A 55,729-nucleotide genomic window follows, 5' to 3' on the forward strand; every position below is an offset into this window, starting at 1 on the left:
GGCGGGGGGGCCCAGGGGGGGGGCCCGCCCCGCGCCCGCGCCGGTGGGGGCGGCGACCACCCCGCGCCCGGCGCCCCCCGGCGCCAAGCGCGGCCGCCCCCGGGGGGGGGGGGGCCCCCCGGGGGGGGGCCCCCCCCTCCGCCGTTTTTGGGCCCGGGACGGCGGCGGCCCCGGGCGAGCGCGACCCCCGGGCAGCGTGCCCGTCAGAAGCCCCTCGTGCGCTTGGCGGCGCGGCGGCCGGAGGGGTCGACGGTGGCGCCGGGGGTCTTCAGGAAGAGGCGCGCGGCCTCGCCTCCCAGGTTCACCCCTATGGCGATCGCCAGGGCCAGTGCCGCCGCCTGGGTGAGGAACGGAATGCCGCGGTCCAGGTTGCCCTGGGCCAGGGCGAGCAGGCCGAAGTAGGTCGCGCTACCGGGCAGCAGCGGCCCTATCGCCGCCGTGACGTATGGCAGCGCCGAGGCGTACCGATAGCGCGACAGCAACTGGCCGAAGAGGCCGACCAGCCCGGCGGCCACGGTCGTGGCGGCCACCGGCGGGATGTCGGCGGTATCGGCCAGCGCGGCGTAGACCACCCAGGCGACCCCGCCGTTGAGCGTGGCGAACAGCACGGTGTGACGTTCCTGCTGGAGCAGGATGCAGAAGGTCAGCGCGAGCAGCATCGCCGCCAGGATCTGGATCACCGGCCGCTCCACATGGCGCAGCGCCGCCTCCGGGTTCAGCTTGGCGTCGAGCTGGACGCCCCCGTAGAGCACCGTGAGCACCCCGCACACGATGCCCACGATCAGATAGCCGACCTCCAGAAGGCGGGCAGCCGCGGTGATGTAGTAGCCGGTCAGCCCGTCCTGGACGCCCGCGACCAGCGCTCGCCCCGGGATCAGCGCGAACAGCCCACCGGTGATCACTGCGGACGCCTGGAGTCCGGAGTTCATGAGGCTGAGCGCCACGCCCATCGCGGCCGGCGGCATCGCCGCGGCCACGAACTGGTAGAACTCCGGAAGCCCGCGCCCCGAGGCCAGCCACGCCAGCCGGTCGCCGAGCATCGCGCCGATGGCCGCCGCGAAGAAGACCGGCCAGTCACCGCCGACCAGCATGCTCGCCGCGCCGGCCAGCCCTCCGCCGGCCACCGTGAGCGCCCAGCCGGGGTAGGGGTGACGGTTACGGCGTATCTCGGCGAGCCGCCGGTACGCCTCCTCCAGCGTGAACTCCTCCTGCGAGGTGATGTCGTCCACCAGCCGGAAGACCGCCGACAGCCGGGTGTAGTCGGTGCCCCGGCGCCGCACGGTCCGGCTGGCGGTGACCGGGTCGTCCACCAGCGAGCGCTGGTAGCTGACCGACAACAGGGTGAAGGTGACGGTCGGCTCGCAGCGGTCGAGCCCGTACGCGTGCGCCACGCCGAGCATCGCCGCCTCCACGTCCTCGGCCCCCTCGCCGCCCGCGAGCAGCAGCTCGGCGATGCGGAGGGTGAGGTCGAGCACACGCGGCACGGCCGGCCCGGTCTCGTCCTGCTGCTCGACGCGCTCGGGCGTCGGACGCTCGCTGATCGGCATGCGCAGCATCGTGCGCATCCGGTCCTGCCAGGGGGCGTCCTTGGTCAGCCGGACGACGGGGAAGCCGTTCGGCGGGGTGATGGCGGGGAAGCCGCCGGTGGTCTGGTTGTTCTGGGTCTTCACCCCGGGGGGCGGCACGAAGGCCGAACCCTCGGGTTCAACGGAGGTCTCCGCCGTCAGCCCGTTGGGCACGGCGAACTCCGATGTCGGGTGCTCGTCCTCGGGCGGAGGCGGCATGGGTATGCCGAGGGGAGGGGTGAAGGCGCTGTGCGCCTCGTCGGACTGGGGCTTCTGGTTCTCCCCCGTGTCCGTGTCCACCGCGCTCGCACCGCGCGGCACCTGCTGACGGTCCGGCCTCACGTCTCCTCGCTCCTCACCAGCCCTCCCCGTACGGTTCCCAGCAGCCAAGGATGCAGCATCGGCGGCCACCGGAGCCCATTGTGCGGGGCGGTGACCGCCGAGGGGGAGTGGGGGCGGGTGTGCGTGACGGGCGTGAATGCAGGTGAACGAGGTACAGGCGAGACGGGAAACGCCGGGGGTGGCGGGGAACGCCACGGCGGCGGGGCGCCAGGGCGCTCAGCGGCCCCGGCGCTCGGCGTCAGCGCTTGGCGTGGCGTCCGCGCGGCCCCTGGGAGGGGGCACCCGAGGCCGGGCCCTGCGGATCCGGCTCCGCGGCGGCCTCCTTCTTCGCCTTGCCGCGGGCCCGGAGGAACTCGATCACGATCGGGATGATCGACAGCAGCACGATCGCGATCAGCATCAGCTCGATGTGCTCATGGACGAAGTCGACCTTCCCGAGCGCCGCGCCCAGCAGGGTGACGCCGGTGCCCCACAGCACGCCGCCGATGATGTTGAAGATGATGAACGAGCGGTAGTTCATCCGGCTCACGCCCGCGATGATCGGCGTGAACGTCCGCACGATGGGCACGAAGCGGGCCAGGATCAGCGACTTCGGCCCGTGCTTCTCGAAGAACTCATGCGCCTTCTCCACGTTCTCCTGTTTGAAGAGCTTGGAGTCGGGGCGCCGGAACAGCGACGGCCCCACCTTCCGGCCGAAGAGATATCCGACCTGGTCACCGACGATCGCGGCGACCGCGACGGCCACGCACACCAGCCACAGATCCTGCTTGATCACATCGGTGGTCACCAGCAGGCCGGTGGTGAAGAGCAGCGAGTCGCCCGGCAGGAAGAAGCCGATGAGCAGACCGGACTCCGCGAAAACGATGGCCAGGACACCGAGCAGACCGAAGGTTTCGATCAGATAGTCCGGGTCCAGCCACTGAGGGCCGAGCGCGAGGGTGTTCACGGGTGGGAGGCTCCTGGGTCGAGGGAAGCAGGCTCGTGCGAGGCCCGGCCGCAGGGTCGGGGCGGACTGATTCACGGAGAACATCGACAGTGTTCTTCGTTCTTCGCAGTGTGCCGCCCAAAGCTATCAACGCCGTGTGCCTGCCCTTGGTTCCCACCGCAAGGACGCCCGCCGTCGGCCCCACCCTCCAGGGATGCCCCTAGGGCCCTAGCCGTGCCGCTCCGCGTTGGCGAGGATCGCGTCCCGGAGGTAGACGGCCAGCCCCGGCCCGGCCTTGTCGATGTTCTCCGTGAAGCGGTGGTCCGAGACATACATCCGGCCCAGACAGGCGTGCATCTCATGGCCGCACTCGTAGTGGTTCCGGCTGATCCCCTGCCGGTGCTCCTCGGCGAGGTCCATCGCCGCCTCGGACGTCGGCGGGGTGCCCGCGCCCATCAGCGCGAGGAAGCGGTTGCTGAGTTCGTCCGCCTCCTCCTGGATCCGTTTCCAGTCCTCCTTGGTGTACGAGGCCGCCCGGCGCTGGGACTCCTTGTACGCCTCGGTGTTTCCCCAGCGCTGCTCGACCTCCTCCTGGTGCTCGTCCGGGTCGAAGTCCCCGAAGACCTCGAACTTCTCCTCGGGGGTCAGATTGATGCCCATCTTCCGCGCCTCCATGGCCTGTTCGACGGCGGCGGCCATCTTCCGCAGCCGCTCGATCCGGTCGGTCAGCAGCCGGTGCTGACGCCGCAGGTGGGCCTGCGGATCGATATCCGGGTCGTCGAGCAGCACCGCCACCTCTTCGAGCGGAAAGCCGAGCTCCCGGTAGAACAGGATCCGCTGCAGCCGGTCGAGGTCGGCGTCGTCGTAACGCCGGTGCCCGGCCGCGCTGCGGGCGCCGGGGCGCAGCAGCCCGATCTCGTCGTAGTGGTGCAGCGTGCGCACCGTGACGCCGGCGAAGCCCGCGACCTGTCCCACGGAATAGCTCATGACCTGGTCCGCTCTCCTTCAGTTCGGTACGGGTTCCACGGTGCGCCCTTACGTCGCGTGAGGTGCAAGTCCGGATGGCGAAACCCATTGGGCGGCGCGGCGGGCGGCTGCCATCCTGCCGATTGTGCTGGGGATAACCGATCTTTCGACCTATCTGGCCGGTCTGGCCCTGATCATCCTGCTGCCGGGCCCCAATTCGCTGTATGTGGTGTCGGTCGCGGCCCGCCGCGGCCCCCGTACCGGCTATCGGGCGGCGGCCGGGGTGCTGTGCGGGGACACCGTGCTGATGGCGCTGTCCGCGGGCGGGGTGGCCTCGCTGCTGAACGCCAGCCCGGTGCTCTTCGCGGTGGTCAAGTTCGCGGGCGCGGGCTATCTGACCTGGCTGGCGGTGGGCATGCTGCGCGGGGCGCGGGCACTGTGGCGCCGCCGGGCGGGGAGCGCGGTCGGGGCCGCGGCCATGGAGTCCGCGGATGCGGCCAACGGGCCCGCGGACGCGGCCAAGGGGTCCGCGGAGGGCGAGCGCCCGTACCGCAGGGCGCTGGTCATCAGCCTGCTGAACCCGAAGGCGATCCTCTTCTTCATCTCCTTCTTCGTGCAGTTCGTGGATCCGGACTACGCTCATCCCGCGCTGTCCTTCCTGGCGCTGGGCGCCTGGGCGCAGTTGTTCAGCATCACCTATCTGTCGGTGCTGATCTTCAGCGGTACGTATCTGGCGGCCACCTTCCGGCGGCGCCGGCGGCTGAGGGCAGGACTCTCGGCGGCCGCGGGCGCGGCGTTCCTCGGCTTCGCGGCGAAGCTGTCGCTCAGCAGCGCGGGGTAGCGAGGACGGGGCGCGGGGCACGGCGCGGGATCAGGACTTATGGCCGATATGCCCCTAATTTAACGAAGATGGCTCTTCATCAAGGCACTCGTGGCCGGCACGACAGGGAAGAACGCCCCGAATTCTCCATCAATCCGCTCTACGGCGAGGCCAATCCGGTCAGCGGCATGACCGGTAAACCCCCGCGCCGCCGCCTCCCGGACGGGCCGATGGCGGCCACGACCGCGTATCAGTTCGTCCATGACGAGCTGATGCTGGACGGCAACGCCCGCCAGAATCTCGCCACCTTCGTCACCACGTGGATGGAGCCGCAGGCGGGCCAGCTGATGTCCGACTGCCGCGACAAGAACATGATCGACAAGGATGAGTACCCGCGCACCGCCGAACTGGAGCGGCGGTGCGTGGCCATGCTCGCCCATCTGTGGCACGCACCCGACCCGGACACGGTCATGGGTTGCTCCACCACGGGGTCGAGCGAGGCGTGCATGCTGGCCGGAATGGCCTTCAAGCGGCGCTGGGCCAAGCGGAACCCGGTGAGCTATCCGGCGACCGCCCGCCCCAACCTGATCATGGGGACCAATGTCCAGGTGTGCTGGGAGAAGTTCTGCAACTTCTGGGAGGTCGAGGCGCGGCAGGTGCCCATGGAGGGCAACCGGTTCCACCTCGACCCCCAGGCCGCCGCCGAGCTGTGCGACGAGAACACCATCGGGGTCGTGACGATCCTGGGGTCCACCTTCGACGGCTCCTATGAACCCGTCGCCGAGGTGTGCCGGGCGCTGGACGACCTCCAGGAGCGCACGGGCCTGGACATCCCGGTGCATGTCGACGGCGCCTCGGGCGCGATGATCGCGCCGTTTCTCGACCAGGACCTGGTATGGGACTTCCAGCTGCCGCGGGTCGCCTCCATCAACGCCTCGGGGCACAAGTACGGCCTGGTCTACCCCGGGGTGGGGTGGGCGCTGTGGCGAACGTCGGACGCGCTGCCCGAGGACCTGGTCTTCCACGTCGACTACCTGGGCGGCGACATGCCGACGTTCTCGCTCAACTTCTCCCGCCCCGGCGCCCAGGTGGCCGCCCAGTACTACACCTTCGTGCGGCTGGGCCGGGAGGGCTTCCGCGCCGTCCAGCAGAACACCCGCGATGTGGCGCGCTCGCTCGCCGAGCGGATCGAGGCGTTCGGGGACTTCACCATGCTCAGCCGCGGCGACCAGCTGCCGGTGTTCGCGTTCACCACGGCGGAGGGGGTCGGCACCTTCGATGTCTACGACGTCTCCCGGCGGCTGCGCGAACGCGGCTGGCTGGTGCCCGCGTACACCTTCCCGCCCAACCGGGAGGACCTGTCCGTGCTGCGGGTGGTGTGCCGCAACGGCTTCTCGGAGGACCTCGCCGATCTCTTCCTGAACGACCTGGGGTCGCTGCTGCCGGAGCTGCGGTCGCAGCCCGCGCCCTTGGGGAAGGTCGTCAAGGCGTTCCACCACTGAGCCCGGTGTCTCCGGTCCGGGGCACGACGGCGGTCAGCGCGTGCGGGCCGGGGCCCGGAGCAGCTCGGCCCGGCGCCGGACCGCCTCCAGCGCGCCGGGCTTGCGGCCGGGCACCCTGCTCCGCAGCTCCATCAGCGGCGGGGCGAGGGCGCTGGCCCTGACCCGGTCCTGGACGAACTGCCACTGGTGGTGCGCCCGGTCCACGGCCCCCTCGACCTCGGGGTGGCCGACCGGCTCCCCGTTGCCCAGCCGCGCGTCGGCCACCGCGAGCCACAGCTCACAGGCGCGGGCCGGGTCCCCGGCGATACGGGAGAGATCGGCGCGGACCTCCAGCCAGTGGATCGCCTCGTCGGAACGGGGACCGGCGGTCCGGAGGGCCTCCTGCTCCCAGGCGGCCGCCATCGAGGCGGCCTCGCTGTGCCGTCCCGAGTTGGCCGCCTCGAATATCGCCGCGTGCGTGGCGGCGAGCGGATCGGCCACGGGCGCCCGTCTGGGCGGCGGGGGCAGGGGGGCGTGCGTCGGCTGGGGCGGGCGCGGTGATGGTGGCGCCGGTCGGGGATCGGCGGAGAGGAACGATTCGGGAGGGCCCGGCGGCATGCGCGGCGGCGTGACCGTCACCGGCCCGGCTGCCCCAGCCGGGCCGGTCTGCCCGGCCCATCCGGCGGCCTCCGGGCCAGGAGCGGCATCCGGGGCCGGATACGCCTCATCCGGCCCGGCGCCGTCCAGCAGCAGCTCGGGGCCGCTGCCCAACCCTGCCTCCAGCGCGGCCCGCTGGTGCAGCAGCGCGAGCGGCGGACGTTCGGCGGCGCCCCGCAGCAACCCGGCGAACGCCCGGCTGTAGTCCGGCGTCGCCATCCCCCGCTTGGGCGGGGCTCCCCGCTTGGGCGGAGGGGGCGCCACCGTGCCGTACAGCGTCAGCCCGGCCGCGAGTCCGGACGGCCCGGCTGCCCTCAGCGGCGGCCACGCCGTCTCGTCGGCCACCAGATCGGCGACCACGACGGTGCTGCCCGGCGGCCGCCGGCCGAGCTCGGCCGCCAGCCAGTGCCAGGGCAGTGCCGTATAGCGGGCGGTCCTCGGCGTCGTACGGGCCAACGCCAGGTGCGGCAGCCGCTGTTTGGCGTCGAGGGTGAGCTGGCCCGCGAGATGGACCAGCACCGGGCCGGGGTGGGCGGCGGCGGTGCGCAGATGCGTCAGCACGGTCTGCGGGTCGGCCGGGTCCACGAGTTGGACGACGCTGGCGCCGCCCGGTGTGCCCAGCAGCGCCGCCGGCGGTACGGCGGCGAGCTGAGGCAGCGCGGCGGCCGCGTCCATCAGTCGCTGTTTGCCGGCCGGGCCGGCGGCGAGCAGCAGGGCGTATCCGGGCCCGCTCGCCGTCTCCGCCCCCGTGCCCGACCTGTCGTTCCCCATATATGCACCGTATCCGCAACCGGCGACGACCGGTGGGGGGTGTGACCCGCCGGGCGTCGAGCAGCGGTGTGGCCGGCTCCGGGTCCGGCCGGGGCCGGCGGTCCGGGCCCGGGCCGCCGTCAGCGGCTGAGCCGCCCGTAACACCGCACGGCCAGCGGCGCGAAGACCGCGATGAGCCCCAGTGGCCAGCAGACGGCGAGGAGATGGGCATGGTCCGCGGCCCAGCCCTCGCCGCCGCCACCGGGGCCGCCGAACAGATCGCGGATCGCGGTGGCCGTCGCCGACATCGGGTTCCAGACCGCGAGGGCGCCGAGCCAGCCGGGCATGGTTTCGGGCGAGGCGAAGACATTGGAGAGGAAGCCCACCGGCCAGACGAGGATCTGCACGGCCTGCACCATCTCCGGGCGTCCGGCGGCCATGCCCAGGAAGATCCCGAGCCACAGCATCGCGAAGCGCAGCCACAGCAGCAGCCCGACGGCGAGAAGCCCGTCGCCGAGTCCGCCGTGCCACCGCCAGCCCATCGCCAGACCGACCCCGAGCAGGACGAACAGACCGAGCGCCGACTGGAGCATGTCCAGCACGCTGCGCCCGGCCAGGACCGCCGAGCGGGCCATCGGCATCGAGCGGAAGCGGTCGATGACGCCCTTGTTGAGGTCCTGGGTGATGGCGAGCATCGTCCCTTCGAGACCGAACACCATGGTGAGCGCGAGCGTGCCCGGCACCAGGAAGTCCTTGTAGTCACCGCCGCCCGGGACGGTCATCCCGCCGCCGAGGAAGTAGGCGAACATCAGCAGCATCATCACCGGGAAGACCAGCTGAACGACCACCTGAACGGGCTGCCGGGCCCAGTGGGCGAGTCCGCGGCGGGTCATGGTCCAGGAGTCGATGAGGGTCGCGGTCGTCATACGGGGGTCTCCTCCTTCTTGTCCGTGTCCGCCTGTTCCCCGGTGAGATGCAGGAAGACCTCGTCGAGGGTGGGGCGGCGCAGCACGATGTCCTCCGCCTCGATCCCGGCCGCCGCCAGCGCCCGTACGGTCTCGGTGAGCGCGGCGACCCGGTCGGTGACCCGCGCGCCGAGCCGCCGGCGGTCGGGGTCGGTCTCGACCTCACCGGCGCGGGTCGCCATGCCCACGACCGAGGCGGCGGCGGGCAGTTGCCCCGCGTCGCGCAGCACCACCTCGATACGGTCCCCGCCGAGCCGGGCCTTGAGCTCGTCGGCGGTCCCGTCGGCGATGGCCCGCCCGCCGTCGATCACGCAGACGCGGTCGGCGAGTTGATCCGCCTCCTCCAGGTACTGGGTGGTGAGCAGCACGGTCGTACCGCCGTCCACCAGTGAACGGACCGCGTTCCACACCTCCGTACGGCCCCGGGGGTCGAGCCCGGTGGTCGGCTCGTCCAGGAAGAGGATCCGCGGCCGCATGACGAGGCTCGCCGCGAGGTCCAGCCTGCGCCGCATCCCGCCGCTGTACTGGCTGACGGCCTTGGTGCCGGTGCCGTCCAGGCCGAACCATTCCAGCAACTCGTCGGCGCGGGCTGCCGCCTGCCGACCGCCCAGGTGGTAGAGGCGGCCGAACATCTCCAGGTTCTGCCGTCCGCTCAGCTCCTCGTCCACCGCGGCGTGCTGCCCGACCAGGCCGATGCGGTAGCGGACCTGGTCGGGGTCGCGCAGCACGTCGTACCCGGCGACCTCGGCCCGGCCGCCGTCGTGCCGCAGCAGGGTGGCCAGGATCCGTACACAGGTGGTCTTGCCCGCGCCGTTGGGGCCGAGCACGGCGTGCACGGTGCCCTGCGGGACGGTCAGATCGAGCCCGGCGAGGGCTTGCTTGTCCCGGTAGGTCTTCCGTAGTCCCTCGACGACGATCGCGGGATCGCTGTCGGTCAAGGTCTTCCCCTCTCCTTCTGTGCTTCTCCGGGGCCTTCTGTGCTTCCCCGAATCCCGTAGTCAAGTTTGACTACGGAGCCCGGAACGTACTGCCCGCGACTGCCGCTAGTCAAACTTGATTAATAGCGAGGACCGCCGTCAGCCGTCCTCCCCCGGCATGGCCTTTCTCAGTCCGCGTCGGGCACGGCGAACGGGTTGGGGACGCCGTCCGGCAGCACCTCCACCGAGCGCTCCCCCTCGCCCGCCATCACATACGCCCCGCCCTCGAGCCGCTCGATCAGCCCACGGGTCCACTCCGCGCCGCTGTCCGCGGAGTGCACCCAGAACTTCATGATCTCGCCGATATGGCCCCACTCCTCGGGGGTGCCATCCGGCGGCGTCCAGTGCCGGGTCACCTCGGCCCGCCACTCCTCCAGCGCCGCCACCCGCTGCTTCAGCAGGGCGATCGCCTCGGTACGGGGCAGGTCGACGATGAAACCCACCCCGGCCGTCAGCTCGTCGATCTTCTGGTCATGGCGCAGCAACGCATCCCGCAGCAGCCGGAAGTACTCCTCCTCGCCCGCCTCGGTCAGCTCGTACTCGGTCCGCGGCGGCCCGCCGACCGTGCTCGGCGCGACGTCGTGCGCGCGCATCAGGCCCTGTTTGGCCATCTGTTTGAGGGCGTGGTAGATCGAGCCGGGTTTGGCGTTGGACCACTCATGCGCACCCCAGAACTCCAGGTCGTTACGGACCTGATAGCCGTGCGCCCGCCCGTGCTGGCGCACGGCCCCCAGCACCAGCAACCGGATCGCTGACATCGCCCGCTCTTCTCCATCCTGGTCCCGGCCCCGCCGTGACCAGGCTAGAGGGTGTCTCCCGGATCATGCCGCGCTCGCGGGGCCTGACATGATCCGGGGGCGCCCCTGGCCGTCGCCGGGCCCGGCGGATCACCCCTCCAGGATCGACCAGTCCGGCTCCGGCATCGCCCCGGTCTCGAAGACCAGGTCGAAGGCGCCCTTGCCGTCGATCGTCTCGCGGATGATGTCGGCGTGACCGGCGTGCCGGGCCAGCTCCTCGATCAGATGGAGGATGGCCCAGCGCCAGGTGCGGGTGCCCCCCTCGTCCCAGGGCAGCCGGAGAGCCTCGAAGGTCGCGTCCAGCGACGGCAGGGCCCGCACCGCCTCATCGGTCTCGCGCGCCACCTCCTCGTACAGGGCGAGCATCGCCTCCACCGTCTCGTCCTCGGTGGGCTCGAAGGTGTGCTCCCACTCGGCCATCATGTCCTTGGGGTCCCCCACCTTGCCCTGGAGGACGCGCAGCCAGCCGCGCTCGCCCGTGGCCACGTGCTTGAGCACCCCGGCCAGCGAGAGCGCGCTCGCGCTGGGGGTGCTGCGGGCCTGCTCCTCGGTCAGGCCGTGCACCGAGCGCCGGATGCCACCGCGCTGCGCGTCCAGGTACGCGAGCAGCGCACCGCGCTCGTCGTTACATGCCTCGGGGTTCACGATCACGGGCATGGCTGCCGCCTCTCATCTGGAGGGCGCCCGGGTCCGGCGCCCTTCGATGAACCCCACGTTAGGAAGGCTTGCGGTCAGCTTCTGTCCGCGTGTCGGCGCGCGTTTTCGTCCCCGGCTCAGAACGGGAACTGGCTCCGGCCGTGCTGGATGGAGATCCACTTGGTGGTGGTGAAGTCCTCGATCATCGACTCCCCGTTGAGCCGCCCGAGACCGGAGTGCTTCTCCCCGCCGAACGGCACGATCGGCTCGTCGTGGACCGTGCTGTCGTTCACATGGATCATGCCGGTGTGGATCCGCTGGGCGAACCGCACCCCGCGCTCGATGTCGCCGGTGTGCACGGCACCGCTGAGCCCGTAGTCCGTGTCGTTGGCGATCCGGACGGCCTCCTCGTCGCCGTCGAACGGAATCAGCGTCACCACCGGGCCGAAGATCTCCTGCCCGAGGATCGCCGCGCCCTCCGGGACCCCGCTGAGCACGGTCGGCCCCATCAGGGTGCCCTCGGTGCGCCCCCGCACCAGCGCGGTGGCGCCATCGGCGATCGTCTGCTCGACGAGCGAGGCGATCGCCTCGGCCTGGCCCTCGTTGATCAGCGGGCCGATGTGGGTGGTGGGGTCGCCCGGGTCGCCCACCTTCAGCGTCTCCACCTTGGCCACGAACTTCTCGGTGAACTCCCGCTCCACCGCCCGGTCCACCAGCACCCGGTTGGCCGCCATGCAGACCTGCCCCTGGTGGACGAAGCGGCTGAAGACGGCCGCGTCGACCGCGTAGTCCAGGTCGGCGTCGTCGAGCACGACCAGCGCGCTGTTGCCGCCCAGTTCCAGGACCGTGCGCTTGAAGTGGGAGGCGGCCACGGTGGCGACATGCCGGCCGACCTTGTCGGAGCCGGTGAAGGAGATCACCTTCGGTATGGGGTGCTCGATCAGGGCATCGCCGATCTCCGCTATGTCGGTGACCACGACATTGAGCAGCCCGGCGGGCAGCCCGGCCTCCTCGAAGATCTTGGCGACCAGGCCACCGCCGCAGACCGGGGTGTTCTGATGCGGCTTGAGGACGACGGCGTTGCCGAGCGCCAGCGCGGGGGCGACCGACTTCAGCGACAGCAGGAAGGGGAAGTTGAAGGGGCTGATGACGCCGACCACGCCCACCGGCAGCCGGTAGAGGCGGTTCTCCTTGCCGTCGACCGGCGACGGCAGGATGCGGCCCTCGGGCCGCAGCGCCAAATGGACCGCCTCACGCAGGAACTCCTTGGCGAGATGCAGCTCGAAGCCCGCCTTCACATGAGTGCCGCCGCACTCCGCGATGATCGTCTCGGTGAGCTCCTTCTCGCGGTCCTCGATGATCCGCAGCGCCCGCTCGAAGACCGCCCGCCGGGCATAGGGGTTGGTGCCGCCCCACTCCGGCTGTGCCCGCTCGGCCGCCCGATAGGCCAGGTCCACCTCCTCGACGGTCGCCACGGTGATGGAGGCCAGCTTCTCCCCGTTGTAGGGGTTGAAGTCGACGATGTCCCAGGAACCGCTTCCGCCGCGCCACTCACCGTCGATGAACTGAAGGGCCAACTCGGAGAAGTAGGACATGCCATCCCTATCTGCAGGACGCGGTGCCGCGCTCCGACAGCCGCGCACGGGTGGGGGGTATTCCTGACAGAACGTCATCCTACTGACGAGTCAGGCGTCGTGAAGGAGCCCTCGGAGCAAATCCCGGCTCTTCTCCGGAGAGAGGCTGTCCGCGCTGAGCCGCTCCAGCACCCGCTCGTACTGGGAGACCTCGTCGCGCTTGTCCAGATAGAGCGCGCTGGTGAGCTGTTCCAGATAGACGATGTCGGGGAGGTCGGACTCCGGGAAGCGCAGCCGGGTGAACGCCCCGCTCTCCCCCGCGTGCCCGCCGAAGGCGAACGGCATCACCTGGAGCGTCACGTGTCGATGCTCGGAGACCGTGATCAGATGGCGCAGCTGGGCGGACATCACGCCGCGCCCGCCGTAAGGGCGGTGCAGCGCGGCCTCGTCCAGCACCACATGGAACGCCGGGGCGCGCTCGGAGACCAGCAGCTTCTGCCGCTCGAGGCGCAGCGCCACCCGCCGCTCGACCTCCTCGGTGCACGCCTGGGGCTGGCCGCGGGTGACCACGGCGTGGGCGTAGCCCTCGGTCTGCAGCAGACCGTGCACGAACTGGACCTCGTAGCAGGCGATATGGGAGGCGGCGCCCTCCAGGCCGACATAGGTCTGGAACCAGCCGGGCAGCACATCGCCGTAACTGTGCCACCACCCGGCGACATTGGCCTCGCGGACAAGCCCGAGAAGTGCCGCGCGCTCCGCGTCGTCGGTGACTCCGTACAGCGTGAGCAGATCCTCGATGTCCCGCGCCTTGAAGCTCACCCGGCCCAACTCCATGCGGCTGATCTTGGATTCGGAGGCCCGGATCGAATAGCCCGCCGCCTCGCGGGTGATGCCGCGAGCCTCGCGCAACCGTCTGAGCTGAGAGCCCAGGAGGATACGGCGCACGACCGATCCACTCGACTCGCCTGCGGCCATTTCCGCGATCCTCCCTGTACGGAAAGCATCCTTGCGAACGGCGCCCCCGCAGCCTCTGAGGGTGAAGTCTGCCACTGTTCGGGCTCCGCGCCGTAGGCGTGTCGTTACTCAGCCCGAGGTTGTACGTCAGTGTACGGAGTCAGATATCCGACTAAAACCGATCGTTTCGGACCAAGTGATGTGCGTGCACGTGCATTTGCCCTTGCATCCGACGTGCGCATTCGGAACCATAGGCTGTGCGCACGTGCTAGCTGGTACGAAATCTGGCCAGAGTTCGTCACGGCCACGGATGCAGGAGTGCTCGCATGGGGAGCGAAGGTTCGGCCCTGCTGGAACCCTTGTGGCAAGGGCTTAGCGCGATCGATCCCTCCACCGTCTCCGGATCCGTCTCCTGCGCCCTTCCCGCCCGCTTCGAGGCTGTCAAGGGTGCCCGGCAATTCACCGGCTCCACCTTGCGGCAGTGGAACATCCCCGAACTTCTCGACGAAGTGGCGCTCGTCGTCTCCGAACTGGTCACCAACGCGCTGCGGCACGCCCTGCCCGGCACCGCGGCGACGGCCGGTGAGCCGGAGCGGCCGGTGCGGCTCCATCTGATGCGCGGCCCCTCACGGCTGGTGTGCGCCGTACGCGACCCCAGTGAGGCGGGCCCGGTGGCCGGCGAGGCGGGCTGCGGCGAGGAATCCGGACGCGGGCTCCAGCTCGTGGAGTCCTTCACGGACGGCTGGGGCTGGCAGCCGCTGCCGGGCACCCCGCACGGAAAGATCGTCTGGGCCGTCTTCCACCTCCCCCCGGCGTGAGCCGCCTCCCCCACGCCTGAGCGCACGCGGCCCCCTCCGCGGCGGCGGTCACGGGCTGGTGGACTCCGGCGGGGCCGTGGTGATGCCCAGGCCATGCAGCTGGAAGAGCCGGTTCACATCGTGCATCGTGACGATCCCCTCCAGCTGCCCGTGGTCCACCACCAGCACCGGCATACCGCCGCCACCCGGACGCGCCCGCTCCAGCACCTCGCTCAGCAGCTCACCGGGCTCGGCCACGGTGCACCGCGACAGCGGCGTCGCCACATCGCGCACCCGCTGCGCCTCCCGGGCCTCTGTCGGCACCGCCGCGAGCGCGCGCAGCTGGACGGCCCCGCTGGGCTGTCCCTCGAAGTCCAGCAGCGGCATCACCGAATGCCGGGAGTGGGCCGCCACGTCGTCGATGAACCGTCCCACGGTCAGCCAGTCGGCCCCGGCGGCGACCGGCGCCGACATCGCGTCCGCCACCCGCACCCCGCGCAGCGCCGTGTTGACCCCGGCCCGCTGCCGCTCCGCGTTGGCGATGATCACTATGAAGAGGCCGATGAGCGAGAGCCACAGCCCGCCGGTGTTCCCGCGCAGGAAGGAGATCCAGCCGAGGGCGATGAGCGCCACGCCGAGGATCTGGCCGCTGCGCCCCGCCGCCCGGTCGGCGCGCTCCCGGTCCCCGGTGCGCCACCAGATCGCCGCCTGCACCACCCGGCCGCCGTCCAGCGGCGAGGCCGGCAGCAGATTGAAGACGCCCAGCAGCAGATTGGCCCAGCCCAGCCAGATCAGGACGGCGGTCGGCACCCCCCACCCGGTGAGCGCGTGCACCCCGATGCCCACGCCGAGGGCGACACCGCCGATGACCAGACTGGTGAGCGGCCCGATGACGGCCACCCAGAACGCGACCCCGGCGGTGCGGGGCCGTCCCATCTTGGTCATGCCGCCAAGCGCCCAGAGCGTCACGTCCTCCACCGAGACGCCCTTTCGGCGGGCGGCGACCGCGTGCGCGGCCTCGTGGAGCAGCAGGCTGCCCATCAGCAGCACGGCGCCGACGACACTGGCGAGGGCGTAGACGGTGCTGGTGCGGCCGGGGGTCCATGCGGGCAGCGTCTCGCGGCCCAGCCCGTAAGCGAGCAGGACGATCAGCACCGGGACGCTCCAGTGCATCCGCAGTGGAACCCCGAGTATGCGTCCGACCCGGACCGAGCCGCTCATCGCCGTCTCACATCAGTCGGGTGCCCCCGCTCGCCACTACCAGTGTCGCGCGTCCGCGGCGATCAGCCCAGACCGGCCGAATCATGCGCAAGATGGTCGAACTCGCCGTCCTTGGCACCGAGCAGCATCGCCTCGACCTCGGCCGGGGTGTAGATCAGCGCCGGCCCGTCGGGGAACCGGGAGTTGCGGACAGCCACGTTCCCACCGGGCAGTTTGGCGAACTCGACACAGGAACCCTGGGAGTTGCTGTGTCTGCTCTTCTGCCAGACGACCCCCTGGAGGTCCGCGGCCGCCATGCCGTTGTAGGGGTGGTCGCGCACAGGGCTTCTCCACTGTTCGTGCATGCGTGCAGCTGTCAACTGCCTCGGATCATAGCTGCGTTCCTTTGCAAACGCATGGGCAAATGCATCTGCGTATGCGCAGGTAGATGCACAGGCAGATGCACGTGCACCATGTGTATCTGCGTGATCACCCGACACCGGCATCTCCTGCCCGGAGTGAAGAAGAGCAGTCGTCATGTATGACGTTCGGGTCCCCCTCCGGGTTGAGCGGACCTCGTTGTCGGAGCGTTGTCAGACCCCCCTGCGAGACTCACGGCATGAGGTGGGCGGCGGCGGAGACGGACGACGGGGGTGTTCGTCTCTGCCCGCTCGGCCCCCAGGGAAAGGCCGCCGGGCCGGTAGTCGAGGTCACGGCGGCCCAGGGCGGGATCGCGGAGGCCGTGCGATCCCGCCCCGAGGCAGACCGGTGGGTGTGGCGGTCCACCGCCGAGGTCTATCCGCGGCTGCTGGCCGCCGGGGTCCGGGTCGAGCGGGCCTATGACATCGAGGCGGCCGAGGCGCTGCTCCTCGGCCATGAGGGGCACTCGGGCGCACCGCGTTCGCTCGCCGCCGCCTGGGCGCGGCTGCACGGGCTGCCCGTCCCCGAGGATCCGCCGCCCCGGGCGGCCGGAGGCCAGCCGTCGCTGTTCGAGCCCGGTCCGCCGCCGCTGCCGCCGGGCGCCGACCCGCTGGAGGCGCTGCTGGCGGTCTACGCGGAGCAGCTTGTCCGTACGGAGGCGGCCGAGCACCCGGACCGGATGCGGCTGCTGACCACCGCCGAGTCGGCGGGGATGCTGATCGCCGCCGAGATGCGGCGGGCCGGGGTGCCCTGGAGCGCCGACCGCCACCGGGAGCTGCTGGACGAGCTGCTCGGCGAGCGCTATCCGGGCGGTCTGGAGCCGCAGCGCCTGGTCGAGCTGGCCGACGAGGTCTCGCGCGCCTTCGGCACCCGGGTCCGGCCCGATCTGCCCACCGAGGTCGTCAAGGCGTTCGCCCGCGCGGGCATCGCGCTCGGCTCGACCCGCGCCTGGGAGCTCGAGCGGATCGACCACCCCGCCGTCGAGCCGCTGCTGCGCTACAAGAAGCTCTACCGGCTGCACACGGCCCATGGCTGGGCCTGGCTCCAATCCTGGGTGCGCGACGGCCGCTTCCGCCCGGAGTACCTGCCCGGCGGCACCGTCTCCGGCCGCTGGACGACGAACGGCGGCGGGGCGCTGCAGATCCCCAAGGTGGTGCGGCGCGCGGTGGTGGCCGATCCGGGGTGGCGGCTGGTGGTGGCCGACGCCGACCAGATGGAGCCCCGGGTGCTGGCCGCGATCTCCCGCGACCCCGGGCTGATGGAGGTCGCGGGCAGCGGCCGGGATCTGTACGCGACGCTGTCCGACCGTGCCTTCTCCGGCCGCCGCGAGCTGGCCAAGCTGGCGCTGCTGGGCGCGGTGTACGGCCAGACCTCCGGCGACGGCCTGAAGCATCTCGCCGCCCTGCGGCGGCGCTTCCCGGCGGCGGTGGCGTATGTGGACGAGGCGGCCCGCGCGGGCGAGGAGGGCCGGCTGGTGCGCACCTGGCTCGGCCGCACCTGCCCGCCCGTGGGCGGCGCCGCCGAGGAGCCGGCCGACGAGGCGGGGCTGCCCCGGGAGCAGGAGGAGCCGTCGTACGGCAGCACGGCGAGCGCCCGCGCGCGGGGCCGGTTCACCCGGAACTTCGTGGTGCAGGGCAGCGCCGCCGACTGGGCCCTGCTGATGCTCGCCGCGCTGCGGCGGTCGCTGAGCGGGGCCGGGCTGCGCGCGGAGATCGTCTTCTTCCAGCACGACGAGGTGATCGTGCACTGCCCCCAGGAGGAGGCCGACACGGTCCGGGAGGCCATCGCCGAGGCGGGCGAGACGGCCGGCCGGATCGCCTTCGGACCGACACCGGTGCGGTTCCCCCTCACCATGGCGGCGGTGGAGTGCTATGCGGACGCGAAGTAGGCGCCCAGGTCCTGTCCGGTGAATCGTCGCGCCTGCGGCATCAGCGGCTGACGCCCCGGGGCATCCGGCATCCGATGCAGGGTGCAGCCCCAGTGGTCAGCCGTAACCGGGGGCGCGCCGTGCGAGGCGTCGCGGGCCCGCAAATATCCACCGCACAGAGCCCAGGGGGCAGTGGCTCCCCCGACCGGCTCAGCCCCGCAGGCAGCGGCGCTGATCGTCCCCACACGATGAGAGCGGAGGGCCGCCGGGCGGCGGCCCGCCACGCCGCCCACAGGGGAGACCTGCCATGACCATCAGCCTCGAGGCACTGCGCCGCTGCTCCATCGCCGTCGACCTCGGCGCGGCCAGAACACGTGTCTACCTCAGGCGTACCGGGCTCATCGTCGACGAGCCGACCGTCGCCGCCGTGAACACCCACACCGGCGGGCTGATCGCGGTCGGCGCGCTGGCCGAGCGGATGACCGGGCGGACGCCCGAGCACATCCGCGTCGTACGGCCGGTCTCCAACGGCACCGTCGTCGACATCGACATGGCCCAGCGGATGCTGCGGCTGCTGCTGGGCAACAAGCTGCGGCGCGCCTGGCGGCGCCGCCCGCTGGTGAGCGCCGCCGTCTGCGTACAGCACGACGCCGACCCGCTCGCCCAGCGCGCCGCCGTGGAGACGCTCACCGGTATCGGCGCCAAGCGGGTCGAGCTGGTGGACACCCTGATCGCCGCCGCCGTGGGCTGCGGTCTGCCGGTGGAACGGCCCGAGGCGACGATGATCGTGGTGTGCGGCGCGGCCACCACCCAGGTCGCGGTCCTGTCGCTGGGCTCGATCGTGGCCGCCGAGCGGGTGCCGGTGGGCGGGGAGACCGTGGACCACGCGGTCGTCCAGTATCTGCGCAATGAGCACGCGCTGATGCTGCCCAGCCAGGCCGTCCGCCCGCTGCATCTGCTGCTCAAGAACAGCGCGGACGGCGCACCGGCCGTGCCCAGCACCGAGGTGCACGGCCGGGACGTGGCCACGGGGCTCGCCCGGACCGTACGGATCGATGTCGGGAGCGTGCGGAGCGCCATCCGCACCCCGCTCACCGGAGTGCTGGACGCCATCGGCACGGTGCTGCGCCGCTGTCCGCCCGATCTGGTGGCCGACCTCGCCGACCGCGGCATCATGCTGGCCGGCGGAAGCGCGGTGCTGCCCGGGTTCGACACGATGCTGCGGGAAGCCACCGGTATGCCGCTGAACATCGCCGACCACCCCGACGTCTGCGCGGTCGAGGGGCTCGGCGCGATGCTCGACGGCAAGGTACAGCCCCTGCTGCTGGGCGCGATGGTCTCCTGACCGCCCCGCCCGCACCCGGACCGGCCCCCTGGCCCGCCGGGCCCCCTGACACCTGATCGGAATTTCTTCACGACGCGTTGAGCGGCTGCCTCCCCCCTTGCGTAGTGAAGGGGGAAGAGGCCGACATGGCCGCCGATCCCCCCCGGGGCTCAGACCGGGAGCGTCCGTAGATGTCCAACTCAGGTCAGGTCCTGGAGGTTCAGGTGCACGACGACGCCGCCGTGGCCGATGAGCGTCCGTCAAGATCCCGGCGTGGTACGCCGGACGAGCACCTCATGCGCGCGCTCTACCAGGAGCACGCAGGGCCGTTGCTCGCGTTCGTCCTGCGGCTGGTCGCGGGTGACCGTCACCGCGCCGAGGACGTCGTCCAGGAAACCCTGGTGCGCGCCTGGCGGAACGCCGACCAGCTGTCCCGGGCCACCGGCTCCATCCGGCCCTGGCTGGTCACGGTCGCCCGGCGGATCGTGATCGACGGACACCGCAGCCGGCAGGCCCGGCCGCAGGAGGTCGACCCCTCCCCGTTGGAACTCATGCCTGCGGAGGACGAGATCGACCGTGCACTGCGGCTCATGACCCTGACCGACGCGATGCAGGACCTCAGCGACGCCCATCGCGAGGTGCTCGTCGAGACCTACTTCAAGGGCCGGACCGTCAACGAGGCGGCCCAGACCCTCGGCATACCCAGCGGGACGGTACGGTCCCGGGTCTTCTACGCGCTGCGCTCCATGAAGCTCGCGCTCGAGGAGAGAGGAGTAACGGCATGACAGCGCAGACGCACCACTCGGGACACGACGCCGTTGGCGCGTATGTGCTCGGCGTGCTCGACGAGGCGGAGGCCGGCTATTTCGAGGAGCATCTGGCCGGCTGCGATCAGTGCGGACGGCAGCTCGACGAGCTGACCGGACTGGAACCCCTGCTGGCGGATCTGGCGGCCGACATCCCCGGGATCCACGGCAGCCCCGGGCGGACCCAGCTCACGGGCCACACGCCGCATGCCTTCAGCGCTACTCCCAACGCCATCGAGACCCTCACCGCGCGCCCCGGCCCAGCGCTGCTCCAGCGCATGGTCGGCGAGGTCGCCACGTTCCGCGCCAAGCGGCGGCGGCGCGGGCTGTACCTGGTCGCGGCGGCGGCCGTCCTGATCGTCGGCGGTCCGGTCGGCACCATCGCGGTCACCTCCGGCGGCTCGGACAGCGCCGTGACGGCCGCCCCCAACGAGAGCGCCCTCTTCTCCGGGATGCCCGACAAGATGCAGGGCACCGACCCGGACACCAAGGTGAACGCGGCGGTCGCGCTGGAGGACAAGATGTGGGGCACCGACGCCGTCCTGCGGCTGAAGAACCTCAAGGGTCCCCTGGACTGCAGTCTGATCGCGATCTCCAAGGACGGCCACGAGCAGACGATGATGACCTGGTCCGTGCCCGAGTGGGGGTACGGGATCGAGGACAGCCCCAAGGCGGAGGCGAGAGAGCCGCTGTGGGCCCATGGCGGCGCGGGCATGAAGCGTGCCGACATCGAACGCTTCGAGGTCCGTACGGCCGAGGGAAAGCGCCTGGTCTCCCTGAACGTCTGACGTCAACGCCTGGTCCGCCGGAACGTCCGGTCCGCCGGAACGTCTGATCCGCCACTCGGATCGCCGATCATCCCGTGCGGCGCGGTGAGCGAGATGTTACACAGAGTGTGATATGCCGTGCTTCGCGTCCCCGGGGGGTCCGGATCCGAGGAGGCACTCCGTGGCTGACCGGGACGCCCATCAGCAGCGCATGTTCGCTCAGTATGTGCTGCCCGAGGTCGAGGTACTGCTGCGCGTGGCCATGTCACTGACCACCCAGAGAGCCGACGCCGAGGATCTCGTGCAGGACACGTTACTACGGGCGTACCGGGCAGTCGGCCGTTTTGACGGGAGACATCCACGGGCCTGGCTGCTGACGATCATGCGGCATGCGGAGGTCAGCCGGCGCCGCCAGCGCCGACCCCGGCTGCTCGACGATCCGGATACGGAACTGGAGCGACTGGTCCCGGCCCGGGACGCGACACCGGAGGAACTGGTGGTCGACACGACGTTCGACGAGGCCGTGGACGCGGCGTTCACGGCGCTTCCGCTGCGGGACCAGCAGGTGGTGCGGCTGGTGCATGTGGATGGACTGTCGTACGCGGAGGCCGCACAGGTGCTGGACGTCCCCAAGGGGACGGTGATGAGCAGGCTGCACCGGGCGCGTAAGCGGATCCGGAACCAGCTGCTGGCCGCGGGAGTGGAATCGGAGCGAGGTGGCGCATGAGCAGATGGACATGGTGGCGGACCACACGCACCACTCGAACCACGCAGACCACCGGAGAGCTCCGGGGCGCGCGGTGTCCCCTGGGCGCGCCGATGCTCCAGTCGTATCTGGACGGGGAGCTGGAGGCGCCGGCCGCGGCCCGGGTGCGGGCCCATGTGGCCGAGTGCCACCGCTGCGCCCGGGAGCTCGCCGTCTACCAGCGCATCAGCGAGGCGCTGGCCGCCCGCCCGGTGACCGACGAGGCGGTGCTGGACCGGCTCAGGGACTTCGCGGAGTCCCTCGCCGAGCGGGAGAGCCGGGAGCCGAGGACGGGGGCGACGCCGACGGAGCCGGTCCCGGGGACGGAGACGGTGCCCGGGACGGTGCCGACGGAGGCGGAGGCGGAGCCGGTCCCAGGGAGGGTCCCGGGGTCGGATCGGGACGCGGATCAGGGCGCGGTGCACAAGGCCGGAGGCTGACGATCGGGTCGGGCCCGACACCCTCACCGGGCAGTGCGACGGCCCGTTCGCGCGAGGTTCTGCGCAGCAGCAGGGCCGCGGTGAGCAGGGTCCCGGTGATCAGGGCCACATCGGCGAGGTTGAACACCGGCCCGCGGGCGTCCAGCGTGATCCAGTCGATGACGGCACCGCGCAGCGGGCCCGGCGACCGGATCATCCGGTCGGCGCCGTTCCCCATCGCTCCCCCGGCGATCAGCCCCAGACCCAGCGCCGCGCCCCGGCCGCGGACCCGCAGCCCCGCGCCGGCCGCACCCAGCGTGGCCACCGCGCCCGCGAGCGTGATCACGACGATCAGCGCGGGCCGGCTGTGGCCCAGGCCGAAGGCCACCCCGGTGTTGCGCACCAGCAGCGCGCAGAACGGCCCGAACCGGGCCTGTGGCCCCGCGGTGCCGCTCCAGGCGGCCAGCGCCATGGCCTTGCTGAGCTGATCGGCCACGATCACGACGAGCGCGACCAGGGGGAAGAACAGCCGGCCGGTCGCCGGACGGGGCTTCATCATCGGCCTCCCTGGGGGTGGGGGGCCGGTCCGCGGGCGCGGTCCGCGGCCCGGGAGGGAAACCCGCCGGGGGTCCGCCCCGCTTCCCTTCCGGCGGAACGAGTCCGGAGCGAACAGCGGGCCCGGCGCAGATCCCGGGCCCGCGGGCCGCCGGGAACAAGACGAGGGCCCGCAGGCGGCTGCCTGCGGGCCCTCGCTGCTGCCCACTGCCCATGACCTCCAGGTGGTCATCGGCGGTGTACCGAAGGGGTCACTCCGACGATTACTTCCCCTTCTTCGCCTCCAGCAGAGGCGTCTGGTACTTGGACAGCATCTTCATCTTGTTCTGGTCGATGGTCTTCCAGTCGTTCTTCAGCACACCGCCGGTGTCACCCGAGTCCGGGTTCCAGGTCCAGTAGGTGTAGCTGATCTGGTGCTTCTTGAGGTAGTCCATCAGGGCGTTCTGCCACACGGCCTCGGAGCTCTTACCGGCGGTCTTCTTACCACCGAACTCACCCATCAGCAGCGGGGCGATGTTCTGCTTCTTGATGTACGCCCAGTGCTTGTCCCAGATGGCCGGCATGTTCTTCGGGAAGTCCTTCGCCATGAACCAGTTCTGGTTGTAGACACCCGGACCGTAGTCGTGGGCCGAGTAGACGACCTTGTTCGGCTCCTTGAGCTTCACCGGGTGCTTCTTCACACCCTGGAGGTCACCGCCCCACCAGAACTGCTCGTTCTTGTGGCGGTCCGTACCCTCGACGAAGATCAGCCAGTCCTTGTTGACCTTGTGGATGGCGTTACCGGCCTTGGTGGCCGCCAGCTGCCAGTCGGTCTTCGGGTTGCCGTCGCCCCACGTGGCCTGGCCACGCGGCTCATTGTGGAGGTCGGCGCCGATCACCCGGTCGTTGTTCTTGTAGCGCTTGGCCAGCTTGACCCAGTCGTCCAGCCACTGCTTCTCGGTGAGGCTCTGGGAGTACCACAGCTCACTCTGGCCGTACTGGTCCGGACGGTGCTGGTCCAGGATCACGCGGATGCCGCGGTCGGTGGCACCCTTGACGATCTTGTCCATGATCTGCTGGGGGGTGAGGCCCTTCAGATCGGGGTTCTTGTGCCAGTCGATGCCGTTGGGCTTGGCCGACGACTTGAACATCTCGTTCGCGTACGGCAGACGCATCGTGTTGAAGCCCTGCTTGGCCATCTGGTCCAGCATCGACTCCCAGTTACGGGTCCACAGGCCGTGCGGCGCGTAGGTGCCGGTCTCGAAACCGAACCAGTTCACACCGGTCAGGACGACCTTCTTGCCGTCGGAGTCCACGATCTCGCTCTTCTTGGTGGACAGCGGACCCTCGGCGCCCGCACCGGTGGCCTTGGCCCCGGCGGCGGAGGTGGTGGCCGACTGGCCATCGGTGTTGTTCACCGCGAAAGCGGTGACAGTGCCACCCACGGCAGCAGCAGCGACGACGGCCGCGGCGATACCGAAGCGGAGACGCTGCGAGCGCGGCGTGCGCTTGGTCTCGGTGGTCGGGGCGTTGTTCTGGTCCATGGGGGAATTCATTCGGTGATGCTCCTGAGGAATTCGGGTACTGCGGTCTTGAGGATGCTGGGGTTGTTCGTCGGAGATTCCAGACATTCCATCTGCGGGTCGGAGACTGCGGTCAGCCGGACAATCCGCGCGGACGGTAGAAGTTCGCCGATCAGGCGGACCAACCGCTGCGTTTGCCAGCTGGGCTCATCCACGTCGATCAGCACCACATCCGGCTGCATGTGGTTGGCCAGAGAAATTGCCTCTCGGGCCGACCCTGCAATTCCGGATAGCTCCAGTCCGGGCTCCTCGACAACGAGATCGGCGAGAGCACTCAACACCAGTGGGTGGTGCTCCACGACGAGAACTCTGTGCATCGATCGGAGCTCCTTCGTGGCTTGTCCTTTCGCTCACCGACATTAGGGACTGACCGCGGTCCGAATCGCCGTACGGCTGACTGAAATCTGCGTACCTCAATTGCAGGAATTCCGGGCACACCAAACGACCGAATTCCGCCTACCTCAATTGAGGTAGGAGAATTCGGCCGTTTTATGGGGGTTATGTCCGATATGGGGGCCGGTGGGAGGTGCTCAGGGCATGCGAAAGGCGCCGGTCACGGGGTGACCGGCGCCTTTGAGGAGGTCAGCGGGGCAGGGCTCAGAGGGGCAGGGGGGTCGGGGTCAGCGCGTCAGCCGGTACGCGTAGCCGGGCAGGAACATGCCCGCACCGGCGGCACAGCCGTCCGCCTGCCCCGGCTGCTTGACCCATAGGAAGGCGTCGATGCCGGGGATGCCCGTGGCGGCGGTGGGGGGCCTGCCCAGCTTGCGGCCCGGCGGATCGCAGAAGCTGTGCTTCCGCGTGGGCCCCGCCCCATTGCGGCTGGTGTCCACCACAACCCCCAGCCGTGGCCTGCGCAGCTCCCTGATCACGGAGAGTCCGTAGCGCACCTCGTCGGCGGTGGCGTTGAAGTTGGAGACGTTGACCGCTATCCCGTCCCCGTACCGCTCTATACCGGCACGCCGCAGCCGATCGGCCATGGTGCGCGCGGGCTGCCATCCGGAGTTCCCGGCGTCGTAGTAGACCCGGGCCCGTGGCGCCCCCCGCTGGAGCGCCCGCGCCGCGTACGACAGCGCCGCGAACCGCTCCGCCTGCTGCCGCCGCTTGAGACAGCTCATATGGGCGAGCGCGTCCGGTTCGAGGATGACGATGGCGCGCCCGCCCCCTATCCCCCGGGTGAGGGCCTCGCTCCAGCGCCCGTAGGCGGCCGTGTCCCCGGCGCCGCCGGAGCTCAGCTGCTGGCAGTCGCGCTGCGGGATGGTGTACGGGACCAGCACCGGCAGCCGTCGCTGGGCGGCGGCGGTGCGGACCAGGGAGCGGGTCCGCTCCTCGACCAGGGACTCATTGGTCTCGGTGAGCCAGGCGGCCTGGGGCTCGGCGGCGATCCGCTCGGCGATGGCCGACGCGCGCCGGTCGTGCGGGTGGTCCCGCACCCAGGTCGCGGCCGGGTTGTGGGGGTCGGTGTAGAAGCGGGTCGTCGCCGGGAAGAACGGCTTGGCCACGGGGAGTGACGGCTTGCCGTTCGGCTGCCGCACCGGGCCCACGAACAGGGCCTGCACGGTGGTCGCCGCCATCACCACCTCGACCACCAGCACCATCACGATCAGCTGGGCGATGCCCCGCCCCGCCCACCTGGGCTTACGTCCGCCGGCCGGCGGGCGGGGGCGGCGGACACGTGCGCACAGTTTCGTGATCATGGCGAATCCAGCCCGGCCTCAGCCGTTGCGGGAGTTGTCGGGCGGGGGCCTGCGCCGGCTGATGAGCACCACCGCCAGGACCGCGAGCACCACCAGGACTCCGGCCACCACCCCTATCGTGACCAGCGCGGATTCATCCCCGTCGGTTTTGTCGGCGGAGGCGGCCGGGATGGCGGCCGGATGGCGGCGGGGGGCGGAGAGCTCGGCGGAGGCCGGTGGCGCGGCCCGGTCCGCCAGCGCCTTGGCCGGGGCGATCACCCCGTATCCATAGCGTGGGTCGTGGCCCGCGGAGCCCTTGCGGTCGGCAGTGTCGATCAGCTTCTGGACGACCTGGTTGGCGTTCCAGCGGGGGTGCTCCGAGCGCAGCAGCGCGGCGCCCGCCGCGACCCAGGGCGCCGCGAAGCCGGTGCCGTCGCCGGTCCAGTAGTCGTTGTTGCCGGAGGTGGTGAGGATGGAGACGCCGGGGGCGGCCAGGAGGGTCTTCCCACCGTGGTGGGAGGAGGTCCATACGGCGCCCTTCTTGTCGGTGGCCACCACGGCGACCACTCCGGGGAGGGCGGCCGGGTAGGTGGGCTTGTTGCCTTCCTTGCCGTTGTCGCCCGCGCCGGCCACGATCACGGCGTCCTTGGCGACGGCGTACTTCACCGCGGACCGCAGCGCGGGGGTCGGACGCTTGAAGGAGACGGCCAGATCGATGACGCGCGCGCCCTGGCCGACCGCGTGGCGTATGGCCTTCGCGGTGGGGTCGGGGAGCGCCTTTCCGTCGCGGTAGACGCCGAGCGGCATCACCTTGGCCTGGGGCGCGAGGCCGTACACCCCGTCGCCGCGGTAATTACGGCCGGTGCCGGCGATGATTCCGGCGGCATGAGTGGACTGCTCGGCCGCCTTGCCGCCGTCCCGGGTGCCGAAGCCGCCGGTACCGCCCGCGAAATCCTTTCCGCGGACCACGCGCCCGCGCAGATCCGGATGTGTTGCGTCGACCCCGGTGCCGATGACCGCCACGGTCACTCCGGCACCTTTGCTGATTTTCCAGGCGCGTTCCGCTTTGAGCGCGGTCAGCGCCCATTCGGAATCGTGCAGCCCACCGGAATGGGAATCACTTGCCGCAGCCGGCGTGGCCAGTGCGAGCGTCATCGCTGCGATGACCGCTCCGGCCCGGCCGGCGAATGGATGGCGTGACATCACGTGACCTGACATTACGTCACCTACTCTCTTCGCACGGGACGCAAGGCCGTCGGGCCCATTTCATCTTGGGCATCCCCCGCAGGTACTGACACCCGCGAGAGGGTGAGCGACCCGTCCCTTCTTTGGGGGACCGGTCGGGATACCCCGGGCCGGGCTCTCCCCAATACGGGGGAGCGGAGGGGTCCGCCGAAGGTGTACCACCCGCTCCCCCGGTCGCGGGTACTACCTCCTTTTCGGGTGACGCACTCTTGGGTCAACGGCGATAAGAGCCTCCTGTCGAGGGAGTCGCGATGCAGCGTTTCCGAACGTTCAGCGAGCGCACCGGAGAGCCGGACGAAGAGGCGGATACCTCCGCCGGCAACGCCCGTAAGCGGACCGGAATGCTCTCGCGAGCCCTCCCGGTCCGGAACCCGATGGCCGGTATGCCCGGGCTGGCCCTTCGGTTCGCGGTCGTCGGCGGGGGCGGTGTGCTCGTGAACACGGCGGTCCTCTTCGTTCTCTATCACTGGGCCGGACTTCCGCTCCTGGCGGCGTCGGCGATAGCGGTGGAACTGGCCGTGGTGCACAACTATCTGCTGAACGACCGGTGGACCTTCGCGGTCGGCACTCCGTCCCTCCGTCGATTCATCAAGTTCAATGTCTCGGTCCTGGGCGGACTCGGGGTCAATGTGCTCATCGTCTGGTCACTGGTGCGCGGCGGAACGCATCTGCTGCTGGCGAATTGCCTCGGCATCGCGGCGGCTTTCGCGGTCAACTTCGCGTCGAGTACCGGCTGGGTCTGGGGGAGGCGGAGCCGATGATTGTCTCCATCATCTACCTGGTGTTGATCGTGGTCTCGATTCTGCTCACCGTCCAGTCGGCCCACGTCCTCTACCTCATGCTCTACACCTGGGACCGGTCGGATGCCGAACGGAAGGCCAGGGCACCGGATGAGTTCCTGCCGCCCCAGATCTCCTTCAGTGTCCTGCTGCCCGCCCGGCATGAGGAAGACGTCATCCAGAACACCATCGAGCGCGTGGTGCGGGCCAACTATCCGGCCGAACTGCTGGAGGTCTTCGTGATCTGCTCACAGGACGACGACGGCACGATCAAAAAAGCCGAAGAGAAGATCGACGAGTTGAAGCGGGAAGGGCTGCGCAACGTGCGGGTCGTGGTGTTCGACGACCAGCCGATCAACAAACCGCACGGCCTCAACACGGCGCTTCCGCACACCGCCAACCAAGTGGTGACGATCTTCGACGCGGAGGACGATATCCACCCGGAGATCTTCAGCCTGGTGAACACCGTGATGGTGCAGGAGAAGGTCAGAGTGGTCCAGGCCGGCGTGCAGTTGATGAACTACGAGTCCAACTGGTACTCGACGCTCAACGTCCTGGAGTACTTCTTCTGGTTCAAGAGCCGGCTGCACTACCACGCCCACCACGGCTCGATCCCGCTCGGCGGGAACACCGTCTTCTTCGCCCGTGAACTGCTGCTGCGGCTCGGCGGCTGGGACGACCGCAACCTCACCGAGGACGCCGACATGGGCCTGCGGATATCCGCCATGGGCGAGCGGGTGCGCGTCGTCTATGACGACCGGTATGTGACCAAGGAGGAGACCCCGCCGACCCTCGGCCACTTCATCCGGCAGCGCACCCGCTGGAGCCAGGGCTTTATACAGACCCTGAAGAAGGGCACGTGGAAGAAGATGCCGACGCGCAAACAGCGCTGGCTCGCCTTCTACGTCCTGGTGTTCCCGCGCGGACAGGCGCTGCTCGGCCTCTATCTGCCGATCTCGCTCGGCATGATCCTCATCCTCAAGGTGCCGGTGCTGATCGCGCTCTGCTCGTATCTGCCCGTACTGCTGCTGGCCGCGCACTTTCTGGTCCAGGCGGTCGGTCTGTACGAGTTCACCGGCGCCCACGGCCTCGAAGCCTCGCCCAAAGCCCTCATGCGCATGGCCATCGCCTGGTTCCCCTTTCAGATGATCCTCGCGTACGCCGCGCTGCGGGCCATGCGGCGCGAGATGCTCGGCCGCCACGACTGGGAGAAGACACAGCACGTAGGCGCCCACCGGGCCACCACCGAGGAGGCGGAGTCGCGTGTCGGATAACACCACGCCCTCGCGGTCGGCGCCCGTCGACCCGGAAGGCCGGAAGACCGCGGCGGACAAGGAGACCGCGCCCAACAGGAGCACCACGCGGCTGGACAAGAGCACCGCACCGGACGAGAAGACCGCACCAGACAAGAGCACCGTACCGGGCAAGAAGACCGCACCAGACGAGAAGACCGCACCAGACAAGAGCACCGTACCGGGCAAGAAGACCGCACCGAACAAGAACGCCACGCCAGGCAAGAAGACCGTGGCGGCCAAGAGCACCGCACCAGGCAAGAAGACCGCACCAGACAAGAACGCCACGCCAGGCAAGAAGACCGTGGCGGCCAAGAGCACCGCACCAGGCAAGAAGACCGCACCAGACAAGAGCACCACGCCAGGCAAGAAGACCGCACCGAACAAGAACGCCACGCCAGGCAAGAAGACCGTGGCGGCCAAGAACGCCAAGGCCCCCGCGCGGCGTCCGCGTCGCGGCCCGCGGTTCTCCGTGGCGCGCGGCTGGTTCCCCCCGCTGGGGACCAAGGGCAAGATCGCCCTGGTCGTCTCCCTGCTGACCGGCGTGCTCACCCACGGCTACCACCTGTTCCGCTACCCCCTCTACCTCACCGACGAGGGCATCTATATGCAGCGGGCGTGGTCGGTGCTGCGGGAGACCAGCCTGTCCCCGTACACCTACGATTACGACCACGCCCCGCTGGGCTGGATCACCCTGGCCGGCTGGGCCTTTCCGCTGCCGAAGCAGTTCGAGACCTTCGGGAGCGCAATCAACACCGGACGATTTCTGATGCTGCTGGTGCATATCGCCAGCGTCTATCTGTTGTTCGAGATCGCCCGGCGGCTGTCCGGCAGTGTGCTGGCCGCCACCGTCACCGCGTTCCTCTTCAACGTCTCGCCGATCGCGGTCTACTTCCAGCGGCAGGTCCTGCTGGACAACCTGATGATCTTCTGGCTGCTGCTGAGCCTGTTCATGCTGCTCCGCCGGGAAGTCACGATCAGAGCGGTGTTCGGCGGCGGGGTGGCGCTGGGGATGGCCCTGATCACCAAGGAGAACGCGATCTTCTTCGTGCCGACCTTCATGTATCTGCTCTACCGAAGAATCAAGGGATCGCCCAGCCATCGGTTCACCAGGACCCTTTGGCCATTCGCCGCGCTCAGCCCGATCGGCGCATATGTGACCTACGCACTGCTCAAGAACGAGCTGCTGCCGAGCGGATTCGACTTCGATCTGAACAATCCGCCCGCTGACCACGTATCGCTGCTCTACACCCTGTGGTGGCAGCTCAACCGAAACCAGGGCACCCTCTTCAGCCACACCGGACTGCTTCAGACCAGCTGGCTGGTGCGGGACAAGGTCCTGCTGATCGCCGGGGTGTGCGCGATGGTGATCTGCCTGTGGATCGGCGTGCGGAACCGCAGGCGCAACCTGGGCTTTCTGGTCGCCGGAACGCTGGCCTTCGGATACGCCTTCTATCTGGTGCGTGGCAGCGTGGTGCTGGACTTCTACGTCACGCCGCTGATCCCGATGTTCGCCCTCAATGTCGGCATGGTCACGGACCGGTTGCTCAAGGGCTCGTTCGCCAGTCGGTTCATGCGTGGTGCCCATTCCATGATCCGGGTCGCCGTGCCGTCGTTCGTCGCCATTCTGCTCCTGGCGTCACCGGCCTCCGGATATCTCGTCCACACCAATACCGAGGGCCGTACGCAGATTGCCGACCAGTACCAGTCCAAGATCAACCTCACCGGAATGCAGCATGCTCAGATCGCCTGGGTACGCAAGCACGTTCCGCCGAATTCGCGCATCGTCATGGACGACGACCTGTGGAGTCAGCTGCACGATATCCGCCCGTTCTACCCGTACGCGCACTCCCACTGGAACGCCTCGTCCGACCCGGACGTCCGCGACAAACTGTTCAAGAAGAAATGGCAGTACGTGGACTACATCATCATGTCTAACAAGATGCGCAGATCCATGATGCTCAACAATGGCGACGGCCGAGAGAACTGGATTCTCAAGGCGCTGCAAAATTCCACCCGCGTCTGGTCGGTAACCCGGGGCAATATCAAGCTGGAAATCTACCGTGTGCAGTAGCCATGGGAAGAGGAGGTGAAGGCCATGCCTGAGTACGACGACGACTGGGATGTTCGGGAGGACAGGGATGATCCCGAGAATGAGGAGGAAATCCCCGACGAGGAGGAAATCCCCGAGGAGGACGACGTCTCCGAGGAAGACGGTATCTCCGAGGAAGACGACATCCTCGAGGAAGAGGAGATCCCCGAGGAAGAGGACGTCTCCGATGAGGACGACATCCTCGAGGAAGAGGAGATCCCCGAGGAGGAAAGCCCCCTCGCCGAGGAGAACCTCCCCCACCAGAAGAACACCCTCGACGAGGAGAACACCCGCGACGGTGACAAGAAGAAAAAGCTCACCTGGAAGACCGTCCTGCTGGCTCTCGTGGTCTTCGCGATCGTCGGATCGCTCGTCCAGGTGGTCGCGCGCGGCGGCTTCGGAGGCGCCCTGAACACCACCGGCGGCGGAGGCGGGGGCGCCCCGAAGAAGGAGCACTCCCGGCAGGAGCAGGAGATACGCCCGCCCAAGCAGCCCAAGACCATCAAGCTGGGCAACCAGCGGGTCCCCCAGGCATCGGGCCCGATCATCGTGATCAACCCGGGTCTGGTGAACCCCGGCGGCAGCGCCGCGGTCGAGGGCGGTGGCTTCGACAAGAAGGCCACGGTGGACATCCTGCTCAAGGTCCGGAAGTCGGACACCAAGGGCCGCGCCATCGGCAGTGTGCGCTCGGACAAGTTCGGGTCGATCTACGCCCGGTTCACCATGCCCGAGAGCGCGGGCAACCGGCCCGCGACCCTGGTCGCCCAGCAGCGCGGCAGCACCAAGGCCGCGGAAGCCAAGGTGATCACCGGTGGCGCCGTCGGCACCGCGAAGATCAACAAGCTGGTCGGCCGCCCCGGCGACGTGGTGACGGTCACCGCCCGCGGTTTCCGCCCCGGTGAGACGATCGACGTCTTCTGGGGCCGGACCACCGGCATCCCCGTCACCACGCTGCACACCGACAGCAGCGGCGGCGTCGGCCAGGCGGCGATCAAGGTGGGCGTGGCCCCGACCGGCTCCAGCACCCTGGTCCTGGTGGGCAAGCGCAGCAAGACCACGGCGACCGCGCCCTTCCAGATGCTGGCCATGTACCCCTCGATGAAGTCCAAGCCGTACGCGCTCAAGGCCGGCCAGCGGATCACGCTGTCCGCCAACAAGTTCGCGCCCGGCGAACGGGTGCTGGTCTACATCAACTCCACCGGCGGGCTGCCGGCCTTCACCGCCCAGGCGAACGGCATGGGGCAGATCCGCGATGTGGCGTTCAACGTGCCGTTCGGCCTCAAGGGGCGGCAGACGCTGATGGCGATCGGCGACCAGAGCCGGGCCGTGGTCCGCTCGGGCTTCACCGTGCTGCCGTACACCCCGTCCGCCGAGCCCAGCGCCTTCGGCGGCAGGGCGGGCACCACGCTCAGCTTCTATGTCGCGGGGTTCGCTCCGGGCGAGACGGTGAACGCCTACGCCGGGTCGGGCTCGAAGGGCCAGCGCAAGATCGGGACCTTCCAGGTGGACAGCCGGGGCAAGGCGTCGGCCGTGGGCTCGTACAAGATCACCACGGCGGACGAGAGCGGTGTGGCCTTCCAGCTCATCGGCCAGAAGAGCGGTGGCGTCGCGAAGGCGAGCATCAACATGTCCCAGGGACGCGGAGATTAGGGACGGCAGACGGCACCGAGGAAGAACGTGGGCCGGACCGTGCCGGACGGCGAAAACGGCCGAAAGGCAGGCCCACGTTCCAGGGAGCGGCCGGCCGCCGGCGGCCGTAGGGCGGCTCACCAGTTCCATAGATGTACCATGCGTCCTGGAGTGTCCTATGAGCGTAGTTTTCGGCCCTAACTCACGAAGAGTCCTACAATTCCTGACCCATATCGAAGACCTCTCCCCAGAGGAAATCGACCGGGTGGCCGATCTGTGGAAGCAGACGTCCAGCCAGACCCGCGCCGAGGGCTGGGCAGTGGTCCATCGCACCACCACACCCGAGGAGCGGTACCGGATCCTGGTCGCCGCCTCGGTGGCGCGCCGGGCCGCCCTGGACACCGCGCGGAACCACCAGAGACACGACTGGGCCTTCTGGGCCGCGGTATGGGACGCCGCGACGGCGGTCGCCGTATGCGACCGCATCGGAAGCCACTACAACGTGCTGGTCGCGCCACTGGCCGCGGTCATGCCCTCGCTGGCGCACTGCCGGCGCGATGAATTCAGCATCCGCGAACTGCAGGGTGCCGTCCTCAAGGGAGGTGGGTAGTGATGGGCGACAACCGGATCGATGTTGTGGTGGCCGATGACGACCCGGCCGTCCGGGAGGCGCTCGCCGACCTCATCGACTCCCACCCCGACCTGGAACTGGTGGGCCTGGCCATCAACCATGAGCAGGCCGTGCGCGCGGCGGTCGACCACCGCCCCAGGGTCGTGATCATGGACGTGCACATGCCCCGGGGCGACGCCCCCAGCAGCGTCCGGGCCATCCGCGACCAGGTTCCCGACGCCCGGGTGGTGGCGCTGTCCGCCCACGGCGAACGCGAGACCGTGCTGAACATGCTCGCCGTCGGGGCCAGCGGCTATCTGGTCAAGGGCACCCCCGCCGAGGAGATCCTCGAGGCGATCATCCGGGCCGCCCGCGATCAGTTCAGCATGTCCGCGGAGCTCCTCGCGGACTGCGCCGAGCCGCTGCGCCGAGCCGAGCGCGCCTCCTGGCGGTTCGAGGACCTGGTCGGCAACCGCCTGGAGGACTCGTTCCTGGAGCTGCTCGGCCATGCGCCGTGCGGCGTCCTGATCGTCGGCCCCCGCGGCCGGATCGAGTACGCCAACGCCCACACCCGGCACATGTTCGGCTACAGCTCGGCGGAGCTGCGCGACAAGCGGCTGCGGGACCTCGTCCCCGAGCGCTACCGCACCGCCTCCGAGCAGCTGATCGGCCGGGTCTTCACCGCGCCGTCGGTGATGAGCGGCCGCCGCCGCGACGGCACCGAGTTCCCCGCCCAGTTCAGCGGCGGCCATCTGCAGGGCCGGCAGCCTCGCGGGGTGGTCTTCATCGCCGACCTCAGCCAGCTGCGGGCGGCCGAGAGCCGGTTCCGCCAGCTCATCGAGTCCTCCCCGGACGCGATGCTGATCGTGGACACCAGCGGGCGGATCCAGGCGGCCAACAAGCGCACCGAGGCGCTCTTCGGCTACGACCGCGACCATCTGATCGGCCGGGCCGTGGAGGCGCTCCTGCCCGACCAGCCGCTCACCGTCTCGCTGCGCGAATGGGACGACAGCCTGGAGGAGCCGGTGGGCCACAGCATGGAGCTGGTCGGCCGGCGCAGCGACGCCAAGCAGTTCCCCGCCGACGTCAGCATCAGCCCGCTGCGTACGGAGGAGGGCCTGCTCACCGTCCTGACCATCCGGGACATCACCGAGGTGCAGCGCGCCCAGTTCGTCCTGGAGCGCAGCCTGGAGCTGCTGGAGGTCACCGACCGCGACCGCCAGGCGCTGCTCAGCCATCTGGTCCACGCCCAGGAGGCCGAGCGGGGGCGGATCGCCGCCGACATCCACGACGACACCATCCAGGTGATCACCGCGGCCAGCCTCCGCCTCCAGCAGCTGCGCCGGCGGCTGCGGGACCCGGACGAGCAGCGGGTGATGGACAAGCTGGACGAGACCCTGAAGCTCTCACTCAGCCGGCTGCGGCAGCTGATCTTCGACCTGCGGCCGTCCAGCCTGGAACACGGCTGCCTGGCCGGGGCGCTGCGCGGCCTGCTGGAGCAGATACGCACCGAGACCGATATCACCTACCGGCTGGAGGACCGGCTCACGGCCAATCCCCCGGCCGAGACGATGGCGCTGATCTACCGGACCGCCCAGGAAGCGCTGGTGAACGTACGCAAGCACGCCCACGCCAAGACGGTCCATGTACAGCTGCTCGGGCTCGACGACGGCTGCCTGGTGCGGATTGTCGACGACGGAGAGGGCTACAACCCGCTCGAGGTGGAATCCCGCCCCGGCCATCTCGGGCTCTCCCTAATCCAGGAGCGGGCCCAGATCGCGGGCGGCTGGTGCCGGATCGAGAGCGAACCCGGCTCCGGCACCACCGTGGAGTTCTGGGTGCCGCTCGGCGCTCCCCCGGACGCGTCACTCGACCCCACCGACTCCCCCGAAGGGGACCCACAGCCGTGACCGCACCTCCCGAACTGACGAAGGTGCTGATCGTCGAGGACCACCGGGTGGTGGCCGAGGGGCTGTGGGCCCTGCTGGCCGAGTACTCGGATCTGACGGTGGTCGGCTGGGCGGACTCGGTCGCCGAGACCGTGCCCATGGCCAAGGAGCTGAAGCCCGATGTGGCCCTGGTCGACTTCCGGCTGCCCGACGGCACCGGGGCCGACGCGGCGGCCGGCATACGGGCCCATGACCCCTCCGTCGCCATCGTGATCCTCAGCGCCGACGCCAGCGACTCGGCGCTGCTGGCCGCGGTGGAGGCGGGCGCCTGCGGCTATCTGCTGAAGTCGGCGAGCGGCGACGAGATCGCTGCCGCCATCCGCTCGGCCGCCGAAGGCGAGACCCTCATCCCGGCCAGCACCCTGGTGGAGGTGCTGGCACGGCACCGCGAGGACGCGCGGTCCACCGCCGAGCAGACCGAGCGCCTGGACAGCATGACCCCGCGTGAGCAGGAGATCCTCACGCTGATGAGCCAGGGCCTGGACAACCGGGCCGTCGCGGAGCGGCTGAGCATCAGCTACGCCACCGTGCGCACGCATGTGCGCAGGATCCTGGAGAAGCTGGACGCGCGCTCACAGCTGGAGGCGGTCGCGAGGGCCGCCGAATTCGGCTTCAAGCCCGCGCAGCCGGAGGGGCCGGAGGAGTGACGGGCTGACCCCGGAGCCCCTGCGGGTATGGCCATGGCCCCCTCCTCCGGCGCGGGGGGCCGTTCGCTTTCGCGCCCCATACCGTACGTACGGGCTCCCCCGGAGGTCCTCCCCGGTCTGGGTCCCATACGGATGGGGCGACTCCATGTGAGGGCGGGGCCACCTGGGGCGGACCACCTGGGCCGAGCCCACCGAGGGCCGAATGGGGCGGAAAGTCCCCCTTAGGATGGAATCGCGGGCATACCGAGACGGGTTTCCTCCCCATGCGAGTCCATGGACGGATCCGATGCCCGCTCAGTCGGGGACACACGATCGCCATCCTGGTGGCCGCCGCCTGTTACGCGACGGTCCTCGCGGCCGTGCTCACCGGCTCGCAGCTCGTCCGGCTCGACTGGCAGGTGGCCCTGTTCAAGCCGTACAAGCACTGGCCGCGGCTCCGACCGGTCCTGGACGCCTTCGTCATCACGGGCCAGCGCGGCCCCACCGCCCTGGCCGCCCTGGCCTGGACCTGCTGGCGCGGTGGGCGGACCGGAAGCCCGCGCCCGCCGCTGGTCCTGGGCGTGGCGCTGCTGCTGCTCAATGTGAGCGTCGGCGCCGTCAAGATCCTCACCGGGCGGGTGGGCCCGCACTACGCCCAGACCCCTGGGTCCGCCGAGCTCTTCCACGGCGGAATGGTCTTCCCCTCCGGTCACGCCGCCAACGCCGTCGTGATCTGGGGCACCGTCGCCTATCTCGCCGGTCGCCACCGGCGGACCGGCGCGCTGATCGTCTGTGTGATGGCGCTCGGCATCGGTCTGACCACCGTCTATCTGGGCACCCACTGGGTGAGTGACGTCCTGGGCGGGTGGATGGCGGGCGTCCTCGTCCTGCTGGTCCTCCCCCTCTTCGAACCGCTGATCGCGACCGTTTCCGCGTCCGTCTCCGCTCGTGCGGCGATGTACTCCATGGGCAGGTGAGCCAAGTGGCGCTTCGCGTGCTGATCGCAGACGACCATGCGGTGGTCCGGCAGGGCCTACGCATGATCCTTGGGCTCGACAACGAAATCAAGGTGGTGGGCGAGACGACCAACGGCCGGGAAGCCGTGCGGCTGGCCCGGGAGCTGTGCCCCGACGTCGTCCTGATGGATCTGCTGATGCCGGTGATGGACGGCGTATCGGCCACGGCGGAGATCCGCCAGGACCTCCCCGAGGTCGAGGTGGTGGCGCTGACCAGCTCCCTCGATGACGCCATGGTCATGGGCGCGGTCCGGGCGGGGGCCATCGGCTTCCTGCTGAAGAACGCCGAGGCCGACGACCTCCGTAACGCGGTGAAGGCCGCGGCCGTGGGCCAGATCCATGTCTCCCCGGCCGCGATCTCCCGGCTGATGGGCCAGGTCAGAGAGCCGAGCGGCCCGGAGCAGCTCACCGAGCGGGAGACCGAGGTCCTCACCATGCTCGCCCGGGGCAAGGCCAACAAGGAGATCGCCCACGATCTGCGGATCGGCCAGCAGACGGTGAAGACGTATGTCAGCCACATCCTGACCAAGCTGGGGGTGCACAGCCGGACCCAGGCGGCGGTCTACGCGGTGCAGTCCGGCCTGGTACCGGCGGGTGAACTCACCCCTCCGGAAGCACTGGAGTCGACGACGAGGGAGCAGTGGTGGTCGGCGTGATCAATACACGATGGACCCCGATCCGGCGACGACGGAGCGCCACCGCGCTCGCCGAGGTCACCCAACACATCCTGGCGGGCGAGACCGCCGACGCCACGCTCCGGCTGATCGCCCGCCGGGTGCGTGAGCTCCTGGGCGCCGATATGGCCCGGGTGATGGTGCTGGAGCCGGGCGACGTCCTGACGATACGAGCCACCGACGGCGCCCCATGGACCGCGCCGAGCGGACCGCTGACGCCCGGCGGCTCCTCCCCCGCCCGCCAGGCGATCCGCGCCGGACGGCCCACGGTCTCCAGCCACGAACGGCGGCCGCGCCGGCTCGGCCGGGACCCCCGGCACGCGGTCCCGGCCTCGGTGCTGGACGCGCCGCTGCTGGTGCGCGGCCACCCCGTGGGGGTGATCGAGGTGGCGAACCGCGGCGGCGGGCGGCGGCTCAGCCATGCCGATGTGAGCACCGTGGGACGCTTCGCGGCCCCCGCGGCCCATGCGGTCGCCCAGATCCGGCACCGGGAACATCTGCGGCGGCTGGCGTCCGCGGCCGCCGGACCGGGCTCCGCCGGTTCCGCGGGCTCCTCGGGGTCTTCGGGCCTGCCGGAGCCTTCCGGATTCGCGGGGGCTTCCGGGTCTTCCGGATCTTCGGGGCCCTCGGGATTCGCGGGGGCGTCGGGGTTCGCGGGAGCCTCGGGCCCTTCGGGTTCCCCTTGGGGCTCGTCCGGTTCCCCGGGGTTCCCCCGTTTCTCCGGCCCCTGCGTACGGCGGACCCTGGACTCCCTGGCCGCGGGCGCGGTGGCCCGTACCGGCGCCGCGAGCTGCACCGTCTATCTGCTGGAGCCCGGACCGTCGGCGAATCTGCGCCTGGTCGGCGGCGGCCACGGCCACACCCCGCCGTCCCGGAAACCGGCACTGGAGGCGATCGCCGGGGCCGCGCCCGTCATCCACGGCGGCGGCCGTACCGGCGCGGACGGCGAGGGTCCGGCGCGGGGCGCGGTGGCCGCCTGGCCGCTACTGCGCGAATCCACCGCGATCGGCGCGATGTGCTGCCACTTCCCGCCCGGCCGCGACCCCGGCGAGGCGGACATCACCCTCCTGGAGGTGATCGCGGGGCATGCGTCCTGCGCGGTGGAGAACGACCGGCAGCAGGGAGCCACCCACGAGAGGTCCGTCCGGGAGGAGCGGCAGCGCATCTCGCGCGAGCTGCACGACTCGGTCTCGCAGGCGCTCTACGGCATCGCACTGGGTGCCCGTACCGCCCGCGAGATGCTGGAACGCGACATCGACAGCGCGGAGCCGGTGGGACGGGCCGAGACGCGGAGTCCAGGAGAAGGGGCGGTATGGGTCGATCCGGCGGGCGGCCACGAGGCCGTCGGGGAGGTGGTGGACCTCGCCGAGCTGGCCGAACTCGCCGAGCCCATCGAGTACATACGGCGGCTCGCGGACGCCGCGATCGCCGAGACCCGGACCCTGCTGTGCCGGCTGCGGCCCGAATCGCTGGGGACCGAGGGCCTGGTCGCCGCGCTCACCCAGCATGTCGAGGCGCTCCGGGCCCGGTACGGGATCACCACCGAGGCGAAGCTCGACGCCGAACCGGAGACCACACCGGAGGCGAAACACGCCCTGTACCGGATCGCCCAGGAGTCGCTGCACAACATCGCCAAGCATTCGCAGGCCCGGAACGTACGGCTCCATCTGCTCAACGAACCGGGCGCCGTCACCTTGACCGTCGCCGACGATGGCGTGGGCTTCGACTGCAAGGGCTCCTTCCCCGGCCATCTCGGGCTGCTCTCCATGCGGGAGCGGGCCCGTGAGGTGGGCGGCACGCTGAACGTGGACAGCCGCCCCGGGCAGGGAAGCCGCATCCGGGCCAGGGTTCCGGCCACGCCGGATTCCTGAGCCGCCGTCCTGAGACCGGCCATCGACGACATATGGGACATTTCTGTCCATGCAGCCGCCTGTGCGGGACCGCGCGCTGGCGGACGGCCTCCGGGCCGCCCAAGCGGCGGTCGACGAGGGCCTGTTGAAGGCCACCAAGAGCGACGTGCCGTTCATCACCGAGGCGGCGCGGGAGCTGACCCGCACGGCCGGGCGGCGGCTCCGACCGCTGCTGGTGCTGCTGGCGGCGCGGTTCGGCGACCCCGGCGCACCGGGCGTGGTGCCCGCCGCCGTCGTCGTCGAGCTGACCCATCTGGCCACGCACTACCACGACGACGTACGGGACGAGGCGGCCGTGCGGCGCGGCGCCCCGCGCCCGGACGCCAACTGGGACAACACGGTGGCGGTGCTCATCGGTGACTTCCTCTTCGCCCGCGCCTCGCACATCCTCGCCGACCTGGGGCCGCGGGCCGTACGGCGCCAGGCCGAGGCGTTCCGGCGGCAGGTCACCGGCCAGATCCTGGAGACGACCGGACCGCACGACGACCGCGACCCCGTCGAGCGCCATCTGGAGGTGCTGGCGAGCCGGACCGGCTCGCTGACCGCCGTCTCCGGACGGCTGGGCGCGCTGGCCTCGGGTGCGGACGCGAGCACCGTGGACGCCCTCGCGCGATACGGCGAACGGCTGGGCGTGGCGAGCCACCTCGCCGACGAGGTGGCGACCCCGACCGCCCGCCGCCCCACCCTGCCCGTCCTGCTGCTGGCGGAGCGGGCGGGGGCGGGGGCGGCGGAGCACACGGATCGTGCGGGCCGTGGGGATCTCGCGGACCGGGAGCTGTATGAGCTGCTCATCGGGCCCGCCGATCGGCCGGGGTACGCGGAGGCGGTGGCGCGGCTGCGCACCCACCCGGTCCTGGGCCGGGCCCGCGGGGAGACCGCCCGTCAGGCCGACGCCGCCCGCGCGGCCCTGTCGACGCTCCCCGACTGCCCGGCGAGGGCCGCCCTGGAATCGCTCTGCGAGACGGTGGCGCGGCGGGCCGACGCCGTTCCGCCGCCCGGGCCGGGCGCCCCTACGGAACCCAGTAGTTGTGGCTGACCACCAGCATCGACTGGAGTTGCACCCCCGCCGCGTAGGCGCGGGCCGGATCGGGCGGGGAGCCGCACATCCGCGCCCACAGCGCGTCCAGCCAACCCTGCGCGGCCTCACCCTCCCCTTCGTCCCCGTCATCAACCTTCTCGCCCTCCGTCATCGCGGCGACCGCGAAGGGCGCGAAGAAGGCGGGCGAGCCCGGGCCCCCATAGGCCGTGCCGTCGAGCCGGTATCCGCTCCGGATTCCCCCGGGGTCACCGCCCGTCGCCGTCCTCGCCCAGCGGCTGAGCCCGCGCGCGGCCGCCCGGGTCCGTGCGTCGCCGCTGGTCACCGCGTCGGCGCCGAGCCGCCAGGGGACGCGGCAGGCGTTCCAGTGGTAGTCGCCGTCATGCGGGCTCTCCAGCACCTTCCCCGGCGCGGGGCGCGGAGCACCGGACGTGGTGTCCACGACGAAGTCGGGGAGCAGCCCGGTGGCCGGGGCATGGCGGGTGCGCAGCGCACCGGCCAGTGACAGATGCGCGTCCAGCACCTCGTCCCACCGCGGATCGCCGGTCGCCGCCCGGAACGCCCGGAAATGGTCCGGCATCCAGTCCGACGTACGGGAGACCTCGTCGAAGCGGCCCGAGGACCAGTCGCCGAGCTTGGTCAGCCGGGTGCCGAGGTGCACCTCGCTCTCCATGACGGCGTCGATCCGCCGCGGTGCGAGCGCCTTGTAGTCGCCGTGGCCGCCGCCCCACTGCCGGTCCGCGAGCAGCAGACCGTACGCGATGTCGAGGTCGCCGTCGGTCGCGGAGTCCCGCCCCCCGACGTCCCGGCCACCGGCGTCCTGCTGGGCGGCGTGCAGGTCGGGGTGGTTGACGGAGGGGTGGGCCAGCACATGTCGGAGGATGCCGTCGAAGAGGGCGTGGGCGTCGGGGTCGGCGCCTGCCATCAGCGCGGTGATCACCAGTCCGTAGCCCTGGGCCTCGGCGACGAAGGGGTGCGCCGCGTCGGGGGTGAACACCGCGCACCGGCCCCGGCCGCCCACCTCATCGCCCGACCGGAGGAAGGACGCCTTCCACCGCCGGTAGTGCTCCAGGACCTGCCGGTCTGCCGCCGCCGGGTCGCCGGAGGGCCGGAGCGTGCCAGGGGCGTACGGGGCGGAGTGCGCGCCGAAGGGGACGCCGGCCGCATCGCGTCCCGTCATCGGATCCGGTGCCGCCGGGACCTCCGCGCCAGCCGCACCAGCCCGAGGACGATGTCGATCACCAGCACCACCACACCGATGACCAGCAGATAGCCCAGGCCGTGCGCCACCCAGCCGATGAGGCCGAGCACGATGGCCACGATCACCAGGAACAGGAAGAGCGCCACGGCCGACACCTCTCCTCGCGCGTCAAGCGTCCTCGACCATCAGCGGCGTGCGAGCTGCCGCCCGCCGCCCGGACCCGACTGGTACGTCTTCCCGTAGTGCTGGAAGATCGCCCCCTCCTCTTCCGCGGGCAGCACATCGTCGATGCCGAGCGAGGGGGCCTTCTTCACCAGCGACCGTGTGTAGGAGACCTTCACATAGCCCGGCCCCACCACCGCGTCGTCCACCGGGACGAACACCAGTCGGTGGCGGGTGGGCAGTCCGGTGCGGACCGTGGCCATGGCGGGTTCATCGGTGGCGGTGGCCACGTAGATCGCCTCGAGCACCCCGATCTTGCGGCCCTGCTCATCGACGACATCCTGGTCACGCCACTCACGGATATCGGCTGGCTGGATCATGACGTATCACCCTCTGACCTCTGCCCCTCCAGCCTGCCTCCGCTCACCGTGAGACGCCACGCCATCCATCCACCAGGGGTAACGGGAGTGTTCGAAACAGCATGAATTAATCAGGTGTGCCGGAAACCCGATGGGGTACTCGCGGCGTCGAGGAGGTTGGTAATCATGGTTCCCCTGCTGGTCGTTCTTCTTCTCGCACTGCTTCTCTTCGGTGCCGGATTCGCCTTGAAGGCTCTGTGGTGGGTCGCGGTCATCGTGCTCGCCGTCTGGCTGATCGGGTTCGTCGCCCGGCCGACGGTCGGCGGACGACGTGGACGGTGGTACCGCTGGTAGCCCGAAGACCGTGCGGATAAACCCGACACAGACCGAAGGGGCCCGGCCGGAGGAATCTCCGGCCGGGCCCCTTCGGTCTGTGTTCCCGCGTTCTGTGGTGAAGGCCCGTGCGGCGATGGGCGGAATCCGCTACACGTACGCGACAAGCATGGCGTGCCTAGTCGGCGAGCATTCCGCGCCGCAGCCGGCCCAGCGCGCGGCTGAGCAGCCGGGAGACATGCATCTGGGAGACGCCGAGTTCGGCGCCGATCTCCGATTGGGTCAACTCCTCGCCGAACCGCAGCTGCAGAATGCGGCGGTCCCGCTCACCGAGCTCTTCCACCAGCGGCTTGAGCGCGTGCAGATTCTCCACGGCCTCCATGGCCGGGTCGACGTCGCCGAACCGGTCCGCATACGTGGTCACCCGCGTGGCCCCGCTCTCCTGCTCTGCGGGCGCGTCCAGCGAGGTGGTGAGATAGCCGTTGCTGGCCACCAGTCCGTCGACGACCTCGTCCTCGCTCAGCTGCAGATGCTCCGCGAGCTCGGCCGTGGTGGGCGACCGGTCCAGCCGCTGGAACAGCTCCTCGTTCGCCTTGGCGAGGTCGATCCGCAACTCCTGCAGACGGCGGGGAACATGCACCGCCCAGCTGGTGTCGCGGAAGAACCGCTTGATCTCGCCCACGATGTAAGGAACGGCGAAGGTGGTGAACTCGACCTCGCGGCTCAGGTCGAACCGGTCGATCGCCTTGATCAGCCCGATGGTGCCGACCTGGACGATGTCCTCCATCTCCACCGAGCGGTTGTGGAACCGCCGGGCGGCGTACCGGACCAGCGACAGGTTGAGCTCGATGAGGGTGTTCCGCACGTACTGGTACTCGTGCGTCCCCTCCTCCAGCTCCGTCAGCCGGTCCAGGAACGTCTTGGTCAGCACCCGCGCGTCCTTGGGCGCCACCTTTGCCGGATCGTCCACCGTGGGCAGATCGGACGGTCCGGCGTTCTCCATTCCATCCAGTGCAATGTCGCGTACCTGAACACCATGTGCTTGCTCAGCTTCGGCTGCCGTCAGTGTCGACATTGTCACGGGTGCCGTGTCGTTCACCGTCGCACTCCCTGTATCGGCTGCGTGTATGGGCTGATTGGGGACCCGCCTACCCATCCTCCATGCCCCTATGCCTATTTCCTACGGGCGGCTGGCGGACCGGCGAGCACCACCAGCCCCCCGACGAGGGCCAACGCCATGAGCACAGCCCCGAAGACGGTCGCCCCCGTCGTCAGCCCCGCCGCATCGCTGAGGTAACCCGCCGTTACCGGCAGCACGCCCGCGGGCACATAGCCCCCGACGTTGAGCGCCGCGTTGGCCTCCGCCAGACGGCTCGCCGGAACACCGGAGTTGAGCAGCGACAGCCCACCGAGCTGTCCCATCCCCTGCCCCGCCCCGGCCAGCAGCGCGGCGGCGACGAGCAGCGGTACGGAGGAGGCGCGGACGGCGGCGATGAGCGCGGCCATGCCGATCGTCGTACTGACGGCACCGGCGATGAGGATCGTCCGCCGGTCCAGCCGCTGGACCGCGAACTGCGCACCGGTCGCGGTGAGGAACATCACGAAGGCCATGGCCCCCGCGACCACCGGGCTGGTGGTGTCCAGCAGCCCCGAGAGCAGCGACGGCCCGAGGGACAGCACGAAGGAGGTGGCGGTGATGCCGGGCGCGAAGACGGCGATGCCCATGAGGAGTTGCCCGCCGCTCCCCCGCGGCACCCCGGGCATCCGCACCCACGCCCCCTTCGCGGGCGCGACGGGACGCCGCACCGGCATCCGCACCACGGCCACGACCGCCGCCGCCAGCAGCACCGCCTCCAGGACGAACACCCCCTTGCCCAGCACCCCGGCGAGCAACGGCCCCAGCCCGGCCCCGAACACCATCGCGCACGAGGCCAGCAGCGCCGCCAGCCGCCGTCGCCCCGGCCCGGCCACATCGGTCACCGCCGCCATCCCGGCGGAGACGACGGCACCCACCGCGATCCCGCTGAACAGCCGCGCCACGATCAGCGCCGCCACGGCCGACGCGCTCGCGAAGATCGCGCATGCCGCCATCGCGAGCCCGAGCGCGGGCAGCAGCACGGGCTTCCGTCCCACCCGGTCCGACACCACGCCCGAGACCAGCAGCGAACCGAGCAGCCCGACGATGTAGCAGGCGAAGATCACCGTCAGGGTGCCCTTGGAGAAACCGATCTCGTGCTGCCACCGCACATACAGCGGCGTCGCCGCGTTCGAGAGGACGAACACGGCGGTGACCGGCCATGCGGCCGTCCACACCCACCGGGTCGCGGCCGCTCCCTCCTCACTCTCCTCATATGCCTCCCGCGCACCCGGCACCGCCACGGTCCGACTCCCCGTCACGACAGCTCCTCCCGACGACCTCAGTACGACTTAAGTCGAACTTAGCATGCAGTACGATTGGACTCGTACAGCGAGCCGCGCGACGAGGACCCTGCCGATGACCACCCGGACCACCCAGACCACCCACACGGCACAATCACCCCAAGGCGCCCGAACCGCCATCAAGGTGCTCCCCGAACCCCCCGACCTCCCGCCCCCGCTCCCGGAGCCGGCCGTGGAGGAGATCCGACTGGAAACGGTCCTGGGTGCACTGAGCGACCCCCTCCGCCTCCGCATCGTGCGCAAACTCCTCCTCGAATCGGAGCGGTTCGATCACACCTGCGGCTGGTTCGGCCTGGACCGCCCCAAGTCCTCGCTCACCCACCACTTCAAGGCCCTCCGCGAGGCAGGCATCACCCGCCAGCGCCAATACGGCCTGGAGCGCCGCAGCCACGTCCGGATCGCCGACCTCAACGCCCGCTTCCCCGGTCTTCTGGACCTCGTGGCCGACTGGACCCCCGCCGAGCGGTGACGGCGGGCGTTAGCCGGACGTTAGCGACTCGGCAGCGGTCGTTAAGAGAACGCCAGCGGCAGCCGACACCATGGATGGTGCGTGAGCAGGAACCGCACAATCCGGAAGCCCATGGGGGTCGTCATGTCGCACCACATTCTCAACCGCCGAGTCCGCAAGGCCGGTGTGGCCGCGCTGATCGCCGCCGCCTCGGCCGTCGCCCTCACCGCCTGCGGGAGCAACGACTCATCGTCCGACGCCAAGGGGGACTCCTCCTCCCACGCGTCGTCCTCCGCGAAGTCGTCGCAGTCCGACACCTCTATCCACAACCAGGCGGGCCAGACGGGCAAGCAGGCAACGGCCCTGGGCTCGGGGTCCGACAAGGCGCAGGCGACCGCCGAATGCCAGCCGGGGACGCTGCGGGCGACCCTGGACTCGGCCGGTACCTCCCAGGCGGGGATGAACCACCGGGGTACCTTCCTGCGGGTGAAGAACACCCGCGAGGAGACCTGCGTGATCAGCGGCTACGCCGGGTTGGCCCTGGAGGGCGCCGGACACACCGCCATCAAGACCACCGCCCGCCACGGCAGCACCTACTTCGCCACCGACCCGGGCTCCCACCCGATCACCCTCGGACCGGGCAAGAGCGCCTGGGCCGACCTGGTGTGGACCACCACCGGTGCCTCGACCGCCCACGCGAAGTACCTGCAGATCTCCCCGACGGGCAGCAACTCCCACAGCACCGTCGCCTTCGGTGAGGACCTCGACAACGGCACCCTGTCGCTGACGGCCTGGTCCTCCAAGCCCCCCATCAACAGCTGACAACACGGCTGACGACATCGAGAACCCCAGCTCGGACCCGGTCCGAGCTGGGGTTCCGCGCGCCCCGGCCACGCGCGGCGCGTCAGGTCACCAGACCCTGGCGGTAGGCGTAGACGACCGCCTGGACGCGGTCGCGGAGGCCGAGCTTGGCGAGGATGCGTGACACGAAGGTCTTGACGGTCTCCTGGCTGATCACGAGGGTCACGGCGATTTCGCTGTTGGAGAGGCCGTTCGCGATGAGGCGGAGGACCTCCAGTTCGCGAGGGGTCAGCGGGATATCGCGCGGGGGCCCCTCGGCGGGCCGGATGCGGGCGGCGTACGTGCCCACGAGCCGCCGCGTCACCTCGGGGTCCAGCAGTGCCGCACCGGTGGCCACGGTCCGGATGCCGTGGAGCAGTTGGGACGGCGGCGCGTCCTTGAGCAGAAAGCCGCTCGCCCCCGCGCGCAGCGCCTCGTAGACGTACTCGTCCAGGTTGAACGTGGTCACCACGAGCACCTTGACAGGATGCGGCACCCCGGCACCGGCCAGCAGGCGGGTGGCCTCGATGCCGTCGAGCACCGGCATGCGTACGTCCATCACCACGACCTCCGGGCGCAGCCGGCCGGCGAGCCCGACCGCGGTCTGCCCGTCCCCGCACTCACCCACCACTTCGAGGTCGGGCTGAGCGTCGATGATCGTCACCAGCCCGGTGCGGACCAGCACCTGGTCGTCGCAGACCAGGACCCGGATCGGGTCAGTCATGACGGACTCCTCGCGGGTATGCGTGCCCGCACGACGAAGCCGCCGCCCGTCCGCACGCCCGCGCTGAAGTCGCCGCCCAGGACGTCGACCCGTTCGCGCAGCCCCGCCAGGCCCCGCCCGCTCCCGCCGGGCGACCCGGCAGGGGACCCGGCCCGCGAACCGGAACCGTCCGTGCTGACCTCCACGGTGATCTCCCTTGCGCCGTGGTGCACCTGGACCGAGGTGTGGCTGCCGTGAGCGTACTTGAGGGCATTCGTCAGGGCCTCCTGCACCACCCGGTAGGCCACGAAGTCGGCGCTGCCGGTCGACTCCGCCGGCGTGCCCTCCTCGGTGAACTCCACCGGCTGCCCGGCTCGCCGGGTCTGCTCCACGAGCGTGAGAAGCCTGCCGACGGCTGGCGTCCTGGCCTCGGTGCCGTAGTCGGGGTTGAGCAGATCGAGCAGGTGCCGCAGATCGGTGATGGCCCGTCGGCCGGTGTCGGTGACGGCGGTCAGGGCCTGATCGAGCCGGTCGGGCGCGGCCGTCAGATAGCGTGCCGCCTCGGCCTGCACGACCATCGCGGTCACATGGTGGGTCACGACGTCGTGGAGCTCGCGGGCGATGCGGGTGCGTTCGGCGGTGCGGGTGTGCTCGGCGACCCGGCGGCGGCGTTCGGCCTCCGCGACCCGGGTGGAGCGCAGCCACGACCCCATGCCCCACGGGAGGGCCAGCGCCAGGTAGTACATCAGGAACTCACCCGGCGATTCGGCGCCCGAACCGAGCCGGTAGAGCGCGACCGCCAGCGGCACATACGCCGCGGAGAAGAGGAGCGCGGTGGCGCGCCGGTGCCGTTCCAGATGGGACCCCACGCTCAGCAGCGCGACGGGCACCGCGGTGCCCGCGAACGAGTGGTAGCCGCGGAGCTGGTCGACGGCGAAGCCGACCGACACCAGGGCGAGACAGACGACCGGCCACCGCCGCCGCACGGCGAGCGGAAGGCACTGGAGGGCAACTGCCAGTATGGCCAGCACGTCGAAGGGGCGGGCCGGCAGACCACCGAGCTGCGTCCCGTGGTTGTGGAACGCCGGCACCAGCGCCCCGGCGAGGATCAGCAGCCCGAGCGGCAGATCCCGGACCGTGACGTCGAACCGGCGCCACAACTCCGGCACCCGCCGAACAGCCATCACCGGCACCGGTCTCATCATCGACTCCTTCGTCCCTCCACAGCCAAAGCGCCGCGGACGAGGGAACGCTGCGCAGGGAGATCTCCAACGCGCGTCCTACGCGCGGTCCGCGGCCTGAGAGATGACGCGCCCGACCGCCCGGACGGCAACGTCAGGCTGGTCGACGTAGATGTAGTGCTCGCTGTTCTTGGCGGTGCTCAGCCTGCTGCGGCTGGAGACCGCGAGCCACTTGCGCTGACCGTTGGTCCACGCCCGCTCCAGGCCCGGCCCGTATTCGGGCACCGCCGCGAGGTATTGCTTCCCGTGGTGGATCACCTCCACCGGGATGTCCCCGGCGGAACGGACCTTCCCGTCCGGCACCGTGAGCATCTCCGGCTCCCCTCCGTGAAGGATCGCGAGGGTCTGCTCACGCAATGCGACCGCCGGGCCGGTGGCGGATTCAGGAATTCCCTTGTTGAGATCGGCGGTCTGGGTCGGTGAGGTGGCGTCCATCAAGACCAACCCCTTGACCCTGTCCTGATGCTCGGGGGCATACCGGGCGGCAATCAGCCCGCCCAGCGAATGCCCCGCCAGCACGACCGGACGGTCACCGGCGACACGATCGAGCACCGCGGTCAGAACCTTCCCCGTGCTGTCGAGGGTCTGAGGCCCATCGGGCTCGTCACTGGCCCCTTCGCCGAGCCGGTCATAGGCACAGACCCGATTCTTCTCACTCAGGGTCTTCTGAACACCGGCCATCTTCTCCAGCCCGTCGCCACCCCCGGCCAAAAGCACGATGACCGGCCTGCCGTCCGCCGACGTACCCGCACAGGACACATTCACCAACCGCCCGCCGACCTCGATCTTCTTGGTACCGGTGAGCAAGCCCTCATCAGCCGCCTTCTCCGGAGCAGCCGTGGAACTCCCGCCGCCGGACGAGTCCGCATCCGCCTTCGTGGAGTCCTCACAGCCGACAAGCCCCACACATGCCACGGCACACGACAGCGCGATCACAGCAGATAGCCGACCATTGCGGACCATGTTTGCTCCCCAGTAAGAGAATTGACGCCGAAAAGGCTGCTCTTCCGTGGCGGTGTGCAATGCGCCGCCACATCCGCAGCCAAAGCGCCGCGGCGATCTCGAACGCTACGGATCCGGCCCCCCGGAATCGTCACCACACGGTGGGCACCTACGCGTAGCTCGCACGGGGGACAGCCCCACAAGGCCCGGCGCGAGCCAGGTCACGGCATCTGCGCCAAACGAGAAAGGCCCAGGTCACAGAAAATGTGACCTGGGCCTCAAATGAGCCGCCTAAGGGAATCGAACCCTTGACCTACGCATTACGAGTTGTCCGATCTTCGTCCGAGGTAGTCCAGTGGTGTCCGTCTGCACCACATCGCAACAGGTCAGATGACGTGACGGACGTCTGTGGACGGTCCCGGACGATCACAGAATGAGCCGCAAACGAGACCGGAACTGAGACCGCCCCGACGTGCGAAGCTGGGGGGACAGTCCCCAGGGGGTAGCCCCGAGCAGCCAGACGAAGGAGAGGCCACGTGCCCCAGGCCAGTCCGCGAGGTACGTACTTGCAGATCTCGGAGTCTCTGCGTCAGAAGATCGAGAAGGGCAAGATCAGCGAAGCACTGCCGTCCGAGGCCGAGCTGAGGAACACGTACGGCGTCGGCCGCAGTACGATCGCCCGCGCTCTCAAGGTCCTCAAGAATGAGGGCGTCATCGAGTCCGTCCAGGGGGCGGGCTGGTACGTGGCAGGCACCGGCGACCGGCGCCCCTTGGTCGAGAAGGTGACCGACCTCCTCCGTAGCGGCGACATCATGGTCGGCTCGCCCTTCCCGTCGGAGAAGGAGCTGTGCGAGACGTTCGGGGTGTCTCGTACGGCCGTGCGGTCGGCGATTGCCCAACTAGAGGGACAGGGACTCATTGCGATGGGGGCAAACCGCAGGCGGGAAGTGCGAGCACTCCCGACAGGAAATGGGGGGTCGTAACCTTGGCCGACATGGATCTCACCAAGCGGGCTTACAGCCTCGCTGAGTCGCTGCTGTCCGAGCCGCTGCCGGGACGCTGGTCACACTCGCTCGGAGTCGCCGAGCGTGCCCGCTCCCTCCGGCCGATCCTTGGGAAGGACGCCGAGCTGATGGAGGCATCAGCGGTGCTGCACGACATCGGCTACTCGCCCCAGATCGCCTCCACTGGTTTCCACCCGCTTGATGGCGCCCGCTTCCTGCGTCACCAGGAAGCCATGGATGAGCGCGTCGTCCGTCTCGTCGCGCACCACTCCTGTGCCCTCCTGGAGGCCGAGGAACGAGGACTGCGCGAGGACCTGGAGACGGAATTCGAGCTGGAGCGTCCCGAGCTGGTGGACGCCCTGATCTTCTGCGACATGACGACCACCCCCGACGGAGGGTGCACCACCTCTCGGGACCGGCTGGCGGAAATCGTCGAGCGGTACGGCCCTGAGACGATCGTGGGACGGTTCATCCAGCGCGCCGCCCCGGAGATCCACGCCGCTGTGGGGCGCGTCGAGAACCAGCTCGCCACTGCTAAGGCAGCAGATCAGCCGACGTAAGGGGCTGTGCGCGACTCGTCCAAACCGTGCGTGATCCGGAGTCGCATGGATGGGTGGATGTCCAGTTCATCGAGGTCCGCTGGGGAGACCCAGCGGACCTCTTTCGATTCGGAGCTGGTGCGGAGTTCTCCCCCGACCGGCCGGGCGTGGAAGCAGATGGAGAACTGTTGACGCACCTCCCCGTCGTCGTACGCCATGACGTGCTGCGGGTCGGTGTAGAGCCCCACGATGCTCTCCACGACGACTGAAACCCCCGTCTCCTCCTGGACCTCGCGCACAACCGTCTCCGCGATGCTCTCCCCCACGTCGTGGCCGCCGCCGGGCAGTGCCCAGAGATCGTTATCGGTCTTGTGGATGAGCAACACGTGCCCCTGCTCGTCTCTGACCACTGCGGTGACGGACGGGACAACCGAGTTAGCGATGGGGGCGTTGGGGTCGCGGTAGTAATCAATGCGGCTCATGCGGTACTGCCTCCGTGATCGGTGGGAGAAGTGATCCGGCGAGCGCCTTCCCAGACCCGGTCCGCGCTGTCCGCGTAGATGTCGAACAGCTCACCCCCGGGGACGCGCTGTAGGTGCAGCACCGGCGCTAAGTACGCACCTACGCCGTAGAGGTGGCCGTTCGCCAGCAGTTCGTTGTCTGCCCGGTAGATGGAGTTGTAGAGCGTCGTGTCGTGGAGCCTGAACTCCACCCCGGGAAGCCGGAAGAGCGGCGCGTAGTTCATGAGGGCATTACGGATCTTGGCTGCCATGGCCGACCCGATGCCTTCGTCTTGCCCGCGGACGGCGACAGCCGCGCTGTCGGGATCACCCAACATGAAGCGCACTGGCACACCATCGGCCGACTTCTCGCGTACGAGCCGGTGGAACCGCGGATCTTCCGTAAGCCAGAAGCCGGAGTAGACGAGCACGTCAAAGTGGGTCGTGGCGTTGGCGTACAGCTTGATCCACGCGTCTTGCGGAACGACGGAGCGGTGGGGGTACAGCTTCACCAGTTCCGAGTCGCTGGAGGCGGTCACCTCCTCGGAAGTCCGTTCGTCCGGCCACAGGTAGGACACCTCCCGCCTGAGCATCGATGCCACGGCGTACTGGAACCGCCGGTAGGGCTTTCGGCTCGGCTCGGAGATCCAGCGCTCAACGGTCTTCGGGGACACGCCGAGCCGTTCCGCGACCTGCTCCAGCGTCAAGCTGCTTTCCACGATGGCGCCGCGAAGTCGTTCGTTTGCCACTCGTCCTCCCCCACACGGGACGTCCTGGGACGACTTCGACTGTAGCGAGTCGATCGCAAGTCGTACACGTGCGGGGTCCAACGTCCGGTACTTCACGGCCAGGCTGGTCATGTCGCTGATCGCAGCCCCGGCACCAACTCCCCAAAACCTCAACGGTTGACGGCGCGGACCGGATCTGTCACGGTGAGGGCTATGTAATACATGTCTCGCTTTGGCGGTGCGTGACAGCACATGCGTGCGCCCGGAAGCCCCTCACCAGGGGTGAAGGAAGCGCTCGTTCCTTCAGAACTCCACAGAGTGCCGACCCAGCCACATGCACACGTGTGGTCGATGGGTGCGGGTCACCACCCCGACCGCCCATGTCGGGCCGGGTGACCTGCCCGGATCCGCCTTTCGGGGCGGTGACTGGCATTGCTTGATCCGACACCGCAGAACCTTCCGCGGGCCGTACGAGCCCGCGTTGAGCACCAGTGCTCACGGTCCCCGACACCCGTGCCGTACGCGGCGTGGGGTGCCGGGTGGCCGTGAGCGCTCGTACTGCACGAGACGCCGACGACAACGGCCGCGCCCCGGGAGCTCCCGGGGCGCTGTTCGGGCCGTTCCACTGTGAGGAGAGACGTCCTATGAAGTGCATCGTTGCTGGCCGTGAAGCCGTCACCGCAGCGGAGTTCGCGGAGTTGGCGCTGGGCACCCCTGTTGAGCTGTGGCTCGGGGTCGAGGGCGAGACGGATGAGGAGCGCGCGGCTCGTCTGGACGCGGCGCGCGACATTCTCGCCGACCCGGAGTACAGCGACCTGGCCGCCGACCTGGTTCGCCTGGCCGCGCGGGCCGTTGAGGACTGCCCGGACCTGTTCAACGTAGTTCCGCTGGTCCGCCCCGCCCGCCGCCGTCCGGCACGCCCGGGGGTCGCGGCATGAATGAGGGGCTGACGCTGGACAACCTGGCCGTGCCGCTGCGCGTGCTGCGCCTGCTGGCCACGGACTACGGTCACCTGCCCGCACCGGAGATCTACGTGTCCACCATCTACCCGGACCGGCTGGAGCTGAGGTTCCACGATGCCCTGGCCAACTTCGAGACGTGGCGGGACACGCTGGGCATCAACCCGGACCACGTGGTCTACCGCGAGCAGGGCGACGGCCGTACCCGCGTGCTGAAGGCGTCCAGCGACTACGCGGGCGCCGTGCTGGAGCTGACCGGTTACGGCGATATACCCGCCACGGTGCCGGTCGGGACGGCAGCCTGATGGCGGTGCTGGGCAAGTGCTTCGACCCGACCGGCGCCCGGCACGGCATCCCCACCTACCCATGGCACTGTGCGCCGGACGGGCTGGCAACCAGACGGCAGTTACGGGCCCGTGGCCTGCGCCCCGGCGGTCAGCCGGTCGCAGCCCAGCTCCTCCGGCCGCGCTACCGGCGCGGGCCGCTGGTCGCCTACCTCTACCGCCTCGACAAGGCCAAGCAGGTGCGGCCGATGACACCCGCGAAGCGCCGGGCTCTGGCGTGCGCGATGCGAGCGCGCCGCACCTGCCCGCAATGCCGATCCGACGCCGGATACGTCATCCCCGCATCCCTCGGGGTCTGTGTCCCCTGCGCCTACCCCGACGACCAGACAGCCCCCTGACCAGCACCGGCCAGGGAGTCGCTCGCGAGAAGGAGAAGTGATGAACCACCCCCCGGAAAAGTCCCTGAGCAGGGGACAGACGATCGTCCTGGTCGCCGCCGCGGTGCCCATGGTCGCCTTCGGCGGTCTGGGCGCGGTCGGCACCTACAGCAACATCACATCCGTCTTCCACCGGTCGGCCACCGCGCTGGGCGTGGTTGCGGCCGGTGAAGGCGCGACCCTCGTTCTGGCCCTGGTCCTGGTGGGTCTGACCATGCTGGGGCAGTCGGCTCCGGCGGCCGTGCGGATCGGGCTGTGGACGCTGCCCGCGGTGGCCTCCCTGACCGGCGCCGCGGTCGCGAAGACCGTGACGGAGGCGGTGGTGTTCGCCGTCACGCCCATGGCCATGTGCGTCTCGGCTGAGGGCATGGGCCTGCTGGCCCGCCGCATCGTGGTCTACCGCACCGGTGTGGACGCCGAAGCGCAGCGCCGGAACGCTGCCGTGATGCAGCGGCTGGCCTACCACCGAGCCCGCGCCGCCAACCACCCCGAGGAGAAGGCGCGCAACGGCTCGGAGCTGGAGTCGTGGAAGCTGGCGAAGAAGGTCGGTGCGGGGGATGCCCTGCTCGGGGCGAACCTGGTCGATATTCAGCGCGGGCGGCTGACGGACGGCGCGGACGCGGCTCTTGCGGGCATGTTCGCCCTGCCCGTCACGCCCGTCACGCCCTCTGCTCACGGCGTCACGGACGCCCCGGCCCCGCTCGCTGTCGAGGGCGCAGATGAGGAGGGCGTCACACCCCTCGCGACGGGCGTCACGCCGCCCGTGACGGAGGAAGACACGCAGGTCACGCCCGAATCGGAGACCGTACCGTCGCAGGGCGTCACGCCCGTGACGCCCTCGGCGGAACTCCCCGTGACGCTGGAGGAAATCGCGGCCGTCGCCGGTGTGCCTACGCCCGTCGCGGGCGAGCCGCTGAGCGATGCACAGCTCGTGGTCGTCCTGCGGCACCTGCGCTACACCGACGACCCGCCGCTGTCCTACCGCCAGGCCGTGGCCGCCTTCCGCGAGGCCGGATACGTCGGCGGGGAGAAGCGGGTGCGCCAGGCGTGGGGATCGCTGATGTCCCACGAGGAAACCGACGCCTGACCAGTGTCCGGCACCACCAATGAGGACCAGCCCACGCCAATTGGGCTGGCCCTCGTTGCGACTGCCGGAAGCAGTCGACCGCACCAGTGAAGCAGACCCGGTGAGCCCCGGCGAGCGGCACCTTCGCAGACCCGGAGAGCAGACCCGGCGCGCTGATCTCCCACACGGACGCGGCCCACCAAGACGCCGCGCGCCGCCCGATCAACCCGATGCGACAGGGAGAGATCCGCAGTGACCACCCAGACCCAGCAGACCACCAGCCCGGCCGCTCAGCAGCAGGGCTCGCACCACTTCGTCCTGACCCTCCAGAAGCCGCACGGTGGCGGCTTCATCAGCGCGACGTTCACCAACACCATCACGCCTCGCCCCGGCACCACCCGGGCCGACATCTACGAGGCACTGCGCGAGCAGGTCACCCGCGCGAACCCGGAGCTTGCGAACGCCAACGTCATGTTCTTCTCGCTGGAGCCCAACCAGCTCTGAGCAGCAAATACGGACCGATCCCCGCCCATCAGCCCTGATGTCAGGAAGGACCCCACGGTGATTGCTCGGCTGTTCTCCGGCCGTACCTCCGTCCGTGAGCTGAAGCGTCTACGGCCCGATGAGTTGGCCGCTCAGGCGTACGACCACATCCAGAACGCGCAGATCGCTCACCAGAGCCACGACCCCGCCACGCTGGCCGCCGAAACGCAGCTGGCGACGGCGCTGTTGGCCCTGGCGGGCTACCTCAACGACTCCAAGTGACGCACGGGCGGCCCCGGCCCGCTGTCCAGGCCCGGCCGGGGCCGTCCTCCTTGCTCCTGGAAAGGAGTGTGACCAGTGTCCGACACCATCCTGACCGCCGACGAGACCGCGACCGATGACGAAGAGATCCCCGACGCACCTCCCGCACCCGACCACGCCCCGGCGGCCGAGCCGGATGGTCCGGGTGTGCGGCCGGTGCATACGCCGGGTGGCCTTCCTGCTGTTCCGCTGACGGTCATCGGCGCCAACAGCACCGTTGCCGCCGTATCCGCCTCCGTCCTCACCGCCGGAGCCCCCATCACGGGCCTGGCGGCCGCCGGAATCGCCGCGACCGCGGCCGGTGCCGCGGCAGTGCGCCGCCGGTCGGCGGCCAAGCA

At 70.1% G+C, this 55,729-nt stretch carries 58 protein-coding genes and 1 pseudogene (1 of these 59 cut by a window edge); 32 read left to right on the forward strand and 27 right to left on the reverse strand.

The window, feature by feature from the left end; all coding sequences use genetic code 11:
* Positions 1-203 precede the first annotated feature (203 nt).
* The 3 genes from ACFYOY_RS03670 to ACFYOY_RS03680 all read right to left on the reverse strand — a co-directional run bounded on the left by ACFYOY_RS03670 (position 204) and on the right by ACFYOY_RS03680 (position 3,819).
* A complete protein-coding gene (locus ACFYOY_RS03670) occupies positions 204-1,907 on the reverse strand; it encodes a threonine/serine exporter family protein (protein WP_351881937.1) in 1,704 nt (567 codons plus the stop codon).
* A gap of 238 nt (positions 1,908-2,145) precedes the next feature.
* Complete coding sequence (locus tag ACFYOY_RS03675) at positions 2,146-2,853, reverse strand: DedA family protein (RefSeq protein WP_078642186.1); 708 nt, start codon at positions 2,851-2,853, stop codon at positions 2,146-2,148.
* A 207-nt stretch (positions 2,854-3,060) separates the two neighbouring features.
* A complete protein-coding gene (locus ACFYOY_RS03680; RefSeq protein ID WP_351881939.1) occupies positions 3,061-3,819 on the reverse strand; it encodes a MerR family transcriptional regulator in 759 nt (252 codons plus the stop codon).
* 124 nt (positions 3,820-3,943) lie between these two features.
* Here ACFYOY_RS03680 and leuE point away from each other — a divergent pair, with 124 nt between their 5' ends.
* Entirely contained in the window at positions 3,944-4,639 is a 696-nt protein-coding gene (gene leuE / locus ACFYOY_RS03685; RefSeq protein ID WP_351881941.1) for a leucine efflux protein LeuE, read from the forward strand.
* Positions 4,640-4,707: 68 nt separating this feature from the next.
* Complete coding sequence (locus ACFYOY_RS03690) at positions 4,708-6,120, forward strand: glutamate decarboxylase (protein WP_388584612.1); 1,413 nt, start codon at positions 4,708-4,710, stop codon at positions 6,118-6,120.
* A 33-nt stretch (positions 6,121-6,153) separates the two neighbouring features.
* Here ACFYOY_RS03690 and ACFYOY_RS03695 read toward each other — a convergent pair whose 3' ends face one another.
* The 7 genes from ACFYOY_RS03695 to ACFYOY_RS03725 form a co-directional block, all read right to left on the reverse strand.
* On the reverse strand, positions 6,154-7,527 hold the full coding sequence (locus ACFYOY_RS03695; protein WP_351881945.1) for a hypothetical protein: 1,374 nt from the start codon (positions 7,525-7,527) through the stop codon (positions 6,154-6,156).
* A 119-nt stretch (positions 7,528-7,646) separates the two neighbouring features.
* Complete coding sequence (locus tag ACFYOY_RS03700; protein WP_351881947.1) at positions 7,647-8,432, reverse strand: ABC transporter permease; 786 nt, start codon at positions 8,430-8,432, stop codon at positions 7,647-7,649.
* Positions 8,429-9,409, reverse strand: coding sequence for an ATP-binding cassette domain-containing protein (locus tag ACFYOY_RS03705; RefSeq protein ID WP_351881949.1), 981 nt, complete (start codon positions 9,407-9,409; stop codon positions 8,429-8,431). The genes ACFYOY_RS03700 and ACFYOY_RS03705 overlap by 4 nt, the downstream gene beginning before the upstream one ends.
* 167 nt (positions 9,410-9,576) lie before the next feature.
* Positions 9,577-10,206, reverse strand: a complete 630-nt coding sequence (locus tag ACFYOY_RS03710) for a PadR family transcriptional regulator (RefSeq protein ID WP_351881951.1) — start codon at positions 10,204-10,206, stop codon at positions 9,577-9,579.
* Positions 10,207-10,335: 129 nt separating this feature from the next.
* Positions 10,336-10,902 (reverse strand): DinB family protein, encoded by a 567-nt coding sequence (locus tag ACFYOY_RS03715; RefSeq protein ID WP_351881953.1) that lies wholly within the window; start codon positions 10,900-10,902, stop codon positions 10,336-10,338.
* A gap of 116 nt (positions 10,903-11,018) precedes the next feature.
* A complete protein-coding gene (locus ACFYOY_RS03720; RefSeq protein ID WP_351881955.1) occupies positions 11,019-12,476 on the reverse strand; it encodes an aldehyde dehydrogenase family protein in 1,458 nt (485 codons plus the stop codon).
* 90 nt (positions 12,477-12,566) lie between these two features.
* Positions 12,567-13,430 (reverse strand): helix-turn-helix transcriptional regulator, encoded by an 864-nt coding sequence (locus tag ACFYOY_RS03725; RefSeq protein ID WP_351881957.1) that lies wholly within the window; start codon positions 13,428-13,430, stop codon positions 12,567-12,569.
* 305 nt (positions 13,431-13,735) lie between these two features.
* On the opposite strand from ACFYOY_RS03725, the gene ACFYOY_RS03730 reads away from it, so the two are divergent.
* Positions 13,736-14,227 (forward strand): ATP-binding protein, encoded by a 492-nt coding sequence (locus ACFYOY_RS03730; protein WP_351881959.1) that lies wholly within the window; start codon positions 13,736-13,738, stop codon positions 14,225-14,227.
* A 48-nt stretch (positions 14,228-14,275) separates the two neighbouring features.
* Here ACFYOY_RS03730 and ACFYOY_RS03735 read toward each other — a convergent pair whose 3' ends face one another.
* Both ACFYOY_RS03735 and ACFYOY_RS03740 read right to left on the reverse strand, forming a co-directional pair.
* Positions 14,276-15,427 carry a site-2 protease family protein gene (locus ACFYOY_RS03735; protein WP_351881961.1) on the reverse strand — a complete coding sequence of 384 codons (1,152 nt, stop codon included), beginning with the start codon at positions 15,425-15,427 and terminating at the stop codon, positions 14,276-14,278.
* A gap of 62 nt (positions 15,428-15,489) precedes the next feature.
* On the reverse strand, positions 15,490-15,723 hold the full coding sequence (locus tag ACFYOY_RS03740) for a DUF397 domain-containing protein (protein ID WP_351882264.1): 234 nt from the start codon (positions 15,721-15,723) through the stop codon (positions 15,490-15,492).
* A 302-nt stretch (positions 15,724-16,025) separates the two neighbouring features.
* Between ACFYOY_RS03740 and ACFYOY_RS03745 the strand changes: the two genes are divergently transcribed.
* The 6 genes and pseudogenes from ACFYOY_RS03745 to ACFYOY_RS03770 all read left to right on the forward strand — a co-directional run.
* Entirely contained in the window at positions 16,026-17,714 is a 1,689-nt protein-coding gene (locus ACFYOY_RS03745) for a bifunctional 3'-5' exonuclease/DNA polymerase (RefSeq protein WP_351881963.1), read from the forward strand.
* A 286-nt stretch (positions 17,715-18,000) separates the two neighbouring features.
* Positions 18,001-19,038: a rod shape-determining protein gene (locus ACFYOY_RS03750; RefSeq protein ID WP_351881965.1), complete on the forward strand. Its 1,038-nt coding sequence runs from the start codon at positions 18,001-18,003 to the stop codon at positions 19,036-19,038.
* Between the two features lie 170 nt (positions 19,039-19,208).
* Positions 19,209-19,802 carry a sigma-70 family RNA polymerase sigma factor gene (locus tag ACFYOY_RS03755; RefSeq protein ID WP_059142437.1) on the forward strand — a complete coding sequence of 198 codons (594 nt, stop codon included), beginning with the start codon at positions 19,209-19,211 and terminating at the stop codon, positions 19,800-19,802.
* On the forward strand, positions 19,799-20,611 hold the full coding sequence (locus ACFYOY_RS03760) for an anti-sigma factor family protein (protein ID WP_388584621.1): 813 nt from the start codon (positions 19,799-19,801) through the stop codon (positions 20,609-20,611). Before ACFYOY_RS03755 ends, ACFYOY_RS03760 begins: the two co-directional genes overlap by 4 nt.
* Positions 20,612-20,771: 160 nt before the next feature.
* Positions 20,772-21,317, forward strand: coding sequence for an RNA polymerase sigma factor (locus ACFYOY_RS03765; RefSeq protein ID WP_351881969.1), 546 nt, complete (start codon positions 20,772-20,774; stop codon positions 21,315-21,317).
* Between the two features lie 92 nt (positions 21,318-21,409).
* Positions 21,410-21,484: pseudogene (locus ACFYOY_RS03770) on the forward strand (zf-HC2 domain-containing protein); the annotation flags it as partial.
* Positions 21,485-21,575: 91 nt separating this feature from the next.
* Here ACFYOY_RS03770 and ACFYOY_RS03775 read toward each other — a convergent pair.
* From ACFYOY_RS03775 to ACFYOY_RS03795, 5 genes are all read right to left on the reverse strand, one after another.
* A complete protein-coding gene (locus tag ACFYOY_RS03775) occupies positions 21,576-22,313 on the reverse strand; it encodes a signal peptidase II (RefSeq protein ID WP_351881971.1) in 738 nt (245 codons plus the stop codon).
* 259 nt (positions 22,314-22,572) lie between these two features.
* The gene (locus ACFYOY_RS03780) at positions 22,573-23,844 is read right to left on the reverse strand and encodes a glycoside hydrolase family 5 protein (protein ID WP_351881973.1); all 1,272 of its coding nucleotides are present in this window, start codon (positions 23,842-23,844) and stop codon (positions 22,573-22,575) included.
* Positions 23,841-24,188, reverse strand: a complete 348-nt coding sequence (locus ACFYOY_RS03785; protein WP_059142433.1) for a response regulator — start codon at positions 24,186-24,188, stop codon at positions 23,841-23,843. Before ACFYOY_RS03785 ends, ACFYOY_RS03780 begins: the two co-directional genes overlap by 4 nt.
* A gap of 303 nt (positions 24,189-24,491) precedes the next feature.
* A complete protein-coding gene (locus tag ACFYOY_RS03790; protein WP_388584625.1) occupies positions 24,492-25,565 on the reverse strand; it encodes a glycoside hydrolase family 6 protein in 1,074 nt (357 codons plus the stop codon).
* 18 nt (positions 25,566-25,583) lie between these two features.
* Positions 25,584-26,573 (reverse strand): S8 family serine peptidase, encoded by a 990-nt coding sequence (locus tag ACFYOY_RS03795; protein ID WP_351881977.1) that lies wholly within the window; start codon positions 26,571-26,573, stop codon positions 25,584-25,586.
* Between the two features lie 467 nt (positions 26,574-27,040).
* Between ACFYOY_RS03795 and ACFYOY_RS03800 the strand changes: the two genes are divergently transcribed.
* From ACFYOY_RS03800 to ACFYOY_RS03850, 11 genes are all read left to right on the forward strand, one after another.
* Positions 27,041-27,550: a GtrA family protein gene (locus ACFYOY_RS03800; protein ID WP_351881979.1), complete on the forward strand. Its 510-nt coding sequence runs from the start codon at positions 27,041-27,043 to the stop codon at positions 27,548-27,550.
* Positions 27,547-28,842 (forward strand): glycosyltransferase, encoded by a 1,296-nt coding sequence (locus ACFYOY_RS03805; protein ID WP_351881981.1) that lies wholly within the window; start codon positions 27,547-27,549, stop codon positions 28,840-28,842. The genes ACFYOY_RS03800 and ACFYOY_RS03805 overlap by 4 nt, the downstream gene beginning before the upstream one ends.
* On the forward strand, positions 28,832-30,934 hold the full coding sequence (locus tag ACFYOY_RS03810; RefSeq protein ID WP_388584629.1) for a glycosyltransferase family 39 protein: 2,103 nt from the start codon (positions 28,832-28,834) through the stop codon (positions 30,932-30,934). Before ACFYOY_RS03805 ends, ACFYOY_RS03810 begins: the two co-directional genes overlap by 11 nt.
* Positions 30,935-30,958: 24 nt before the next feature.
* The gene (locus ACFYOY_RS03815) at positions 30,959-32,602 is read left to right on the forward strand and encodes a hypothetical protein (RefSeq protein ID WP_351881985.1); all 1,644 of its coding nucleotides are present in this window, start codon (positions 30,959-30,961) and stop codon (positions 32,600-32,602) included.
* Between the two features lie 244 nt (positions 32,603-32,846).
* Entirely contained in the window at positions 32,847-33,191 is a 345-nt protein-coding gene (locus ACFYOY_RS03820; protein WP_244320775.1) for a hypothetical protein, read from the forward strand.
* A 2-nt stretch (positions 33,192-33,193) separates the two neighbouring features.
* The gene (locus tag ACFYOY_RS03825) at positions 33,194-35,101 is read left to right on the forward strand and encodes a PAS domain S-box protein (RefSeq protein WP_351881987.1); all 1,908 of its coding nucleotides are present in this window, start codon (positions 33,194-33,196) and stop codon (positions 35,099-35,101) included.
* On the forward strand, positions 35,098-35,787 hold the full coding sequence (locus ACFYOY_RS03830) for a response regulator transcription factor (protein ID WP_137966404.1): 690 nt from the start codon (positions 35,098-35,100) through the stop codon (positions 35,785-35,787). The genes ACFYOY_RS03825 and ACFYOY_RS03830 overlap by 4 nt, the downstream gene beginning before the upstream one ends.
* A 323-nt stretch (positions 35,788-36,110) precedes the next feature.
* A complete protein-coding gene (locus ACFYOY_RS03835; RefSeq protein WP_351881990.1) occupies positions 36,111-36,743 on the forward strand; it encodes a phosphatase PAP2 family protein in 633 nt (210 codons plus the stop codon).
* A 5-nt stretch (positions 36,744-36,748) separates the two neighbouring features.
* Positions 36,749-37,438 (forward strand): response regulator transcription factor, encoded by a 690-nt coding sequence (locus tag ACFYOY_RS03840; RefSeq protein WP_043237438.1) that lies wholly within the window; start codon positions 36,749-36,751, stop codon positions 37,436-37,438.
* A complete protein-coding gene (locus ACFYOY_RS03845) occupies positions 37,435-39,327 on the forward strand; it encodes a GAF domain-containing sensor histidine kinase (protein ID WP_351881992.1) in 1,893 nt (630 codons plus the stop codon). The genes ACFYOY_RS03840 and ACFYOY_RS03845 overlap by 4 nt, the downstream gene beginning before the upstream one ends.
* A 49-nt stretch (positions 39,328-39,376) precedes the next feature.
* Positions 39,377-40,402: a polyprenyl synthetase family protein gene (locus ACFYOY_RS03850; protein WP_388584635.1), complete on the forward strand. Its 1,026-nt coding sequence runs from the start codon at positions 39,377-39,379 to the stop codon at positions 40,400-40,402.
* Here ACFYOY_RS03850 and ACFYOY_RS03855 read toward each other — a convergent pair.
* Genes ACFYOY_RS03855 through ACFYOY_RS03865 form a run of 3 tightly spaced genes read right to left on the reverse strand, consistent with a single transcriptional unit; the run spans position 40,377 to position 42,145 of the window.
* The gene (locus tag ACFYOY_RS03855; protein WP_351881996.1) at positions 40,377-41,582 is read right to left on the reverse strand and encodes a glycosyl hydrolase family 8; all 1,206 of its coding nucleotides are present in this window, start codon (positions 41,580-41,582) and stop codon (positions 40,377-40,379) included. The genes ACFYOY_RS03850 and ACFYOY_RS03855 overlap by 26 nt on opposite strands.
* On the reverse strand, positions 41,579-41,749 hold the full coding sequence (locus ACFYOY_RS03860) for a hypothetical protein (protein ID WP_351881998.1): 171 nt from the start codon (positions 41,747-41,749) through the stop codon (positions 41,579-41,581). Before ACFYOY_RS03860 ends, ACFYOY_RS03855 begins: the two co-directional genes overlap by 4 nt.
* A gap of 39 nt (positions 41,750-41,788) precedes the next feature.
* Positions 41,789-42,145: a PRC-barrel domain-containing protein gene (locus ACFYOY_RS03865; protein WP_351882000.1), complete on the reverse strand. Its 357-nt coding sequence runs from the start codon at positions 42,143-42,145 to the stop codon at positions 41,789-41,791.
* Positions 42,146-42,310: 165 nt separating this feature from the next.
* Here ACFYOY_RS03865 and ACFYOY_RS03870 point away from each other — a divergent pair, with 165 nt between their 5' ends.
* Positions 42,311-42,478, forward strand: coding sequence for a hydrophobic protein (locus tag ACFYOY_RS03870; RefSeq protein ID WP_351882002.1), 168 nt, complete (start codon positions 42,311-42,313; stop codon positions 42,476-42,478).
* A gap of 157 nt (positions 42,479-42,635) precedes the next feature.
* Here ACFYOY_RS03870 and ACFYOY_RS03875 read toward each other — a convergent pair whose 3' ends face one another.
* The gene (locus tag ACFYOY_RS03875; RefSeq protein ID WP_351882004.1) at positions 42,636-43,460 is read right to left on the reverse strand and encodes an RNA polymerase sigma factor SigF; all 825 of its coding nucleotides are present in this window, start codon (positions 43,458-43,460) and stop codon (positions 42,636-42,638) included.
* Between the two features lie 170 nt (positions 43,461-43,630).
* Entirely contained in the window at positions 43,631-44,830 is a 1,200-nt protein-coding gene (locus tag ACFYOY_RS03880; RefSeq protein ID WP_388585273.1) for an MFS transporter, read from the reverse strand.
* A gap of 121 nt (positions 44,831-44,951) precedes the next feature.
* Between ACFYOY_RS03880 and ACFYOY_RS03885 the strand changes: the two genes are divergently transcribed.
* Both ACFYOY_RS03885 and ACFYOY_RS03890 read left to right on the forward strand, forming a co-directional pair.
* Entirely contained in the window at positions 44,952-45,365 is a 414-nt protein-coding gene (locus ACFYOY_RS03885; RefSeq protein ID WP_388584640.1) for an ArsR/SmtB family transcription factor, read from the forward strand.
* Positions 45,366-45,488: 123 nt separating this feature from the next.
* A complete protein-coding gene (locus tag ACFYOY_RS03890; protein ID WP_388584643.1) occupies positions 45,489-46,166 on the forward strand; it encodes a DUF4232 domain-containing protein in 678 nt (225 codons plus the stop codon).
* Positions 46,167-46,248: 82 nt separating this feature from the next.
* Here the strand turns inward: ACFYOY_RS03890 and ACFYOY_RS03895 are convergent, their stop codons facing one another.
* The 3 genes from ACFYOY_RS03895 to ACFYOY_RS03905 form a co-directional block, all read right to left on the reverse strand.
* Positions 46,249-46,908 (reverse strand): response regulator transcription factor, encoded by a 660-nt coding sequence (locus tag ACFYOY_RS03895; RefSeq protein WP_351882010.1) that lies wholly within the window; start codon positions 46,906-46,908, stop codon positions 46,249-46,251.
* On the reverse strand, positions 46,905-48,089 hold the full coding sequence (locus ACFYOY_RS03900) for a sensor histidine kinase (protein WP_388584648.1): 1,185 nt from the start codon (positions 48,087-48,089) through the stop codon (positions 46,905-46,907). Before ACFYOY_RS03900 ends, ACFYOY_RS03895 begins: the two co-directional genes overlap by 4 nt.
* 78 nt (positions 48,090-48,167) lie before the next feature.
* Entirely contained in the window at positions 48,168-49,091 is a 924-nt protein-coding gene (locus ACFYOY_RS03905) for an alpha/beta fold hydrolase (protein WP_388585276.1), read from the reverse strand.
* Between the two features lie 515 nt (positions 49,092-49,606).
* Here ACFYOY_RS03905 and ACFYOY_RS03910 point away from each other — a divergent pair.
* Positions 49,607-50,053, forward strand: a complete 447-nt coding sequence (locus ACFYOY_RS03910) for a GntR family transcriptional regulator (protein WP_351882012.1) — start codon at positions 49,607-49,609, stop codon at positions 50,051-50,053.
* A gap of 11 nt (positions 50,054-50,064) precedes the next feature.
* Complete coding sequence (locus ACFYOY_RS03915; RefSeq protein ID WP_351882014.1) at positions 50,065-50,634, forward strand: HD domain-containing protein; 570 nt, start codon at positions 50,065-50,067, stop codon at positions 50,632-50,634.
* Here the strand turns inward: ACFYOY_RS03915 and ACFYOY_RS03920 are convergent.
* A complete protein-coding gene (locus ACFYOY_RS03920) occupies positions 50,622-51,095 on the reverse strand; it encodes an NUDIX hydrolase (protein ID WP_388584651.1) in 474 nt (157 codons plus the stop codon). The genes ACFYOY_RS03915 and ACFYOY_RS03920 overlap by 13 nt on opposite strands.
* A complete protein-coding gene (locus ACFYOY_RS03925; protein WP_351882018.1) occupies positions 51,092-51,862 on the reverse strand; it encodes a helix-turn-helix transcriptional regulator in 771 nt (256 codons plus the stop codon). The genes ACFYOY_RS03920 and ACFYOY_RS03925 overlap by 4 nt, the downstream gene beginning before the upstream one ends.
* Before the next feature lie 623 nt (positions 51,863-52,485).
* On the opposite strand from ACFYOY_RS03925, the gene ACFYOY_RS03930 reads away from it, so the two are divergent.
* The 7 genes from ACFYOY_RS03930 to ACFYOY_RS03960 all read left to right on the forward strand — a co-directional run.
* The gene (locus ACFYOY_RS03930) at positions 52,486-52,779 is read left to right on the forward strand and encodes a hypothetical protein (RefSeq protein WP_351882020.1); all 294 of its coding nucleotides are present in this window, start codon (positions 52,486-52,488) and stop codon (positions 52,777-52,779) included.
* Positions 52,776-53,105, forward strand: coding sequence for a hypothetical protein (locus ACFYOY_RS03935; protein ID WP_351882022.1), 330 nt, complete (start codon positions 52,776-52,778; stop codon positions 53,103-53,105). The genes ACFYOY_RS03930 and ACFYOY_RS03935 overlap by 4 nt, the downstream gene beginning before the upstream one ends.
* Positions 53,105-53,482, forward strand: coding sequence for an RRQRL motif-containing zinc-binding protein (locus ACFYOY_RS03940; protein WP_388584655.1), 378 nt, complete (start codon positions 53,105-53,107; stop codon positions 53,480-53,482). Before ACFYOY_RS03935 ends, ACFYOY_RS03940 begins: the two co-directional genes overlap by 1 nt.
* 40 nt (positions 53,483-53,522) lie before the next feature.
* Positions 53,523-54,608 (forward strand): hypothetical protein, encoded by a 1,086-nt coding sequence (locus ACFYOY_RS03945; protein WP_351882026.1) that lies wholly within the window; start codon positions 53,523-53,525, stop codon positions 54,606-54,608.
* A gap of 231 nt (positions 54,609-54,839) precedes the next feature.
* The gene (locus ACFYOY_RS03950; protein WP_351882028.1) at positions 54,840-55,091 is read left to right on the forward strand and encodes a hypothetical protein; all 252 of its coding nucleotides are present in this window, start codon (positions 54,840-54,842) and stop codon (positions 55,089-55,091) included.
* A 57-nt stretch (positions 55,092-55,148) separates the two neighbouring features.
* Positions 55,149-55,352 (forward strand): hypothetical protein, encoded by a 204-nt coding sequence (locus ACFYOY_RS03955; protein WP_351882030.1) that lies wholly within the window; start codon positions 55,149-55,151, stop codon positions 55,350-55,352.
* A gap of 75 nt (positions 55,353-55,427) precedes the next feature.
* Positions 55,428-55,729, forward strand: the 5' end (the start) of a protein-coding gene (locus ACFYOY_RS03960; protein ID WP_351882032.1) for a hypothetical protein. 1,378 nt of this gene lie beyond the right edge of the window; 302 of the gene's 1,680 nt are visible here — the first part of the coding sequence; the start codon lies at positions 55,428-55,430; its stop codon lies beyond the right edge, outside the window.

This window comes from Streptomyces sp. NPDC007875, assembly GCF_042868035.1.
GTDB classification, from domain to species: Bacteria; Actinomycetota; Actinomycetes; order Streptomycetales; family Streptomycetaceae; genus Streptomyces; species Streptomyces antimycoticus.

Bases quoted from the DNA above. Each gene is read 5' to 3' on its own strand.
- ACFYOY_RS03680 (WP_351881939.1), bottom strand. From the start codon at position 3,819: ATGAGCTATTCCGTGGGACAGGTCGCGGGCTTCGCCGGCGTCACGGTG.
- ACFYOY_RS03690 (WP_388584612.1), top strand. From the start codon at position 4,708: ATGGCTCTTCATCAAGGCACTCGTGGCCGGCACGACAGGGAAGAACGC.
- ACFYOY_RS03695 (WP_351881945.1), bottom strand. From the start codon at position 7,527: ATGGGGAACGACAGGTCGGGCACGGGGGCGGAGACGGCGAGCGGGCCC.
- ACFYOY_RS03700 (WP_351881947.1), bottom strand. From the start codon at position 8,432: ATGACGACCGCGACCCTCATCGACTCCTGGACCATGACCCGCCGCGGA.
- ACFYOY_RS03710 (WP_351881951.1), bottom strand. From the start codon at position 10,206: ATGTCAGCGATCCGGTTGCTGGTGCTGGGGGCCGTGCGCCAGCACGGG.
- ACFYOY_RS03715 (WP_351881953.1), bottom strand. From the start codon at position 10,902: ATGCCCGTGATCGTGAACCCCGAGGCATGTAACGACGAGCGCGGTGCG.
- ACFYOY_RS03720 (WP_351881955.1), bottom strand. From the start codon at position 12,476: ATGTCCTACTTCTCCGAGTTGGCCCTTCAGTTCATCGACGGTGAGTGG.
- ACFYOY_RS03725 (WP_351881957.1), bottom strand. From the start codon at position 13,430: ATGGCCGCAGGCGAGTCGAGTGGATCGGTCGTGCGCCGTATCCTCCTG.
- ACFYOY_RS03730 (WP_351881959.1), top strand. From the start codon at position 13,736: ATGGGGAGCGAAGGTTCGGCCCTGCTGGAACCCTTGTGGCAAGGGCTT.
- ACFYOY_RS03735 (WP_351881961.1), bottom strand. From the start codon at position 15,427: ATGAGCGGCTCGGTCCGGGTCGGACGCATACTCGGGGTTCCACTGCGG.
- ACFYOY_RS03740 (WP_351882264.1), bottom strand. From the start codon at position 15,723: ATGGCGGCCGCGGACCTCCAGGGGGTCGTCTGGCAGAAGAGCAGACAC.
- ACFYOY_RS03745 (WP_351881963.1), top strand. From the start codon at position 16,026: ATGAGGTGGGCGGCGGCGGAGACGGACGACGGGGGTGTTCGTCTCTGC.
- ACFYOY_RS03750 (WP_351881965.1), top strand. From the start codon at position 18,001: ATGACCATCAGCCTCGAGGCACTGCGCCGCTGCTCCATCGCCGTCGAC.
- ACFYOY_RS03755 (WP_059142437.1), top strand. From the start codon at position 19,209: ATGTCCAACTCAGGTCAGGTCCTGGAGGTTCAGGTGCACGACGACGCC.
- ACFYOY_RS03760 (WP_388584621.1), top strand. From the start codon at position 19,799: ATGACAGCGCAGACGCACCACTCGGGACACGACGCCGTTGGCGCGTAT.
- ACFYOY_RS03775 (WP_351881971.1), bottom strand. From the start codon at position 22,313: ATGATGAAGCCCCGTCCGGCGACCGGCCGGCTGTTCTTCCCCCTGGTC.
- ACFYOY_RS03780 (WP_351881973.1), bottom strand. From the start codon at position 23,844: ATGAATTCCCCCATGGACCAGAACAACGCCCCGACCACCGAGACCAAG.
- ACFYOY_RS03785 (WP_059142433.1), bottom strand. From the start codon at position 24,188: ATGCACAGAGTTCTCGTCGTGGAGCACCACCCACTGGTGTTGAGTGCT.
- ACFYOY_RS03790 (WP_388584625.1), bottom strand. From the start codon at position 25,565: ATGATCACGAAACTGTGCGCACGTGTCCGCCGCCCCCGCCCGCCGGCC.
- ACFYOY_RS03800 (WP_351881979.1), top strand. From the start codon at position 27,041: ATGCAGCGTTTCCGAACGTTCAGCGAGCGCACCGGAGAGCCGGACGAA.
- ACFYOY_RS03805 (WP_351881981.1), top strand. From the start codon at position 27,547: ATGATTGTCTCCATCATCTACCTGGTGTTGATCGTGGTCTCGATTCTG.
- ACFYOY_RS03815 (WP_351881985.1), top strand. From the start codon at position 30,959: ATGCCTGAGTACGACGACGACTGGGATGTTCGGGAGGACAGGGATGAT.
- ACFYOY_RS03825 (WP_351881987.1), top strand. From the start codon at position 33,194: ATGGGCGACAACCGGATCGATGTTGTGGTGGCCGATGACGACCCGGCC.
- ACFYOY_RS03850 (WP_388584635.1), top strand. From the start codon at position 39,377: ATGCAGCCGCCTGTGCGGGACCGCGCGCTGGCGGACGGCCTCCGGGCC.
- ACFYOY_RS03855 (WP_351881996.1), bottom strand. From the start codon at position 41,582: ATGACGGGACGCGATGCGGCCGGCGTCCCCTTCGGCGCGCACTCCGCC.
- ACFYOY_RS03865 (WP_351882000.1), bottom strand. From the start codon at position 42,145: ATGATCCAGCCAGCCGATATCCGTGAGTGGCGTGACCAGGATGTCGTC.
- ACFYOY_RS03870 (WP_351882002.1), top strand. From the start codon at position 42,311: ATGGTTCCCCTGCTGGTCGTTCTTCTTCTCGCACTGCTTCTCTTCGGT.
- ACFYOY_RS03875 (WP_351882004.1), bottom strand. From the start codon at position 43,460: ATGGAGAACGCCGGACCGTCCGATCTGCCCACGGTGGACGATCCGGCA.
- ACFYOY_RS03885 (WP_388584640.1), top strand. From the start codon at position 44,952: ATGACCACCCGGACCACCCAGACCACCCACACGGCACAATCACCCCAA.
- ACFYOY_RS03890 (WP_388584643.1), top strand. From the start codon at position 45,489: ATGTCGCACCACATTCTCAACCGCCGAGTCCGCAAGGCCGGTGTGGCC.
- ACFYOY_RS03895 (WP_351882010.1), bottom strand. From the start codon at position 46,908: ATGACTGACCCGATCCGGGTCCTGGTCTGCGACGACCAGGTGCTGGTC.
- ACFYOY_RS03900 (WP_388584648.1), bottom strand. From the start codon at position 48,089: ATGAGACCGGTGCCGGTGATGGCTGTTCGGCGGGTGCCGGAGTTGTGG.
- ACFYOY_RS03905 (WP_388585276.1), bottom strand. From the start codon at position 49,091: ATGGTCCGCAATGGTCGGCTATCTGCTGTGATCGCGCTGTCGTGTGCC.
- ACFYOY_RS03915 (WP_351882014.1), top strand. From the start codon at position 50,065: ATGGATCTCACCAAGCGGGCTTACAGCCTCGCTGAGTCGCTGCTGTCC.
- ACFYOY_RS03920 (WP_388584651.1), bottom strand. From the start codon at position 51,095: ATGAGCCGCATTGATTACTACCGCGACCCCAACGCCCCCATCGCTAAC.
- ACFYOY_RS03930 (WP_351882020.1), top strand. From the start codon at position 52,486: ATGAAGTGCATCGTTGCTGGCCGTGAAGCCGTCACCGCAGCGGAGTTC.
- ACFYOY_RS03935 (WP_351882022.1), top strand. From the start codon at position 52,776: ATGAATGAGGGGCTGACGCTGGACAACCTGGCCGTGCCGCTGCGCGTG.
- ACFYOY_RS03940 (WP_388584655.1), top strand. From the start codon at position 53,105: ATGGCGGTGCTGGGCAAGTGCTTCGACCCGACCGGCGCCCGGCACGGC.
- ACFYOY_RS03945 (WP_351882026.1), top strand. From the start codon at position 53,523: ATGAACCACCCCCCGGAAAAGTCCCTGAGCAGGGGACAGACGATCGTC.